General features: G+C 73.0%; 51 protein-coding genes and 1 tRNA gene (1 of these 52 cut by a window edge). 15 read left to right on the top strand and 37 right to left on the bottom strand.

The genetic code is table 11. The annotated features are described in order from the left end of the window. Positions 1-95: 95 nt before the first annotated feature. The 4 genes from E8M80_RS26115 to purD all read right to left on the bottom strand — a co-directional run bounded on the left by E8M80_RS26115 (position 96) and on the right by purD (position 2,744). Positions 96-245: a hypothetical protein gene (locus tag E8M80_RS26115; protein ID WP_170979551.1), complete on the bottom strand. Its 150-nt coding sequence runs from the start codon at positions 243-245 to the stop codon at positions 96-98. Between the two features lie 132 nt (positions 246-377). Then, positions 378-581 (bottom strand): hypothetical protein, encoded by a 204-nt coding sequence (locus E8M80_RS21315; RefSeq protein WP_137127751.1) that lies wholly within the window; start codon positions 579-581, stop codon positions 378-380. A gap of 87 nt (positions 582-668) precedes the next feature. Next, complete coding sequence (locus E8M80_RS26355; protein ID WP_206035714.1) at positions 669-1,370, bottom strand: cupin domain-containing protein; 702 nt, start codon at positions 1,368-1,370, stop codon at positions 669-671. Positions 1,371-1,475: 105 nt separating this feature from the next. Continuing rightward, a complete protein-coding gene (purD, locus tag E8M80_RS21305) occupies positions 1,476-2,744 on the bottom strand; it encodes a phosphoribosylamine--glycine ligase (RefSeq protein WP_137127750.1) in 1,269 nt (422 codons plus the stop codon). 48 nt (positions 2,745-2,792) lie between these two features. Between purD and xseA the strand changes: the two genes are divergently transcribed. From xseA to E8M80_RS21290, 3 genes are all read left to right on the top strand, one after another. Continuing rightward, a complete protein-coding gene (gene xseA / locus E8M80_RS21300) occupies positions 2,793-4,238 on the top strand; it encodes an exodeoxyribonuclease VII large subunit (RefSeq protein WP_137127749.1) in 1,446 nt (481 codons plus the stop codon). Between the two features lie 227 nt (positions 4,239-4,465). Next, on the top strand, positions 4,466-5,236 hold the full coding sequence (locus E8M80_RS21295; protein ID WP_240790154.1) for a M23 family metallopeptidase: 771 nt from the start codon (positions 4,466-4,468) through the stop codon (positions 5,234-5,236). Further along, the gene (locus tag E8M80_RS21290; RefSeq protein ID WP_137127748.1) at positions 5,233-5,841 is read left to right on the top strand and encodes a methyltransferase domain-containing protein; all 609 of its coding nucleotides are present in this window, start codon (positions 5,233-5,235) and stop codon (positions 5,839-5,841) included. Before E8M80_RS21295 ends, E8M80_RS21290 begins: the two co-directional genes overlap by 4 nt. 43 nt (positions 5,842-5,884) lie before the next feature. Here E8M80_RS21290 and E8M80_RS21285 read toward each other — a convergent pair whose 3' ends face one another. The 10 genes from E8M80_RS21285 to E8M80_RS21240 are packed head-to-tail and all read right to left on the bottom strand — an operon-like array spanning position 5,885 to position 19,287. Then, on the bottom strand, positions 5,885-7,051 hold the full coding sequence (locus tag E8M80_RS21285) for an NnrS family protein (RefSeq protein ID WP_170979550.1): 1,167 nt from the start codon (positions 7,049-7,051) through the stop codon (positions 5,885-5,887). Beyond that, positions 7,051-7,578 (bottom strand): molybdopterin adenylyltransferase, encoded by a 528-nt coding sequence (gene mog, locus E8M80_RS21280; RefSeq protein ID WP_137127746.1) that lies wholly within the window; start codon positions 7,576-7,578, stop codon positions 7,051-7,053. Before mog ends, E8M80_RS21285 begins: the two co-directional genes overlap by 1 nt. Further along, positions 7,575-8,318 (bottom strand): carbonic anhydrase, encoded by a 744-nt coding sequence (locus tag E8M80_RS21275; protein WP_137127745.1) that lies wholly within the window; start codon positions 8,316-8,318, stop codon positions 7,575-7,577. Before E8M80_RS21275 ends, mog begins: the two co-directional genes overlap by 4 nt. 33 nt (positions 8,319-8,351) lie before the next feature. Next, the gene (locus tag E8M80_RS21270) at positions 8,352-8,858 is read right to left on the bottom strand and encodes a hemerythrin domain-containing protein (protein ID WP_137127744.1); all 507 of its coding nucleotides are present in this window, start codon (positions 8,856-8,858) and stop codon (positions 8,352-8,354) included. A 14-nt stretch (positions 8,859-8,872) separates the two neighbouring features. Further along, the gene (locus tag E8M80_RS21265) at positions 8,873-9,724 is read right to left on the bottom strand and encodes a peptidylprolyl isomerase (protein WP_137127743.1); all 852 of its coding nucleotides are present in this window, start codon (positions 9,722-9,724) and stop codon (positions 8,873-8,875) included. 5 nt (positions 9,725-9,729) lie between these two features. Beyond that, positions 9,730-10,518, bottom strand: coding sequence for a respiratory nitrate reductase subunit gamma (gene narI / locus E8M80_RS21260; protein ID WP_137127742.1), 789 nt, complete (start codon positions 10,516-10,518; stop codon positions 9,730-9,732). 13 nt (positions 10,519-10,531) lie between these two features. Continuing rightward, positions 10,532-11,242, bottom strand: a complete 711-nt coding sequence (narJ, locus tag E8M80_RS21255) for a nitrate reductase molybdenum cofactor assembly chaperone (protein WP_137127741.1) — start codon at positions 11,240-11,242, stop codon at positions 10,532-10,534. Further along, positions 11,239-12,798, bottom strand: coding sequence for a nitrate reductase subunit beta (gene narH / locus E8M80_RS21250; protein ID WP_137127740.1), 1,560 nt, complete (start codon positions 12,796-12,798; stop codon positions 11,239-11,241). Before narH ends, narJ begins: the two co-directional genes overlap by 4 nt. Before the next feature lie 5 nt (positions 12,799-12,803). After that, positions 12,804-16,532, bottom strand: coding sequence for a nitrate reductase subunit alpha (locus E8M80_RS21245; protein WP_137127739.1), 3,729 nt, complete (start codon positions 16,530-16,532; stop codon positions 12,804-12,806). Between the two features lie 19 nt (positions 16,533-16,551). Continuing rightward, positions 16,552-19,287, bottom strand: a complete 2,736-nt coding sequence (locus E8M80_RS21240; RefSeq protein WP_137127738.1) for an MFS transporter — start codon at positions 19,285-19,287, stop codon at positions 16,552-16,554. 220 nt (positions 19,288-19,507) lie between these two features. Here E8M80_RS21240 and E8M80_RS21235 point away from each other — a divergent pair, with 220 nt between their 5' ends. Then, positions 19,508-20,179: a cyclic nucleotide-binding domain-containing protein gene (locus tag E8M80_RS21235; RefSeq protein ID WP_137127737.1), complete on the top strand. Its 672-nt coding sequence runs from the start codon at positions 19,508-19,510 to the stop codon at positions 20,177-20,179. 128 nt (positions 20,180-20,307) lie between these two features. On the opposite strand, the gene E8M80_RS21230 is transcribed toward E8M80_RS21235, so the two are convergent. Beyond that, positions 20,308-21,237 (bottom strand): DUF808 family protein, encoded by a 930-nt coding sequence (locus E8M80_RS21230; protein ID WP_137127736.1) that lies wholly within the window; start codon positions 21,235-21,237, stop codon positions 20,308-20,310. Positions 21,238-21,328: 91 nt separating this feature from the next. Further along, positions 21,329-21,673: a phage holin family protein gene (locus tag E8M80_RS21225; protein ID WP_137127735.1), complete on the bottom strand. Its 345-nt coding sequence runs from the start codon at positions 21,671-21,673 to the stop codon at positions 21,329-21,331. 76 nt (positions 21,674-21,749) lie between these two features. On the opposite strand from E8M80_RS21225, the gene E8M80_RS21220 reads away from it, so the two are divergent. Continuing rightward, positions 21,750-22,628 carry a DMT family transporter gene (locus E8M80_RS21220; protein WP_137127734.1) on the top strand — a complete coding sequence of 293 codons (879 nt, stop codon included), beginning with the start codon at positions 21,750-21,752 and terminating at the stop codon, positions 22,626-22,628. Positions 22,629-22,924: 296 nt separating this feature from the next. Further along, complete coding sequence (locus tag E8M80_RS21215) at positions 22,925-23,311, top strand: hypothetical protein (RefSeq protein ID WP_137127733.1); 387 nt, start codon at positions 22,925-22,927, stop codon at positions 23,309-23,311. Between the two features lie 89 nt (positions 23,312-23,400). Here the strand turns inward: E8M80_RS21215 and E8M80_RS21210 are convergent, their stop codons facing one another. The 3 genes from E8M80_RS21210 to E8M80_RS21200 all read right to left on the bottom strand — a co-directional run bounded on the left by E8M80_RS21210 (position 23,401) and on the right by E8M80_RS21200 (position 26,481). Continuing rightward, positions 23,401-24,099 (bottom strand): ABC transporter ATP-binding protein, encoded by a 699-nt coding sequence (locus E8M80_RS21210; RefSeq protein ID WP_137127732.1) that lies wholly within the window; start codon positions 24,097-24,099, stop codon positions 23,401-23,403. Between the two features lie 148 nt (positions 24,100-24,247). Next, positions 24,248-25,492 carry an ABC transporter permease gene (locus E8M80_RS21205; protein ID WP_137127731.1) on the bottom strand — a complete coding sequence of 415 codons (1,245 nt, stop codon included), beginning with the start codon at positions 25,490-25,492 and terminating at the stop codon, positions 24,248-24,250. Next, on the bottom strand, positions 25,489-26,481 hold the full coding sequence (locus E8M80_RS21200) for an efflux RND transporter periplasmic adaptor subunit (protein ID WP_170979549.1): 993 nt from the start codon (positions 26,479-26,481) through the stop codon (positions 25,489-25,491). The genes E8M80_RS21205 and E8M80_RS21200 overlap by 4 nt, the downstream gene beginning before the upstream one ends. A gap of 148 nt (positions 26,482-26,629) precedes the next feature. Between E8M80_RS21200 and E8M80_RS21195 the strand changes: the two genes are divergently transcribed. Next, positions 26,630-26,704: transfer RNA gene (locus E8M80_RS21195), tRNA-Thr, on the top strand. A gap of 394 nt (positions 26,705-27,098) precedes the next feature. Here the strand turns inward: E8M80_RS21195 and E8M80_RS21190 are convergent. The 8 genes from E8M80_RS21190 to E8M80_RS21155 all read right to left on the bottom strand — a co-directional run bounded on the left by E8M80_RS21190 (position 27,099) and on the right by E8M80_RS21155 (position 34,005). Then, positions 27,099-27,428, bottom strand: a complete 330-nt coding sequence (locus tag E8M80_RS21190; protein WP_206035713.1) for a tautomerase family protein — start codon at positions 27,426-27,428, stop codon at positions 27,099-27,101. Positions 27,429-27,502: 74 nt separating this feature from the next. Further along, a complete protein-coding gene (locus tag E8M80_RS21185) occupies positions 27,503-28,687 on the bottom strand; it encodes an acyl-CoA dehydrogenase family protein (RefSeq protein WP_137127728.1) in 1,185 nt (394 codons plus the stop codon). 392 nt (positions 28,688-29,079) lie between these two features. Then, positions 29,080-29,388: a hypothetical protein gene (locus E8M80_RS21180; protein WP_137127727.1), complete on the bottom strand. Its 309-nt coding sequence runs from the start codon at positions 29,386-29,388 to the stop codon at positions 29,080-29,082. A 171-nt stretch (positions 29,389-29,559) separates the two neighbouring features. Then, entirely contained in the window at positions 29,560-30,108 is a 549-nt protein-coding gene (locus E8M80_RS21175; protein WP_137127726.1) for a carboxymuconolactone decarboxylase family protein, read from the bottom strand. Between the two features lie 92 nt (positions 30,109-30,200). Beyond that, positions 30,201-30,902: a Crp/Fnr family transcriptional regulator gene (locus E8M80_RS21170; RefSeq protein ID WP_137127725.1), complete on the bottom strand. Its 702-nt coding sequence runs from the start codon at positions 30,900-30,902 to the stop codon at positions 30,201-30,203. A gap of 120 nt (positions 30,903-31,022) precedes the next feature. Beyond that, entirely contained in the window at positions 31,023-31,238 is a 216-nt protein-coding gene (locus E8M80_RS21165) for a heavy-metal-associated domain-containing protein (RefSeq protein WP_137127724.1), read from the bottom strand. A 5-nt stretch (positions 31,239-31,243) separates the two neighbouring features. Continuing rightward, positions 31,244-31,633: a Cu(I)-responsive transcriptional regulator gene (locus E8M80_RS21160; protein WP_137127723.1), complete on the bottom strand. Its 390-nt coding sequence runs from the start codon at positions 31,631-31,633 to the stop codon at positions 31,244-31,246. Beyond that, complete coding sequence (locus E8M80_RS21155) at positions 31,630-34,005, bottom strand: heavy metal translocating P-type ATPase (RefSeq protein WP_137127722.1); 2,376 nt, start codon at positions 34,003-34,005, stop codon at positions 31,630-31,632. The genes E8M80_RS21160 and E8M80_RS21155 overlap by 4 nt, the downstream gene beginning before the upstream one ends. 123 nt (positions 34,006-34,128) lie before the next feature. Between E8M80_RS21155 and E8M80_RS21150 the strand changes: the two genes are divergently transcribed. Then, a complete protein-coding gene (locus E8M80_RS21150) occupies positions 34,129-34,500 on the top strand; it encodes a hypothetical protein (protein WP_137127721.1) in 372 nt (123 codons plus the stop codon). 63 nt (positions 34,501-34,563) lie between these two features. Then, positions 34,564-35,586: a S1C family serine protease gene (locus tag E8M80_RS21145; protein WP_137127720.1), complete on the top strand. Its 1,023-nt coding sequence runs from the start codon at positions 34,564-34,566 to the stop codon at positions 35,584-35,586. Between the two features lie 301 nt (positions 35,587-35,887). On the opposite strand, the gene E8M80_RS21140 is transcribed toward E8M80_RS21145, so the two are convergent. The 4 genes from E8M80_RS21140 to E8M80_RS21125 all read right to left on the bottom strand — a co-directional run bounded on the left by E8M80_RS21140 (position 35,888) and on the right by E8M80_RS21125 (position 39,077). Next, the gene (locus E8M80_RS21140) at positions 35,888-36,862 is read right to left on the bottom strand and encodes a tripartite tricarboxylate transporter substrate binding protein (RefSeq protein WP_137127719.1); all 975 of its coding nucleotides are present in this window, start codon (positions 36,860-36,862) and stop codon (positions 35,888-35,890) included. A 186-nt stretch (positions 36,863-37,048) separates the two neighbouring features. Continuing rightward, positions 37,049-37,555: a hypothetical protein gene (locus E8M80_RS21135; protein WP_137127718.1), complete on the bottom strand. Its 507-nt coding sequence runs from the start codon at positions 37,553-37,555 to the stop codon at positions 37,049-37,051. Between the two features lie 244 nt (positions 37,556-37,799). After that, positions 37,800-38,402: a CoA pyrophosphatase gene (locus E8M80_RS21130; protein ID WP_137127717.1), complete on the bottom strand. Its 603-nt coding sequence runs from the start codon at positions 38,400-38,402 to the stop codon at positions 37,800-37,802. Positions 38,403-38,504: 102 nt separating this feature from the next. Further along, on the bottom strand, positions 38,505-39,077 hold the full coding sequence (locus tag E8M80_RS21125; RefSeq protein ID WP_240790153.1) for a DUF1285 domain-containing protein: 573 nt from the start codon (positions 39,075-39,077) through the stop codon (positions 38,505-38,507). Between the two features lie 123 nt (positions 39,078-39,200). Between E8M80_RS21125 and E8M80_RS21120 the strand changes: the two genes are divergently transcribed. The 5 genes from E8M80_RS21120 to E8M80_RS21100 all read left to right on the top strand — a co-directional run bounded on the left by E8M80_RS21120 (position 39,201) and on the right by E8M80_RS21100 (position 46,918). Continuing rightward, positions 39,201-40,205: a MoxR family ATPase gene (locus tag E8M80_RS21120; protein WP_137127715.1), complete on the top strand. Its 1,005-nt coding sequence runs from the start codon at positions 39,201-39,203 to the stop codon at positions 40,203-40,205. 1 nt (position 40,206) lies between these two features. Next, positions 40,207-41,073, top strand: a complete 867-nt coding sequence (locus E8M80_RS21115) for a DUF58 domain-containing protein (protein ID WP_240790152.1) — start codon at positions 40,207-40,209, stop codon at positions 41,071-41,073. Then, positions 41,073-43,805 carry a DUF4159 domain-containing protein gene (locus E8M80_RS21110; RefSeq protein WP_170979553.1) on the top strand — a complete coding sequence of 911 codons (2,733 nt, stop codon included), beginning with the start codon at positions 41,073-41,075 and terminating at the stop codon, positions 43,803-43,805. Before E8M80_RS21115 ends, E8M80_RS21110 begins: the two co-directional genes overlap by 1 nt. Before the next feature lie 352 nt (positions 43,806-44,157). Continuing rightward, complete coding sequence (locus tag E8M80_RS21105; RefSeq protein WP_137127713.1) at positions 44,158-46,242, top strand: hypothetical protein; 2,085 nt, start codon at positions 44,158-44,160, stop codon at positions 46,240-46,242. A 52-nt stretch (positions 46,243-46,294) separates the two neighbouring features. Next, entirely contained in the window at positions 46,295-46,918 is a 624-nt protein-coding gene (locus E8M80_RS21100; RefSeq protein WP_137127712.1) for a hypothetical protein, read from the top strand. A 246-nt stretch (positions 46,919-47,164) separates the two neighbouring features. Here the strand turns inward: E8M80_RS21100 and E8M80_RS21095 are convergent, their stop codons facing one another. The 3 genes from E8M80_RS21095 to E8M80_RS21085 all read right to left on the bottom strand — a co-directional run bounded on the left by E8M80_RS21095 (position 47,165) and on the right by E8M80_RS21085 (position 50,879). Then, the gene (locus tag E8M80_RS21095) at positions 47,165-47,869 is read right to left on the bottom strand and encodes a class I SAM-dependent methyltransferase (protein WP_137127711.1); all 705 of its coding nucleotides are present in this window, start codon (positions 47,867-47,869) and stop codon (positions 47,165-47,167) included. 192 nt (positions 47,870-48,061) lie between these two features. After that, positions 48,062-48,928 carry a DMT family transporter gene (locus E8M80_RS21090; RefSeq protein ID WP_137127710.1) on the bottom strand — a complete coding sequence of 289 codons (867 nt, stop codon included), beginning with the start codon at positions 48,926-48,928 and terminating at the stop codon, positions 48,062-48,064. A gap of 226 nt (positions 48,929-49,154) precedes the next feature. Then, on the bottom strand, positions 49,155-50,879 hold the full coding sequence (locus E8M80_RS21085; RefSeq protein WP_240790151.1) for a PBP1A family penicillin-binding protein: 1,725 nt from the start codon (positions 50,877-50,879) through the stop codon (positions 49,155-49,157). Positions 50,880-51,124: 245 nt separating this feature from the next. On the opposite strand from E8M80_RS21085, the gene E8M80_RS21080 reads away from it, so the two are divergent. Next, positions 51,125-52,102: a tripartite tricarboxylate transporter substrate binding protein gene (locus E8M80_RS21080; protein WP_137127708.1), complete on the top strand. Its 978-nt coding sequence runs from the start codon at positions 51,125-51,127 to the stop codon at positions 52,100-52,102. Positions 52,103-52,450: 348 nt separating this feature from the next. Here E8M80_RS21080 and E8M80_RS21075 read toward each other — a convergent pair whose 3' ends face one another. The 3 genes in view from E8M80_RS21075 to E8M80_RS21065 are tightly spaced (at most 7 nt apart) and all read right to left on the bottom strand, a layout consistent with a single transcriptional unit that may run on beyond the window. Further along, positions 52,451-52,957, bottom strand: coding sequence for a universal stress protein (locus tag E8M80_RS21075; RefSeq protein ID WP_137127707.1), 507 nt, complete (start codon positions 52,955-52,957; stop codon positions 52,451-52,453). A 7-nt stretch (positions 52,958-52,964) separates the two neighbouring features. Next, on the bottom strand, positions 52,965-53,717 hold the full coding sequence (locus E8M80_RS21070; protein ID WP_137127706.1) for a TIGR02186 family protein: 753 nt from the start codon (positions 53,715-53,717) through the stop codon (positions 52,965-52,967). Continuing rightward, positions 53,714-54,009: the final stretch of a sulfite exporter TauE/SafE family protein gene (locus E8M80_RS21065; RefSeq protein WP_137127705.1), read on the bottom strand. 619 nt of this gene lie beyond the right edge of the window; only the last 296 of its 915 coding nucleotides appear in the window; its start codon lies beyond the right edge, outside the window — the gene reads right to left on this strand; its stop codon occupies positions 53,714-53,716. The genes E8M80_RS21070 and E8M80_RS21065 overlap by 4 nt, the downstream gene beginning before the upstream one ends.

Raw genomic sequence — 54,009 nt, 5'->3', positions numbered from 1 at the left:
TCTGGCTCTGCGCGGTCTGCTTTGCCCCCGCCTTGCGGCGTGCTCTGCCGGGTCTGTCGTTACGCCGCTTGGAGGTTGACGCTTCGCTTGAGGTTCTAGGCGGTTGCGGTGAAATGGACCTGGGCCATGGCGCGCGAGGCCGCGCCATGGCCCTTGCTGGCCGAGATGATGATCGTCGCGTCCACCGTACCGGTCCTGACCGTGATCGCACGCGCCCTGAGCTGCGTCGTGACGGCGTCGAACAACTGCCGGTCCAGGCCCTGCGCGACGAGGGCGCGGCGGAAGCGCAGAAGGGCGGTGCGCTAGGGCGTGACCTCCTGCGCGGCGAAGCCGCAGAAACGGCGGAAGGTCGCACGGTCCTTCAGCGCCTCGGCCAGCTACTCGTCGAACAGGTCGTTCCAGATCGCCTGCAGCAATGGCTTGAACATCGAGAGCGGCGGCGCACGGGCTCGCCCCTGGCAGAGGGATGAGGGGGCAAGCTGCCCGGCGACAGGCTGCCAGTCGATCAGGGACGACAGGCGCTCCAGCGTCGCTGCGCTGCGGCAGACCGGGTCGACCCTAAGCCGCTCCTGGCCTATCATGGGGGGTGGGAACGCGCTGCTGCATGACTCTGCCCGCCAGAGAATCAGCGATCAGCGCGCACCGCAAGCCAATCGCGCACAGGTCCCCTAGGGGCGGGTCAATCCGTGGCGCAAGGCAACAGCGGCTAAGGCGGCAGGATCGGTCGTGGCGAGATCCTTTGCCCGGTCGATATCCCCGAACATCGCCGACGCGCCGAACCGGTCGGTGATGGAGAGCATCACGCCTCCTCCGGCCCGGAACCGGAACCAGTGGGTGGTGCCGGCCGGAAGGTGCACGAGCGTTCCGGGCGTCGCCATGAAAGTCTCCTCACCGAATCCAAAGTCGAGTTCGCCGCTGATGACGTAGAACGACTCGTCCCACGGATGCGCGTGCGGCGGCGGGCCGCTTCCCTCCGGCCCACGCTGCGCAAAGATCTCATATCCACCTGTTGCCTTGCCTGATGCGAGTAAGGTGATTTCCTCCCCTCGAACGCTCATCGGCTCCGGGTAGTCCTTCGGGAAGATCACAAACGGCTGCGGCTTCAAGAGGATTCTCCCGAGCATTGGGTTTCGAGCTACGTCTGCTTCGAAGTTCGGTAGCGCGTCGGCATCGTGCGCGGCAATCGAATTCAGCGTGCTGGAAGGCCCCAGGGTCAGCGAGCGGGCATTGCATCTGATCCGGCCGCCTCGGACCTCCAGAATTGTGCGCGATGAAGAACTGACTTGCGGGAATCCGCACGCAGGCTGAGCAATGCCCTCGGCCAGATTTTCCCCGCCCCATACCTCAAGCCCGATGCGGGCGCGAGCCACTTCGCCGTTGGTCGGTATGACCCACAGTGACAGGAAGACGCGCCAGGCCCTTGGCAGATTGGGGGGCTCGGGGAGGGCAGGGCCCTCCCCCGTCGCGCCCAGGCCCTACAGCGCCCGCCACCCGATATCCCTGCGGCAGAACCCGCCCTGCCAGTCGATCGCGTCCACCGCCGCATAGGCGGCGTCCCGTGCCTCGGCCAGCGTCGCGCCCGTAGCGGTCACGCCGAGCACCCTTCCGCCCACAGCCACCAGCGCCCCATCCTCCCGCCGCGCCGTCCCCGCGTGGAAGACCTGCACGCCGGGCACCTGGGCCGCGCGTTCCAGGCCGCGGATCTCGCTGCCCTTGGCATAGGCGCCGGGGTAGCCCTGGGCCGCCATCACCACGACCAGCGCATGCACCGGCTCCCAGCGCAGGTCGAAATTCGCCAACTCCCCGTCGCAGGCCGCCAGCAGCGCCGGCAGCAGGTCCGATCGCAGCCGCACCATCAGCGCCTGGCATTCCGGGTCCCCGAAGCGAACGTTGAACTCGATCAGGCGCGGGCCGTCGGCGGTGATCATCAGCCCGGCGAAGAGCACGCCGCGGAAGGGCGTGCCGCGGCGCGCCATCTCGGCCAGCACGGGCGTCACGATGCGGGCCATCGCCGCATCGCGCAGCGCATCGGTGAAGACCGGCGGCGGGGAATAGGCGCCCATGCCGCCGGTGTTCGGCCCCGTGTCGCCATCCCCAACCCGCTTGTGGTCCTGCGCGGCGCCGAGCGGGATCGCGGTCGTGCCGTCGCAGAGCGCGAAGAAGGAGACCTCCTGGCCGACCAGGCATTCCTCGATCAGCACCGTGGCGCCGGCCGCGCCGTGGATGCGGCTTTCCATGATGTCGGCGATGGCGGCCTCGGCCTCCGCGACGGTCGCGGCCACCACCACGCCCTTGCCGGCCGCGAGCCCGTCCGCCTTGACCACGATCGGCGCGCCCTGTGCGCGGATATGGGCCTTCGCGGCCGCGGCGTCCTCGAAGCGGGCCCAGCGCGCGCCGGGTGCGCCGGCGGCGTCGGCGACCTCCCGCGTGAAGGCCTTGCTGGCTTCGAGCCGCGCCGCGGCGGCGGACGGCCCGAAACACTTGATTCCGGCCGCCGCGCAGGCATCCGCGAGCCCGAGCGTCAGCGGCGCCTCCGGCCCGGCCACCACGAGGTCGACCGACTTCTCCCGCGCGAAGGCGACCAGCGCCGCGATGTCCTCGGCGCCGATCGCGACGCACTCCGCGACCTCGGCGATTCCCGCATTGCCCGGCGCGCACCACAACTGCGTCAGCAGCGGCGAGGCCGCGATCGCCCAGCACAGCGCGTGTTCCCGCCCGCCGCCGCCGACCACCAGAACCTTCATGCCCCGCCCCCGTTCCGAAACGGGGGCCGCTTAGCATAGGGTGGGCCGATGGACACGCCCGCGACCAATATCCCCGACTACAGCGTCTCGGACCTGGCCGGCGCCATCCGCCGCACGCTGGAAGGCGCCTTCGGCCGCGTGCGCGTGCGCGGCGAGATCACGGAGATGAAGCGCTACCCCTCCGGCCATACCTACCTGTCGCTGAAGGACGAGGACGCGAAGATCGAGGCGGTGATCTGGAAGACCGCGCTGCGCAACATCGGCACCATGCCCGAGAACGGCGTCGAGATGATCGCGACCGGCCGCATCTCGACCTACGCCGACCGCTCCAAGTACCAGCTGGTGATCGAGCGCCTGGAATATGCCGGGGAAGGCGCGCTGCTCGCGCGGATCGAGGCGCTGCGCAAGCGCCTGCTGGCCGAGGGCCTGTTCGAGGATGCGCGCAAGAAGCCCATCCCGCGCCTGCCCGCCGTGATCGGCGTCGTGACCAGCGAGAAGGGCGCCGTCATCCAGGACATCCGCACCACCATCGCCAGGCGCTTCCCGCGCCGCATCCTGCTCTGGCCCGTGCCGGTGCAGGGGCAGGGGGCGGCGGAGCAGATCGCCGCCGCCATCCGCGGCTTCGACGCGATTCCCGTGGGCAGTCGCGTGCCGCGGCCCGACGTGATCATCGTGGCGCGCGGCGGCGGCAGCCTCGAGGACCTGATGGCCTTCAACGAGGAAGTCGTCCTGCGCGCCGTGGCCGCCTGCTCGATCCCGCTGATCAGCGCGGTCGGGCACGAGACCGACACGACGCTGATCGACTATGCGTCGGACCGCCGCGCGCCAACGCCCACCGCCGCGGCGGAACTGGCGGTGCCGGCGCGGGCCGACATGGCGGCCGCCCTCGCGCAGACCGGCGCCAGGCTGGTGCAGGCGGTCGCCGGCGGGCTGAACCAGGCGCGCCTGCGCCTGCTGCGCGCCGAGCGCGGCCTGCCCGACGTGCCGGCGCGGCTGGCCGCGTCGCGCCAGCGGCTCGACGACGTGGGTGGGCGGTTGCCGCGCGCGCTCACCGGCCTGCTGGGCGCGCGGCGCCAGGCGCTGGCGGGGCTGCGCGTGCCGCACCCGCGGGAGGGCATCCTGGCCCGCCGCGCCGCGGTGCAGGGGCTGGCGCTGCGCCTTGGCGCCGCCTGGGCGCGGCAGCGGGACCGGCGCGGCGCCGCGCCGGCGCTGGCGCGCCTCTCGCCCGCGCCGGTGCTGGCGCTGGTGCGGCAGCGCCGCGCGGTGCTGGACGGGCTCTCGGCACGGCTCGAGAGTGCATCCTACCAATCCGTGCTGGCACGCGGCTTCGCGCTGGTGCGCGACGCGGACGGCCACGCGGTGACGGCGGCGGCCCGAGTGACACCCGGACAGGCATTGCGGCTGGCCTTCGCGGACGGGGAGGTGCGCGTGCAGGCGGACGGCGCGGCACCACGGCGCAAGGCCGGGGCGCAGGGGCAGGGGGAGTTGCTTTGAACGAGACGCTCGACCAGGGAGGGGCGTCGCCCCTCCCCGGACCCCACCCCACCAAAGGCCGAAAGGCCTTTGGAAACCATGAGACTCCATCGGGGGAAGGCGATGCCCTGCCATCGCGTGCCGACCCGGGTTCCGGTGCCCAGAGGCCCTTCGGCCTCTGGCGGGGAGGTCCGGAGGGGCAGCGCCCCTCCGGTATCGCCCGCCGCGCCCTGCTCGCCGCCCCGGCAGTGCTGCTCGTCCGTCCCGCCCGGGCGCTCGACCTGCCCGCCGCTGGGCTGGCGCAGGGCGGCTTCGTGCAGGGCCGCGCGGCACCGGGCACGCGGCTCGCGCTCGATGGCCGCGTCGTGCGCGTGGCGGCGGATGGCGCCTTCGCCTTCGGCTTCGGGCGCGACCACGCGGCGGCCTCCACGCTCGCCGTGACGCATCCCGGCGAACGGCGGGAAGAACGGCGGCTCGCGGTGGCGCGGCGGCAATGGTCGGAACAGCGCATCAGCGGCCTGCCGCCGGCGCAGGTCACGCCCGATGCCGAGACGCTCGCGCGCATCCTGCGGGAACGCGAAAGGCTGGCCACCGCGCGCGCGACCGACAGCGCGCTGGCCGGCTTCGCCGGGGGCTTCGTCGCGCCGGCCTCGGGGCGCATCTCGGGCGTGTTCGGCAGCCGGCGCATCCTGAACGGGCAGCCGCGGCAGCCGCATTACGGGCTCGACTTCGCGGTGCCGACGGGCACGCCGCTCAAGGCCGCGGCGGCAGGGCGGGTGACGCTGGCGGCGTCCTTCCACTTCTTCGGGGACCTCGTCGTGATCGACCACGGCCATGGCGTGAACACGCTCTACGCCCATCTCTCGCGCATCGAGGTGGCGGAGGGACAGATGGTGGGCAGGGGGGACCGTATCGCGCTGTCGGGCGCGACGGGACGCGTCACGGGGCCGCATCTGCATTTCTCGCTGTCCTGGTACCAAGTCTGGCTCGACCCGCAGCCGGTGGTGCTGCCGGCATGAGTTCCTCGATCGCCTGGGACGAACGCTACGCCGGCGGCGACTTCGCCTTCGGGGAGGTGGCGAACGACTTCCTGCGCGGGCAGGGCTTCAGGCTTCGGCCGGGGATGCGCGCGCTGGCGGTCGGCGACGGGGAGGGACGCAACGGCGTCTGGCTTGCGGAACAGGGGCTGGTCGCGACCTCGGTGGACTGGTCGGCGGTCGGGCTGGCCAAGGCGGCGGCGCTGGCGGCGCGGCGCGACGTCGCGCTGGCCACCGTGACGGCGGACGTGGCGCGCTGGGACTGGCCGGTGGCGGGCTTCGACGTCATCGCCTGGATCTTCGTGCATTTGCCGCCGGAGGACCGTGCGCTCGCCTGCGCGGGCGCCATGCGCGCCCTCGCGCCGGGCGGGCTCCTGCTGCTGGAATGCTTCACCCCCGCGCAGGAAGGCCGGCGGAGCGGCGGGCCCAAGGACCCGTCCCTCCTGTGGTCGCGCGCGCTGGTCGAGCGCCACTTCGCGGGGCTCGAGGTGCTGGAACTGCTGGACGGCACGGTGGCGCTGGACGAGGGCCCGCGCCACCAGGGCCTGGCCGAGGTGGTGCGCGCGGTGCTGCGTCGGCCGTCATAGGGCCGGCACCGGGCGCGCGCGGCAGCGAGGCCCGCACCCCGTTTCAGTCCGGGGTCCCGTCCGCGCGGGGGCCGATCAGCATCGGCGCGTACGCCACGAGGAACAGCGCGAAGCCCGCGACCCAGCAGAGCGCCGCGGCGAGCAGCGCCGGCAGCGGGTCGGCCGAGGTCGTCGCGACGAAGCCACGCAGCAGCGCCGCCGCCAGGACCAGCAGGTAGGCCGCCGTCGTCGTCGGCCCGGCGACCAGCGCGCGCCCCGTATGCCCGAGCGTCGCGCGTGTCATCACCGCCAGCACCATCAGCCCGGTCGCGCCCGCGAGTTGCAGGTGCAGCCACGCCGCGGCCCAGGGCAGGCCGGCCAGCAGCGCGACCGCCTTCACGCCGAGCGCCAGCGCGACCAGCCCATAGGCCAGATGGAGCACCCAGAGGATCGGCCAGCGCAGCGTGCGGGCCCCGTGCCAGCGCGACAGGCGGAGCGCCACCAGCAGCGCCGCCGCCGCCGATGCCGTCCCCGCTGCCGCCCCGCCCGGCCATGCGAGATCCAGTGCCGCCACCGCCGCGACCGCGAGGATCGCGCCGCGATCGACGCCCGGCAGCGGGCGCGGCTCGGCCGGCCGGCCCGCGCGGCGCAGCGCGCTCAGCGTAAACGAGGGCACGATGCGCCCGCCGATCAGCACCACCAGCAGCAGCGCCATGTCGGCCATCAGCAACTGCCCGGCCGCCCAGCCGGGCCAGGCGGACCAGCCCGCGGCATCGGTCAGCATCATCGCCTGGCCGGCCCAGAAGCCGAGCACGAGCGCGGGCGGGCCGAACAGGCGGGCGGTCCGCGCCCTGACGAGCGCGGGCAGCATCATCAGCAGCACGCCTGGCAGCGGCGCCAGCGCGAGCGCCGCCGCCCAGGGCAAGGGCACCGGCGAGCCCGGCAGCAGCGCGAGCCGCGCCGCAAGGAAGACGACCGCCAGCACGGCCAACGGCCAGCCCCCATATCCGCGCCGCCCGGTCCAGTTCGGCACCGCCGTCATCAGGAAGCCGATCATCGCGGCGGCGACGAAGCCGCCCAGCAGTTCATGCGCGTGCCAGCGCAGCGGCGGCAGCGGACCTTCGGGCAGCGGCAGACCGGCGAGGGCGAGCGCCCAGAGCCCGACGCCGGCCGGCGCCACGATCCCCGCCATCAGGAAGAACGGCCGGAACCCGTGCGTGAGCAGCGCCATCAGGCGCCCCTCGGGCGGAAGGCGACGCACGCGGAGGGGTCGGTCTCCAGCCGCGGCCCGCCGATCAGGTCGATGCAATACGGGATGGCGGGGAAGACGGCGTCGAGGCATTCGGCGATGGCCGAGGGCTTGCCGGGCAGGTTCACGATCAGGCTGCGGCCGCGCGTGCCGGCCAGTTGCCGCGACAGGATCGCGGTCGGCACGGCGCGGAGCGAGACCGCGCGCATGAGTTCCCCGAAGCCGGGCAGCAGGCGGTCGCAGACGGCCTCCGTCGCCTCCGGCGTCACGTCGCGCGGGGCGGGGCCGGTGCCGCCGGTGGTGACGATCAGCGGGCAGGCCTCGCGGTCGGCGAGGTCCATCAGCGCGGCCTCGATCTGCGGCCGCTCGTCCGGCACCAGGCGCCGCACGGGGCGCCAGCGGGTGGCCAGGATGCGCGCCAGCGCCGCCTCGATCCCGGGGCCGCCCTGATCCGCGTAGATGCCGCGGAAGGCGCGGTCCGAGACGGTGAGGACGCCGACCGGGATCATCGCGCCGCGCGCTCCACGCGGATGCGGGCCAGCGCCTCGGCGGCGTTCGCCTGGCCGAGCGCGGGCGCGGGCGTGACGCCGCCGTCGAGTTGCCGGAACGGGCCCTCGGGGGTCTCGGCCGCCTGCAGCAGCCCCCAGCCGAAATGGAAGTACCAGCCATGCAGGTCGAGCCGCCCGTCGGCCACGCGCTCGGCCACGAAGGGATAGGTCGCGAGGTGGCGGAGGCTTGCCAGCACGGTCGCCTGCTCGGCGCGGCGGGCGACCACGGGGCGCTCGGCATCGGTGACGAGGCCGTCCATCTCGTCGCGCACCTCGCGCGCGACATCGACCCAGTCCGAGACGAATTCGAAGGGCTCCCGGCGGTGGTCGTGCTCGAGCAGGCAGCGCACGCCCGCGCAGAAGGAATGGCCGAGCACGATGACGTGCCGCACGCCGAGCGCCTTGATGCCGAACTCGATGGCCGAGGCGGTGCCGTGCGGGCGATGGTCGGGCCGGTATTCCGGCACCAGCGCCGCGACGTTGCGCACGACGAACAGGTCCCCCGGCCGCGCGCCGCAGATGATGGCGGGATCGGTGCGGCTGTCCGAGCAGGCGATGACCATCACCTCCGGCCGCTGGCCGTCGAGCAGCGTGTCGTACAGGTCGTGGTCCTGCTCGAAATGCTGCCCGCGGAAGCGGTCGAAGCCTTCGACCAGGCGCCGCAGCGCGCCGCCCTCGGCACGGGGGGCGAGGCGAGCCATCTCAGTGTCCGTCCCGGGGCATGGGGTCGTTGCTCATCGGCGCCGCGCGGCCATCTCGCGCGCGATGGCGAGGCAGGCGCTGCCGCTCAGGCTGCGTTGCGCGGCCGGCATCAGCTCCGCCTCCTCGATCGCGAGGCGGCGGCGGTAGTCGGCGGCGAAGCCGAGCGCCGTCTCGGCGAAGTCTGCGCCGGGCCGATGCCCGGTCGCGATGCGCGCGAGCCCGGCGCGCAGCAGCGCCCGCGCCGGCTCGCTTGTCGCATGCGTCCCGGTGAGGCTGCGCGTGATGGCCGCGGCTTCGGGCGGCAGGCGCGGGTAGAGGCTCTCCTCCTCGTCGCGCAGGTGCATCGGCAGTTCGCAGGCGAGCCAGGCCGCGAGCGCGCGCGCCATGGCGACATGCGCGGGCCCCGTGGGGTTGCGCGCCAAGCGCCCGAGATGGCCGAGCAGCGCGCGCTGGCGCGCGTGCTCGGCGGCGAGGAAGCCGAGCGGATCCGACAGCAGGCCCGGATCCACGGCCCCGAACAGCGCCTCCCGCCCTTCCATGGCACACTCCGCGGTCAGTTCACGAGCGGGCCGTCAGCGCGCGCCTCGCCATCGGCGCCAAGGGCGAAGCCCTCGATCGTCGCGCGCGCCGCGAGCACGGCGATGAGCTGGCGCACCGCCGCCTGCCAGGCGGCGCCCGCGAGGTCGCGCATGATCTCGGCACGCGCTTCCTCGAAGGATGGCGCGCGGGGCGGCGTGCGGCGGTGGAGGTGGACCACGTGCATGCCGTAGCGCGTCGGCACCACCACGGGGCAGACCTGGCCGGGCTCGAGGCCGGCCAGCATGGTCTCGAATTCCGGCACGGTGCTGCCGCGCTCGACGCGGCCGAGATGCCCGCCCTGTTCGCGCGAGGGGCAGGCGGAATGGCGGCGCGCGAGGTCGGGCAGCGCGCCGGGGGTGACGAGGATCTCGGCGAGCAGGGCCTCGGCACGTGCGCGCGCGGCCTCGCGCTCGGCGGCGTCCTCGGGGTCGGCGGCGATCAGGACGTGGCTGGCGTCCCAGGCCTCCGGCGTGCCGAAGCGTTCGGGGTGGGCCGCGAGCCAGCGGCGCGCCGCGGCCTCGTCGGTCGCGGGGATGGTGACCTCGCGCGCGAGCAGCGCGTCGATCGCCTCGTCCTCGTTCGCCGTCGCGATGCCGGCCTCGGCGGCGGCGTCGAGCAGCAGGCGCTGGATCACCAGCGCACGAGCGGCGGCGGCCCAGGCCTCGGTTGCGGTCGGCGCAGGGTGGTGCTGCATCTCGGCGGCGACCTCGCGCGCCGTGATGGCGGTGCCGTTCACGAGGATGTCGTGCTCGGGCAGGGCTGGGCCGGCGGCGGACGGGGCGGCCGCGGGCGTTGCGGCCGGTGGCGGGTGGATGTGGACGGCCATGGCGGTCACTCCGCCGCCGGCTGCGCGCCGGGGCGCATGGATTGATCCCCGCGCGCGCCGGGGCGCGCGACCGGTCCCGGCCGCGTGGTGGCGCCGCCGCGCACGCGCACGATCTGCCAGGCGCGGAAGAGGTACCAGACGGGCGCGGAGAAGATGTGCACCAGCCGCGTGAAGGGGGTGACGAGGAACAGCGTCATGCCGAGCACCAGATGTGCGTAGTAGGGAAAGTCGAGCCCGCGGATGAGGTCGGCGGCCCCCGGCTGGAAGGTCACGATCGCCTGGCTCCAGGCCGACAGCGCCAGCATGACGGACCCGTCGCGGTGGCCGAGCGAGAAGGGCAGCGTGATAAGCCCGAGGCAGAGCTGAACCCAGAGCAGCAGCAGGATGAAGGTGTCGGCATAGGTCGAGGTGCGGCGGATGCGTTCGTCCATCAGGCGCCGATGCACCAGCAGCGAGAGGCCGACGAAGCAGACCGCGCCGGCGATGCCGCCCGCGATGATGGCGACGCGCTGCTTGGTGGCCGGGTCGATCAGCCACGCATAGGCCCAGTGCGGCGTCAGCAGCCCGACGAAGTGGCCCATGAACAGGAACAGGATGCCGAAGTGGAAGAGGTTGCTGCCCCAGCGCAGCTGCTTCGCCCGCAGCATCTGCGAGGAGCCCGACCGCCACGTGTACTGGTCGCGGTCGAAGCGGATGAGCGAGCCGATCACGAACACGCCCATGCAGATGTACGGGTAGATCCCGAACAGGAAGCCGTGCAGATAGTCGGTGAAGGCGTTCCAGATGGCGAACATGTCCGCTCTCCTGTCAGCGGGCGGTGGCGGAAGGGCCGCGGAAATGCCGCAGCCGCTGGATCATGGCGGCGACCTTGGCGCGGGCGCCGTCCTTGTCCGGGTCGGATTCCGGGCCGAAGACGACGGGCTCCGCCTCGTAGGCCGCGTCCAGCTCCGCGAATTCCTCGGCGTCGGTGCGCTCCTGCTCGGCGGTCGGCTTCTGCGCGGGGCGTTCGCCGATCTCGGCCAGCGTCGCGGCGAGGATGACCGCGTAGAGCCGCGCCTCCGCGCTGCCGCGGCCGAGGATGCGCGCATGCAGCGCATCGAGGATGGGCGCGCACTGCGCGAGCAGGTTGCGCGCGACCTCCTCCGGCGCCACGGCGCAGAATTCGAGGAACAGCGGCAGGAAGTCCGGCAGTTCGCGCGCGTCGAGCGCGTAGCCGGCCTGCTCGTAGACCTGCGCCAGCTCGATCATGGCGGGGCCGCGGTTGCGGGTGTCGCCATGGACGTGTTCGAACAGGTGCAGCGAGGTGCCGCGGCCGCGGTCGAAGAGGCGCACATACTCCTCCTCCCGGTCGAGGCCGTCGCCCTGCGCCAGGCGGCGCGGCAGGCGGAGCAGGCGCGCCACCAGGCCAGGCTGGAAGCCCGCGCCTGGGATGGCGGCGGCGATGTCGGGCAGGTCCGCGCGCAGCGCCTGATCCGGGTAGCGCAGCAGGCGGGAGAGGATGGCGAGGCGCTTGTTCATTCCGCGGACTCCTTGCGCGCCTCGGCGGCTTCGCGGATATGCGTCGGCGCCATGCGCCCGGCCGAGGGGCCGGAGGCGCTGAACAGGTTGCCGACCGTGCGCCCGTCGTAGCAGCCCTGGCCGAAGGAGAAGCCGCAGGACGACTTCAGGTCGAAGGCGTTCTCCGCGTATTCGCGGTGCGTGGTCGGGATGACGTAGCGGTCTTCGTAGTTCGCGATGGCGAGCGTCTGGTACATGTCGTCCACCTGCGCCTTCGTCAGGCCGACCTTGGCGAGGATCTCCGCGTCGTCGCGGTTCTCGACCGTGCGGGCGCGCATGTGCATGCGCATCGCCATCAGGCGCTGCAGCGCCAGCACCACCGGCGCCTCGGCCCCCGCGGTCAGCAGGTTGGCCAGGTACTTCACCGGGATGCGCAGGCTCTCGATGTCCGGCAGGCCGTTCTTCCAGCCGACATGGCCGGCCTCCACCGCGGACTGCACGGGGGAGAGCGGAGGGACGTACCAGACCATCGGCAGCGTGCGGTATTCGGGGTGCAGCGGGAAGGCGATCTGCCAGTCGATGCACATCTTGTAGGTCGGGCTGGCGCGCGCGGCGTCGAGCCAGGCTTCCGGCACGCCGTTGGCGCGCGCCTGCGCGATCACGGCAGGGTCATTGGGGTCGAGGAAGATCTCGAGCTGCTTGCGGTAGAGCTGCTGCTCGTTCTCGGTGGAGGCGGCTTCCTCGATGCGGTCGGCGTCATACAGCAGCACGCCGAGGTAGCGGATGCGCCCGACGCAGGTCTCGGAACACACCGTCGGCTCGCCCGCCTCGATGCGCGGGTAGCAGAAGATGCACTTCTCGGCCTTACCGGACTGCCAGTTGTAGTAGATTTTCTTGTACGGGCAGGCGGAGACGCACATGCGCCAGCCGCGGCACTTCTCCTGGTCGATCAGGACGATGCCGTCCTCCTCCCGCTTGTAGATGCTGCCCGACGGGCAGGAGGCGACGCAGGCCGGGTTGAGGCAGTGCTCGCACAACCGCGGCAGGTAGAACATGAAAGTCTTCTCGAACTGCCCGTACATCTCCTTCTGGATGCCGTCGAAGTTGCGGTCCTTGGAGCGCTTGCGGAATTCCGTGCCCAGGATCTCCTCCCAGTTCGGGCCCCACTTGATCTCCATGCGCTCGCCGGTGATGAGCGAGACCGGCCGCGCGACCGGCATGGTCTGGGATTCCGGCGCGGTCTGGAGGTGCGTGTAGTCGAAGGTGAAGGGCTCGTAGTAGTCGTCGATCTCGGGCAGGTTCGGGTTGGCGAAGATGTTCGCCAGGATGCGCCACTTGGCGCCGATGCGCGGCTGGATCTTCCCGCTGCGCTTGCGCGTCCAGCCGCCCTTCCACTTGTCCTGGTTCTCCCAGTCCTTTGGATAGCCGATGCCGGGCTTGGTCTCGACGTTGTTGAACCAGGCGTATTCGACGCCCTCCCGGCTGGTCCAGACCTGCTTGCAGGTAACCGAGCAGGTGTGGCAGCCGATGCACTTGTCGAGGTTGAGCACCATCGCGATCTGAGCGCGGATCTTCATGGCCGTTACTCCGCCGCCTTGAGGTCTGATGCCTGGGGTGTCACGCGCGGACCATCCATCCAGTCGACATTCGCCATCTTGCGAACGATGACGAACTCGTCGCGGTTGGTGCCGATCGTGCCGTAGTAGTTGAAGCCGTAGGCGAGCTGCGCGTAGCCGCCGATCATGTGCGTGGGCTTCACCGTGGCGCGCGTGACGGAGTTGTGGATGCCGCCGCGGGCATGCGTGATCTCGCTGCCCGGCACGTTCACGATCTTCTCCTGCGCGTGGTACATCATGATCATGCCCTTGGGTACGCGCTGGGAGACGACGGCGCGCGCGCACAGCGCGCCGTTCACGTTGAAGGCCTCGACCCAGTCATTGTCCTCGATGCCCATGGTCGTGGCGTCGGTCTCGCTCAGCCATACGATGGGGCCCCCGCGCGAGAGCGTGAGCATCAGCAGGTTGTCCGTGTAGACGCTGTGGATGCCCCATTTCTGGTGCGGCGTGATGAAGTTGAGCGCGACCTCGGTATTGCCGTTCGGCTTCACGCCGTGCATCGGGCCGTGCGCGCGCAGATCCACCGGCGGGCGGTAGAGGCACAGCGCCTCCCCGAAGGCGAGCATCCAGGGGTGGTCCTGGTAGAGCTGCTGTCGCCCCGTCAGCGTGCGCCAGGGGATGAGTTCGTGCACGTTGGTGTAGCCGGCGTTGTAGCAGACCTCCTCGCTCTCGAGCCCCGACCAGATCGGGGAGGAGATGATCTTGCGCGGCTGCGCCTGCACGTCGCGGAAGCGAATCGCCTCATGCTCCTTCGACTTGGCCAGGTGCGTGTGGTCGCGGCCGGTGAACTTGCCTAGCGACTCCCAGGCCTTGACCGCGACATGGCCGTTGGTCTCGGGGGCGAGGTGCATCAGCGTCTCGCAGGCGTCGATGTCGGTTTCCATCTTCGCGAGCTTGCCGTCCACGCCGGGCACCTCGACCGTGCCATTCAGGTGACGGAGGAACTCGACCTCGTGCTCGGTCTTCCAGGCCATGCCCTTGCCGTTGTTGCCGAGCTTCTCCATCAGCGGGCCGAGCGCCGTGAAGCGCGCATGGGTATTGGGGTAGTCGCGCTCGACCACCGTCACCGCCGGCATGGTCTTGCCGGGGATCGGCTCGACCTCGCCCTTCTTCCAGTCGCGCACCAAGTGCGTTTGGCCGAGCTCGGCCGGGCTGTCGTGCATGAGCGGCGTGAGGACGGTGTCCTTCTCGCGCCCCAGGTGCCCGTTCGCGAAGGTCGAGAACCGCTTCGCGATGCCGCGGAAGATCGCCCAGTCGGTGCGGCTCTCCCAGGCCGGGTCCACCGCCGCCGAGAGCGGATGGATGAAGGGATGCATGTCGGAGGTGTTGAGGTCGTGCTTCTCGTACCAGGTGGCCGTGGGCAGCACGATGTCGGAATACATGCAGGTGGTGCTCATGCGGAAGTCGAGCGTCACCAGCAGGTCGAGCTTTCCCTTCGGCGCCTCGTCGTGCCAGGCGGCTTCCTCGGGCTTCGTCATGCCCTGTTCGCCGAGGTCCTTGCCCTGCACGCCGTGCTGCGTACCCAGCAGGTGCTTCAGGAAATACTCGTGCCCCTTGCCCGAGGACCCCAGCAGGTTCGACCGCCACACGAACAGGTTGCGTGGCCAGTTCGCCGGATGATCCGGGTCCTCGCACGACATCTCGAGCGTGCCGGCCTTGAGCGACTGCGCGACATATTGCGGCACGGGCATCCCGGCCGCCTCAGCCTCCGCCGCGATGGACAGGGGATTGCGCGTGAGTTGCGGCGCCGAGGGCAGCCAGCCCATGCGCTCGGCGCGGATGTTGAAGTCGATCAGCGCGCCGGTCATCGGCTTCGGCGCGGTGGGAGAGAGGATGTCGGCCACCTGCACCGTCTCGTAGCGCCACTGGTCGGTGTGGGCGTACCAGAAGGACGTGGAATTCTGCTGCCGCGGCGGCCGCGCCCAGTCGGTCGCGAAGGCCACCGGGATCCAGCCCGATTGCGGGCGCAGCTTCTCCTGCCCCACGTAATGCGCCCAGCCGCCGCCCGACTGGCCGACGCAGCCGCACATCACCAGCAGGTTGATGATGCCGCGGTAGTTCATGTCCGAGTGGTACCAGTGGTTCAGCGCCGCCCCGAGGATGACCATGGACTTGCCGCGGGTCTTCTCGGCGTTGTCGGCGAACTCGCGCGCGACGGTGATGATCTGCTGGCGTGGCACGCCGCAGACGGCCTCGGCCCAGGCGGGAGTGTAGGGGGCCATGGCGTCGTAGTTCGCCTCCCCCCTCACACCGTAATTCGCGAGGAACAGGTCATAGACGGTCGCCACGCGCGCCGTGCCGCCGTCCTTCAGCGTCACCTCGGTCACGGGCACCTGGTGCGCGACGGTGTCGCCGAGGCTGGTCGGGTTGAAGAACGCCGGCGCGCCATCGCCGAAATAGGGGAAGGTGACTTCCGCCGTCGCACCGCCGGCGAGCGACAGGCGCGGCGTGATCTCCTCCCCAGTCGCGGCGTCGCGGCCCTCGAGGTTCCACTTGCCCTGCTCGCCCCAGCGGAAGCCGATCGACCCCGTCGGCACATAGGGTGCGCCGGTCGCGTCGTTGACCGCGACGGTCTTCCAGTCGGGATTGTTGGCCTGGCCGGCATCGTCCGCGAGGTCGCTGGCGCGCAGCTGGCGGTCGGGCACCAGGCGGCCATCGCGCTCGGTCAGCAGGACCAGCATCGGCATGTCGGAATAGCGGCGGCAATAGTCGAGGAAGTAGTCGCCGCGCCCCTTCGCGTGCCATTCGCTCAGGATCACATGGCCCATCGCCAGCGCCAGCGCGGCATCCGTTCCTTGCTTGGGATGCAGCCAGAGGTCTGCGAATTTCGACGCTTCCGAATAATCCGGCGTGACGGTCACCACCTTGGTGCCGCGGTAGCGGGCTTCCGCCATGAAGTGCGCGTCGGGCGTGCGTGTCTGCGGCACGTTCGAGCCCCACATCATGATGAAGCCCGAATTGTACCAGTCGGCCGATTCCGGCACGTCCGTCTGCTCGCCCCAGGTCTGCGGGCTGGACGGGGGCAGGTCGCAATACCAGTCGTAGAACGACATGCAGACGCCGCCGATCAGCGAGAGATACCGGCTGCCCGCGGCGTAGCTCACCATCGACATCGCCGGGATGGGCGAGAAGCCGATCACGCGGTCCGGCCCGTGCTGCTTCACGGTGTGGACATTGGCGGCGGCGATGATCTCCTCCGCCTCCTCCCACGTCGCGCGCACGAAGCCGCCCTGGCCGCGCAGCTGCTGGTATTCGCGCCGCTTCGCGGGGTCGTCCTGGATCGACTTCCAGGCCGTCACGGGATCGGCGTATTGCGCGCGCGCCTCGCGCCACAGACGCAGCAGGCGCTTCCTGATCATCGGGTACTTCACCCGGTTCGCGCTATACAGGTACCAGGAATAGGACGCACCGCGGGAACAGCCGCGCGGCTCGTGGTTCGGCAGGCCGGGGCGCGTGCGCGGGTAGTCGGTCTGCTGCGTCTCCCAGGTCACGATCCCGCCCTTGACGTAGATCTTCCAGGAGCACGACCCGGTGCAGTTGGCGCCGTGGGTGGAGCGCACGATCTTGTCGTGCGCCCAGCGGGACCGGTAGGCGTCCTCCCAGGCACGGCTTTCGGTCGTGGTCTCGCCGTGGCCGTTGCTGAAGGTGCCCGCGTACTTCTTGAAGTAGGTCAGGCGATCGAGGAAGTGGCTCATCGTCTTGTGTCCTTCCCGGTCAGGCGGTGGCGGAGGGCGCGCTCGCGCGGCCCCGCTCGATGTCGTGGAGCAGGCCGCCGCGGCGCGTGTAGACGGCCCAGGTGACGGCGATGCAGATCACGTAGAAGCCGAGGAACCCCCAGAGCGCCGCGACCGGGCTGCCGGTCATGGCGATCGAGGTCCCGTAGCTCTTCGGGATGAAGAAGGCGCCATAGGCGGCGATCGCGGAGGTGAAGCCGATGATCGCGGCGCTTTCCTTGTCGGCCTGCGCGCGGCGCGCCTGCGCGTCGGCGCCGGGCATCAGTCGGCCCATCTCCTTGCCCATGATCGCGGGGATCATCTGGAAGGTGGAGGCGTTGCCCACGCCGGTCGCGAAGAACAGCACCATGAAGCTCACGAAGAAGCCCATGAAGGCGCCCGGCTGGTCCTTGATGCCGATGAAGTGGATGACGCCGTAGACGCCGGCTGCCATCAGGATGAACACCCAGAAGGTGACCCGGCCGCCGCCCCACTTGTCCGACACCCAGCCCGTCAGGGACCGCGACACCGCGCCCACCAGCGGGCCGAGGAACACCAGCTGCAGCGCGTCCACGCTTGGGAACTGGGTCCGGGTCAGCAGCGGGAAGCCCGCCGAGTAGCCGATGAAGGACCCGAAGGTGCCGGTGTAGAGGAAGCACATGATCCAGTTGTGCTTGCGCTGGAAGATCACCGCCTGGTCGGCGAAGGACGCCTTCATGCTGGCGATGTCGTCCATCTTGAACCAGGCCGCGAAGGCCGCTGCCGCGATGAAGGGCACCCAGATGAAGCCGGCGTTCTGCAGCCAGAGCGCCGATCCGCCCTGCACCGCCTGCGGGTCGCCGCCGATGGCGCCGAAGACGCCCGCGGTGATGATCAGCGGCACCACGAACTGCACGACGCTGACGCCGAGGTTGCCGAGCCCCGCGTTGAGCGCGAGCGCGTTCCCCTTCTCCCGCTTCGGGAAGAAGAAGGAGATGTTGGCCATGGAGGAGGCGAAGTTGCCGCCGCCGAAGCCACACAGCAGCGCCAGCGCGAGGAACACCCAGTAGGGCGTCGCCGGGTTCTGCACCGCGAAGCCGATGCCGAGCGCCGGGACCATGAGCGACCAGGTGGACAGCGTGGTCCAGAGCCGCCCGCCGAAGATCGGCGGCATGAAGGAATAGAAGATGCGGAGCGTGGCGCCCGAGAGGCCCGGCAGCGCGGCCAGCCAGAACAGCTGCCCGGTGTCGAAGCGGAAGCCCACGGCCGGCAGCTTCGCCACCACGACCGACCACACCATCCAGACCGCGAAGGCGAGCAGCAGGCAGGGGATGGAGACCCAGAGGTTGCGCCTGGCGATGGCGCGGCCCTTCTCCTGCCAGAAGACTGGGTCCTCGGGCCGCCAGTCGGCGATACCGCGGCCGGCCAGCGCGCCCTTCTGGGCGGGCCCGTGGATCGGCTGCATCTCGGGCAGTTCGGGCAGGGCCTCGAGCGCGGCGCCGGCGGCCTCGCGCTCCATCCGCAGGATGGCGAGGTGCATCCAGACCAGCGCGACGGCGCTGATGGCGAACAGCAGCATGAAGCAGGATTGCCGGACGCCCGTGAGGTCGTTCAGCAGCCCGAAGAGGATCGGCAGGACGAAACCGCCGAGGCCGCCGATCAGGCCGACGATGCCGCCGACCGAACCGACGCGGTTCGGGTAGTAGACCGGGATGTGTTTGTAGACCGCCGCCTTGCCCAGGCTCATGAAGAAGCCGAGCACGAAGACCAGCAGGATGAAGGGCACGACGCCGATCGCGAAGTGGAAGGCGATCGGGCCGCGGATGCCCTGCACCACGTAGTCGGTCGGCGGATAGGAAAGCAGGAAGCTCACCACCACCGACACGCCGAGCGTCCAGTACATCACGCGCCGCGCGCCGTACTTGTCGGACAGCAGCCCGCCATAGGCGCGGAAGATGCTCGCCGGGACCGAGTAGGCGGCGCCGATCATGCCGGCCGTGGTGATCGAGAAGCCGTAGGTCTCGATGATGTAGCGCGGCAGCCAGAGCGCCAGCGCCACGAAGGCGCCGAACACGAAGAAGTAGTACAGGCTGAAGCGCCAGACCTGGACGTTCTTCAGCGGCTCCATCATCTGCATGAAGGTCTCGGGCTTCGTGCCGGTGCGGCGACGGGCCTCGAGGTCCGGGTCATCCTTCGTCATGGCGAAGAAGACCACCGCCATGATGAGCAGCGCCGCCGCCCAGATCAGCGCGACCGCCTTCCAGCCCAGCGCCACCATGATCACGGGCGCAAGGAACTTCGTGACCGCGGCGCCCACGTTGCCGGCGCCGAAGATGCCGAGCGCGGTGCCCTGCTTCTCCTTCGGGTACCATTTCGAGACATAGGCGATGCCGACCGCGAAGGACCCGCCGGCGATGCCGATGCCCAGCGCCGCGATCAGGAAGGTCGTGTAGTCGTAGGCGAAGACCAGCAGCGCGGTCGCGACGGCCGATGTGACCATGACGGCGGTGAAGACGATCCGCCCGCCGTACTGGTCGGTCCAGACGCCGAGGAACAGGCGCACCAGGCTGCCCGTCAGGATCGGCGTGCCGACCAGCAGTCCGAACTGGAACTCGGAGAGCCCGAGGTCGCGTTTGATCTGCACGCCGAGGATCGAGAAGATCGTCCAGGCCGCGAAGCAGACGGTGAAGGCGATGGTCGAGAGCCACAGCGCCCGCGACTGCGCGCCGGGATCCGGTGCCGTGATCGATTGAGACATGCCCATCTCCGTCCTGCGTCCGAGGCAGGGGAACCGTGGGCGGGCAGGGCAGCGGCGGGGTTGATCAGGATCAAGCGAGACCGGCGCGGCGGGCCTCAATTCGCCGCGACGCCAAGTACGACAAGGCGGGCGATGACGAAGGTCGGGTCGCGGCCTGATCCAGATCAAGGCATCGCGCCGCGCGACGGGTTTTCCTGCCGTCGATCGCCGGAGAGACTCGATGCCGCACATGTCCCGCGCCGCCCAGCTGGTCGAGCGCTCGCCCTTCTTCCAGGCCGCCGGGCCGGCCGCGATGGCCGACATCCTGCGGCCGAGCTTCACGCAGCTGCTGCCGCGCGGCGCCACGCTGTTCGAGCAGAACGACGAGCCCGACTTCCTGCACATGCTGCTCGAGGGCAGCGTCGGCCTGCAGGCGAGCGTCGAGGATGCCGGGCGGACGATGGTCGAGATATTCGGCGCGGGGGAGGTCTTCCTCGCGCCCGCGGTGGTGCTGCGGCTGCCCTACCTGGCCTCGGCGGTGGCGCTGACCGAGATCCGCGTGCTGATGATCCCGGCCGACGTGTTCCGCGACGGCGTCGCACGGTCCCACGACCTCTGCCGCGCCACGACGCAGCTGCTCTCCCGGCACTGGCGGCTCATGGTGGACCAGGTCGTGGACCTCAAGCTGCGCAGCGCCGAGGATCGCGTGGCACGCTTCGTCGCACGCCGCATCTCGGAGGAAAGCGGCGCCGGCGATGCCGCCCTGCCGGAGTCGCGCATCGCGATCGCGGCCAGGCTCGGCATGACGCCCGAGACCTTGTCGCGCGCGCTGACGGGGCTCGAGAAGAAGGGCCGGCTCAGGCGCGGCGGGGCGGGGGCCACGGTTGCGGACCGCAAGGCGCTGGCGCGGTAGGGCGTTCTCGGCCGCGGCGGGTCGGCCCGCGGCCCCGCCCGGCTACCCGACGGCGGAATCCTGGATGGGTGGCCGGGCGGGGGTGCGGACCGGTGCCGGCCATTCGAAGAATGCCCTGACGCCGCGCCTCAATGCTTGTGCAGCAGCGGCCCGAGCACCGGCTTGAGCGCCGCGCCCACGGTGAGCCCGAGCAGCCCCGCCAGTGCCGCGCCGACCGCCCATTCCACCGCGCCGCCGCCCGCCGCGCGCCCGGCCACGGCCGCGACGTCGTGCACCCAGTGCGGCAGCGCGCCGAGGCCGAAGCCCTCCATGCCGTGCAGGATGATGCCGCCGCCGACCCAGATCATGGCCGCGGTGCCGACCACCGAGAGCACCCTCAGCAGCACCGGCATGGCGCGCACGATCAGCCGGCCCAGCGCCTGGCGCACCGCGCCGCCGCGCGCGGCCATGTGCAGCCCGACATCGTCCATCTTCACGATCAGCGCGACGACGCCGTAGACGGCGGCCGTGATGGCGATGCCGACGACGGCCAGCACCGCCGCCTGCGTCCAGATGCCGACCTCGGGCACGGTCGAGAGCGCGATCGCCATGATCTCGGCCGACAGGATGAAGTCGGTCTTGATCGCCTTGGCGACCGTCTGGCGCTCGAGATGGAGCGCGTCGAGCGGCGGGACCTCGGCCGCCTCGGCGGCGGCGGGCGGGGGAAAGAGCCATTCGAGCACCTTCTCCGCGCCCTCGAAGCAGAGGTAGCAACCGCCCACCACCAGCAGAGGCAGGATCGCCCAGGGCGCGAAGGCCGACAGCAGCAGCGCCGCCGGCAGCAGCACCACCAGCTTGTTGCGCAGCGAGGCCAGCGCGATCTGCCCGATGATCGGCAATTCCCGCGCGGGCGCGAAGCCCACGACGTAGCGGGGCGTCACCGCCGCGTCGTCGATCACGACGCCCGCCGCCTTGGCGCCGGCGCGCCCGGCGGCCAGCGCCACGTCGTCCACGGATGCGGCGGCGACCTTCGCGATGGCCGCGACATCGTCCAGCAGCGCGATCAGCCCGGTCGCCATGGTAGCCTTTCCGGAGGTGTATGGAGGGCGAAGCGTCGCAGATGCCGCGCCCGCGTTCAATCCGCCGCCGTCACGGGCGGCCGTGCGCCGCTCACTCCGCCTTCATCGCCCCGTTGATGAAGCCCGAGACGATCGAGACCACGATCGCCCCGAAGAGCGCCGACCAGAAGCCCGAAACCGTGAAGGCCGGCACCAGCCAGGCGACCAGCGCCAGCATCGCCGCGTTCACCACCAGCAGGAACAGCCCGAAGGTCAGAAGCGTGAGCGGGATCGACAGGAAGACCATGGCCGGGCGCAGCGTCGCATTGACCAGGCCGAGCAGGATCGCGGCCAGGATCAGCGTGCCCATGTCCCGCGCCGCCAGGCCCGGTACGATCGCGACCGCGATCCAGAGCGCGATGGCCGTGACGACAGTGCGCAGGATGAATCCGGCCATTTCCTCGGGTCCCGTCGGGCGGTAAGGGTGGCGGCGCGGCACCCGCCGCGATGCTGCCCCATCCTGCCGGGACACCATGAACTCCGCTACCCTTGCCGGCGTCGGCGCGCTCGCGCTCTGGGCCTTCCTCGCGGTGCTGGCGCGGATGGCGGCCGGCGTGCCGCCGTTGCAACTGACCGCGCTCGGCTTCGCGGTCGGCGGCGCGCTGGCGCTGGCGGTGGTGGCCGCGCGCGGGCGGCTTGGCCTGCTGCGGCAGGGCCCGCGCGCCTGGGCGCATGGCGTGGGCGGGCTGTTCGGCTACCACGCGCTCTATTTCGCGGCGCTGGCGCTGGCGCCGGCCATCGAGGCGAACCTGCTGAACTACCTCTGGCCGCTGCTGATCGTGCTGCTGTCCGGGCCGGTGCTGGGGATGCGGCTCGGGTCACGGCGGCTGGCGGGGGTCGGGCTCGGCTTCGCGGGCTGCGCGGTGCTGGTGGGCGCGGGCGCATCCTTCCCGGCCGGGGCCGCCTGGGGCTTCGCGGCCGCGATCGGCTGCGCGGTGGTCTGGGCGGTCTATTCCGTCACCTCGAAGCGCATGGCGGGCGTGCCGACCGAGGCGGTGGCCGGGTTCTGCGTCGCGACCGCGCTGCTGGCGGGCGCGGCCTCCCTCGTTTTCGAGGCGCCGGTGATGCCCGATGCCGGGCAGTGGGTGGCGGTGGCGCTGCTCGGTGCGGGGCCGCTCGGCGCGGCCTTCTTCCTGTGGGATGCGGGGATGAAGCGGGGCGACCCGCGGCTGCTCGGCACGTTGGCCTATGCGGTGCCGGTGGCCTCGACCCTGTTGCTGGTCGCCGCGGGGGAGGGCGCGCTGGACGCGCGGGTCGGGCTGGCGGCGCTGATGGTCGCGGGCGGCGGGCTGCTGGCGGCGACGGCGCGGGACGGCGGTCGGGGCGATGCCCGGTCGGATGCCGTCGCCTGATCGGCGGCCCGCGCCCCTGAACCCGAGGGTTCCGAGGCAGCGTCCGATCGCGGCACCTGCCTGCCGCGACGGGCGCCCCGACGCCGGGGCGGTTCGCTGCTGCGCAGCCCCGGGTCGCGTCCTTGCTCCACCCGAACGATCACGCTAGCGTTACTAAGATTCCGCAGATGTTCTCCCAGCGGAGGGCGACGCAGCGCGCGACGCCACTTGGCACACTGGTGGCCGTCCCGCAGGACGGCTGGAACCGATCACGGCGATCGAAGAACAAGACCAGGGTTCGGCAGGGAGAAACGTGCATGAGCGACGACCAGGGCGAGACACGCCTGCGCCGCCGGTTGGTGGTGCTTCGGGTGGCGGTGGTCGGGACCGCGGCCACGGCCCTCGGCGGCTGTGTGCTGGTGCCGGCGGCGCCGGTACGACCGGCGCAGGTCCGCACCGGCATCAGCGACGCGGACCCGAGCGACGGCCCCGGCATGGGGCGCGGCGGCGGGCGCCGCACCGGGATCAGCGACGCCGACCCGAGCGACGGGCCGGGCATGGGGCGTGGCGGCGGGCGCCGCAGCGGCATCAACGACGCCGATCCGAGCGACGGGCCGGGCATGGGGCGCGGCTCCGGCGGGCGCCGGACCGGCATCAATGACGCCGACCCGAGCGACGGTCCGGGCCGCGGCCGCGGGCGATAGCTTGGTGCCGGGTTCCGCGCGCGGCGCTTCCGAGCGTCCCGTGCGTGGCTCCGGCGCGTGTTTTCCGCGGGACGGCGACCACGCGGCGGTCAGGGGCCTCGTGTCGGGCTCGAATCCCGTTCGTCGCTGACGATCCGGCCGTCGACCAGGTGGATGCGGCGCGTCGCGCGCTGCGCCAGGTCCGCGTCGTGCGTCACGACCAGCACGGCGCGGCCTTCCTCGGCCGCGAGCTGCGCGAAGATGTCGAAGACCGCGGCCGCGTTCTTCGTGTCGAGGTTGCCGGTCGGCTCGTCCGCCAGCAGCAGCAGGGGATCGTTCGCCAGCGCGCGGGCGATGGCCACGCGCTGGCGCATCCCGCCCGAGAGCTGCTCCGGCAGTTTCTGCGCCGCATCCGCGAGGCCGAGCGCGGCCAGCAGCGACATCGCGCGCGCCTGCGCCGCATCCGGCTTCAGCACGCCGCGGCGGCGGATCGGGATCAGTACGTTGTCGAGCGCGCTGAACTCCGGCAGCAGGAAATGGAACTGGAACACGAAGCCGAGCCGCGCGAGGCGGAGCGCCGCCAGCGCCGGCGGCGGCAGCCGCGCCGTATCCTCCCCCTGCAGCAGCACGCGCCCCGATGTCGGCCGGTCGAGCAGGCCGAGCAGATAGAGCAGCGAGGACTTGCCCGAGCCCGAGGGGCCGGTGATGGCGACGAATTCGCCGCCTTCGACCGACATCGAGATGTCGCTGACCAGCGTGACGCCCTCGGGCAGGCGCTTGGTGACGCCCTCGGCGGCGAGAAGGGTCATGACGGCAGGCGGGGGGGAGAAGGGAACTTCTCCCCCCCGGACCCCCCCTCAACCTTCCTTGGCACCTGGCGCCCCACCCGCCGGGTCCGGCGCCAGGTACCAGGGAAGGGAGGGGGTGTGGGGGAGGTTCTCCTCCCCCGCCCTTCCGTCACGCCGCCCCCCTGACGATCTGCACCGGGTCGAGCCGCGACGCCCGCCGTGCCGGGATGACCGCCGCGATCGCCGCCGAGGCCACCGCGAAGACCGAGGCAACGGCGAAGATCCGCCAGTCGCGCGCCAGCAGGAAGCGGTCGTTGCCGGCCGGCGTCTCGGTGTTGAAGCGGATCTGTGCCAGCCCCTCGATCATGACCTGGCCGATGATGCAGCCGAGGAGGGCGCCGAGCAGCCCCGCGATGATGCCCTGCACCAGGAACAGCCGCTGGATGTCGCCTTCCGTGAAGCCGAGCGACTTCAGGATGGCGATGTCGCGCGTCTTCTCGAACACCACGGTCGAGATGATGTTGTAGATGCCGAAGGCGGCCACCAGCAGGATCGCGCCCGTCACGCTGTACATGATCGCATTCTGGATCACGAACACGGTCAGGATGTTGCGGTTCTGCTCCTCCCAGCTTTCGGTGCGGTCGCCGAAGCGGGCCTCGATCTCGCGCGCCAATGGCTCGGCGCGCGTCACGTCGGCCAGCCGCAGCAGGATCTGGTTGACCACGTTCGGGCGGTCCTGCAGCACCTGGTTGACCTTGAGCAGCGCATAGCCCGCCGACTGGTCGAGGCTGACGAGCCCGGTGTGGAAGATGCCCACGATCTTCATCTGCAGCGAGACACCGCGGGGCGAGACGGCGATCACCGTGTCGCCCATCTCGACGCCCAGGCGCAGCGCGAGGCCCGAGCCGATGATGAGGCCGTTCGCGGCCTGGCGCAGCTCCTCGAGGCTGCCGTGGATCATGTCCTTCTCGAGGTTCGCGACGCGGCGGTAGCGGGCGGGCTCGATGCCGGTGACGGTGATGGTGACGTCGCGCGATCCGTACCGCAGCAGCGCCGGGCCGGTCAGGATGGGCGCGGCCGCCGCGCCCGGGATCGCCTCCAGGATCGCGAGCTTCTCGCCGGCCGAGCGGATGCCGCGGATGCGGTCGCGCGGCTTGACGCCGTTGACCGAGACGGCGCCGTCGGGCAGCGCCAGTTCCGCCGCCTGGGGCAGCGGGCGACGCGTCTCGTCCTTGATGACGATGTGCGGCTGCACGTCGATGACCTGCTGCACGAAGTAGGTCTGGAAGCCGCGCATCAGCGAGGCGATGGCGATGAAGAACGCGACGCCGAGCGCGACACCCAGCACGCTCACCAGCGTCTGGCGCCGGCGGCGGGAGAGCATGCCGCGCGCGATGTCGAGGATCAGCCTCATGGCCTGAGCCGCACCGCCTGGCCGGAGACGAGGCCGGCCGGCGGGTTCAGCACCACCGCCTCGCCGCTGGCCAGGCCACGCAGGATCTCGACGGCGCGGGCGCCCTCGATGCCGGGCTCGACGCGGCGCGCCTCGATCGTCTCGGCGCGGACGACGAAGACGCGGTTGTCGCGAAGTGCCGCGGGCGGGATCAGCACCGCCGCCTCGGCGCGGCGGAGCACGATGTTGGCCTCGACCGTCATGCCGATCAGCAGCGGCGTGTCGTCGGGCAGCGCGAGCCGCACGCGATACGCCTTGCGCGTCGCATCCCCCTTGGGCGTGATCTGCGCGACGGTCGCGGTCAGCACCTGGCCGGGAAAGGCGTCGGCGCGGAGCAGCACCTCCTGGCCCTCGCGGACCTGGGCGATGTCCTCCTCGTCCACCTCCGCGGTGATGCGGAGCGGGCGGGGCTCGCCCACCCAGAACAGGGCGGCGGGGGTGTCGACCACCTCCCCCACCTCGGCGTCGCGGCGGAGCACGACGCCATCGGCCGGTGCGCGCACCACGTAGTCGTCGAGCCGGCGCATCGCGGCATCCGCCACGGCGCGGACGGCGCGGGCCTCGGCCTCGGCGCGGTCGAGCGTGGCGCGGGAGGCGACGTCGCGGGTGACGAGGGTGCGGATGCGGGCCAGTTCCTCCTCGGCGAAGGTGGCGCGGGCGCGGGCTTCCTCGGCGCGGTGGGCGGCTTCGCGGTTGTCGAGGCGCGCCATGGGCTGGCCCTCGGTCACGCGCTGGCCTTCCTCGACAAGAACCTCGGTCAGGCGGGCGCGGATGGCGGGGCCGACCTTGGCCCAGTGCACGGGCTCGACGCTGCCGGTGGCGTAGACGGCGCGCATGGCGGGCCCGGTGGTGGCCATGGCGATGGCGACGGCGGGGGGCAGGGTCCACCAGACCCAGGCGCCGACGGCAGGCAGGGCCAGGAGGAGAAGCAGGAGGACGCGGCGGCGCATGGTCCGGGGTGGGATAGCATGACGGGGGTTTTCATGCGCGGGCACGAAACACTTGGTTGCGGAGCGGGCGCGGGGAAGGTTGCGCGCGGCGCGGCGGGGGGGTAGAGAGCGCCGCCCGGGGCGCGCAGGGGCTGCGCGCCGCGACGGGGCCGGCATAGCTCAGCGGTAGAGCAACTGATTCGTAATCAGTAGGTCCGCGGTTCAAGTCCGCGTGCCGGCACCAGGTCTCACCGAACTTATCCACAGCCTGAAAATTCGTTGCGGACCCACAGCGGACCCGCTGGGCGAAAATGCGCCGAGCACCGCGCGCGTATTTTCCGATTGCTGCGCACGCGGGCTCGTGCCGGCGGCACGCACAGTGACCAACATCATCTTCTCCCGGCGTGCCGACCTCCCACGCTGGACTAGGTCGGGCGTAGGATCACCTGAGGCCTCGACGCGGGATCGGGGCTTGCGCAGGCGGCGTCGCCCCTTTCGCCACGATCTGGGACAAGGCTGTCGGCTGTGCGGCTGAGGCTAGTTCACACGACCTTGGACAGCCGGGCCTCCCTCCGCGCTTCGCGGCACATGACAGCGGGCTCCAGCCAGATCGAACCATCTGGTCAGAGGCATCTGCTCTAAACGTCGATCCGGAAACCGAGGTCGGCCTCGGAAGCCGGTATTCCCCCCTTCACGCCCCAGCTCTCGGGCGGCGGCTCGATCAGATAGATCCTCGTCTCGTTCCGCGGCACGCCAAGCGCTTCGAGGTTGTCGGCGATGGCCTGAAAAAGCGCGCGCTTCGCGGCAGAGGAACGCGCCGCGATGCCGACGATCTCCACCCGGGTGTACCGCTCGGACTTGCCGGGAGAATAGATTCGACGGGTCTCGTCATGGAGATCGACGACAAGGTCGCGATCGCCGTCGGGGATCCTGAAGGCCGAGACCATGGCCGCCTGCACGGCCTCCATGAGCTTCGCCTCCTTGCCTTGAGCCCAGAGGCCGGTAGCGATCCGCACACAGGGCATCGTCCTCCTCCTTTCACTCAAAAATGTGCGTGCGCGAGATCCCGCTCAAGCAGCAGCTTCCCGCCGGTGATATAGGCGGCCGGGCTCATCGCGACGTGCTTGGCTGCCGCGCGCGCGTCACGTTCGTAGCGTTCGAGCGGGCACGACCGGAAGATCGCTACGGCACCGGCCATCTCGGTCAGCCGACCGATGGCCCAAAGCGCGCCCTCGCTGGCAAAGGTGCAAGCCAGGCGGAGCCGCACGCGCGTCGGCACCAGGTCAATGCCGGCCTCGACGGCGTCGAGCAGGTCCGTCATCGCCTGCCTGAGATAGGCGCGGCCAGCTGACAGTCGGGCCTCGATCCGCCCGATCTCCGACTGGACGAGTTCGCGCTCCACCAAGGGCACGCTGTCGCCCCGCCGCTTCCTGCTCACGGCAAGTCGCACGAACTCCGCGAGTGCGCCACGTGCCAGTCCGAGGGGAACCGTCGCCACCGTCCAGGGAAAGATCGAGCCCGTCGGCAATCGGTAGAGCGTGCCCGGCTGCACCGGTTCCGGCTGGAATGCATGGACGAAGTGGTCCGGCACGAAGACATCCCGCAGCTCGAAATCGACGCTTCCTGTCGCGCACAACCCGGCCACCTGCCAGTTGTCGTGCAGGACCACGTCCGCGCGCGGCGCATAGGGAAAGATCTTGCGACCAGTGCCGCGGCCGGAGTCCTCGACTTCGCAGACCGGCGTGAACCATGTCGCATGCGGCGCACCGCTGCCGAATGGCCAACGCCCGCTCACGCGGTAGCCGCCGGCGACAGGCACCGCCCGCCCGACGCCGCCTGTTCCAGAGACGACGAATGCCTCGGGGTCCGCGAAGATCTGCCATGCGCAGTCGACCGGAAGGTAGGCGCCGGCGCGCCCCATGCCGCCGCCATTGCCGACGAGCCAGCCGATCGTCCCATCGAGCGCCGCGGCCTCTTCGACCACATCCATGAAATCGAGTGCGGTAAGCTCCGGCCCGCCCAGGGCAGCCGGCAGCCACAGACGGAACAGGCCGATTGCGGCAAGCTTGCGATACAGCGCGTCGGGCAGACGGCCGGCAGCGTCGAAACCGGCCCGTTCAAACGCCACCGTCTCGGCAAGGTCGCGCAACTGCGCGCGAAAGCCCGCGGCCGACATCCCGCTCGCGGTACCTGCCGGCGCTGCCGCCAGCGGCTTTGCGATCGTCATGAGCCGGGTTTCCCCAGGTGGCCGGCCGATCCGGCCATCGAGGGCCGAGCCTATCGGCGATCCGCCGGTGCTTGCAACGGTGACAGCATCCGGATGGCGCGCGGGTCGGGTCTGACCGGTCAATGGTCGCCATTCGAGCGAAAGATAGGCGCTTTCGGGTGCGATCCGGACGCGGATTGAACCGCTCCGGGTTTATCGGGGATTCCGACTCCTGAGAGGCTGGAGCTCCCGACAAACCCGGGGCCGCTCACCTCCGCTAGTCACGAGGCAGCAAAACGACCTTCATGCAGTCGCCCCAAGCCCCGCAGCCACCGTGCGCGAGGTCGCCGCCCTGATGCGCGCCTTCAGCGCGGTATCCCGATGACCGCGAACCGTTCGCGGTTCCAAGGTGCCTAGAAGCGATTGCGCACAAGCACCCAGGATCCGAAGCCCACGCCTGCGAACCCGATGACGACGAAGGCGACTTTGACGAGCCATGGGTCGATCGGCAAACCGAAAATCATGGGACGTTCCCCGACGGTTGTGGTCCTCACCGGCTGCAAGGATCGCCGCCGCATCGACGCGCGGGAATTCGCGCCTGGGAAAACTTTTATGGGGATCTCCACGATCTGGACGCCTCGCACGCATCGGCCGCGCGCCGGCCATGTGTGCGAGGCAACGGCCTGTTCGATCTCCGCCGAACAGGAGCGGTGCGCGGCCATCGGACCCGTTTCGTGGCGTCTCTGCCGTCGTCGCACGAGACCGCGGCGCGGCCGGAGCGACGGTGATGCGCCCTGCCGGGTGCAACCGGCATGACGTCGAGCGCGCCGACCGGTGACCCGCCAGCCATCCCTGGACTGTGCCCTGAAGACCGTAGTCCAGCGCCGATCGCCTCACGCCGGCAGAGGAAACCGGTCCAGATACGGCTGGTAGTCCGGCTCCACCCGGATATCGAGCGACGCCAGCACCCGCACCACGGCGCAGTAGAACGAGATCGTGAGCACCAGGTCGACCAGGCGCTCGTTGTCGAAATGGGCGCGCAGCCGCTCGAAGGTCGCCGCGCTGACACCCGGCCCCGCGTGGCATTCGCGCGCCGCCAGCAGCACCAGCCGCGCCAGCGGCTCGAGGGCCGATTCGCCGCCCTCGCTCTCCGCGATCAGCGCGTGGATGTCGGCCTCGGTCACGCCGAAGTCGAAGCCGATCTTCACATGGTGCGACCATTCATAGGCCGATCGCGCCAGCCAGCCGACCTGAAGGATCGCGAGCTCGCGCAGCCGCGGGTCGAGCACCGAGGTGTGCCGGATGAACCGCCCGAGCCCCGAGAAGGCCCGCGCCGCGTTGGGGCTGTTCGTCAGCGCGCGGTGCAGCGCGATGTCGCGCGTCAGCAGGTCGCGGTCTTCCGGCTTCAGGTCGGCGGTCGTCATGTCGGGCACGCGGGCCATGCGGCATTTCCCCTGCTGGAGCGCGCATGGCACCACGCGCCGCACGGCCTGCAAAGCCCTCGGCGGCCGGATGCACGACGCTGCGCCCGGCGTCACGCGGGGCGCGACCGCGCCTCGCCGCGCGGCAGCGCCGCGCGCAGCAGCGCCGCACGGTCCGGCACGTCCACGCGGCGCCCATGCAGCCGCAGCAGCCCCGCATCCGCGAGCCCGTGCAGCGCGCGCGACAGGCTCTCTGGCGTCATGCCGAGCCGGGCGGCGATGGCGGCGCGGGGCTCGGGCAGTTCGACCGCGCCGCGCGCGGCGACCAGGCGGCACGCCAGGAAATGCGCCGCGCGCTGCGTCGCGTCGCGCGTCTTGAGGTCCACCACCTGGTCGATCATCAGCCGCCACTGGCGCGCCATCTGCGCCATCGCCGCGTGCATCAGGCCGGGATCGGCCGCCGCGGCGGCGCGCACCTCCTCGGCCGGCAGGGCGATCAGGCGGGTCGGCGCCAGCGCCATCGCCGCGACGGGGGAAGGGAGGCCCAGCATCACCGCGGCGATGACGACGGCGTCGCCGGCGCTCAGGATCTCGACCATGGTCGCGCCGCCGGCCTCGGCGGTGCTGAGGCCGATCGAGCCCTGCAGCAGCAGGTAGAGGAAGTCGGCCGGCGCGTCCTGCGGGAACAGCAGCGCGCCGCGCGGCAGTGCCACCGGCTTCGCGCGGTCGAGCAACCTCGCGCGCGTCTCGGCCCTGGCGGCCGAGAGCAGCGGGCCAAGCTCCCTCACGCCGGCGGGGGCACGTGTCGCCGGCATCGCGGTCCGTCCTGAATACGCGTTGCGTGCTGCATGGCGGCATGATCGCAGCGCCGCCGGCCGCGCAGGTTGATTCAGATCAACGCCTTGATCCGCCAAGGCTTCGGCGGTTCCGGGCGGTCAGCCCTTCACCGCGTAGCCTTCCTCCTCCACCGCCATCGAGACGACGTGGCGCGGCAGCACGGTCTCGGTCTTCACCGTGCCCCCGGCCACGTCCACCACGACCTTCGCGGCCGGGTCCTTGGCCTGGATCGCGGCGGTCACGGCCTGCGCGCAATGGCCGCAGGACATGCCCTCCACCTTCAGCGTGATCAGGGGCTGGTCGGTCTTTTCCATCTCTCTCATTCCTTGCGTGCGAGGTCGTCGAGGATCGGGCAGTCGGGGCGCGCGTCGCCGTGGCAGTGGAGCGCGAGGTGGCCGAGGCTGGCCGCCATGCTGCGGAGCGACTCTGCCTTGCTTTCCAGCGCGGCGACATGCGCGAGCGCAAGCCGCTTCACTTCGGCGCTCGCGCGGGCGCGATCCTGCCACAGCGCCAGCAGCCGCCGCACGTCCTCGAGCGGGAAGCCGAGGTCGCGCGCATGGCGGATGAAGCGCAGCACCGCGACGTCGCGCGCACCGTAGACGCGGTAGCCGTTCGCCCCGCGCCCCGCGCGCAGCAGGCCGATCGCCTCGTAGTGGCGGATCATCTTGGCCGATATGCCCGACGCCGCCGCCGCCTCCCCGATGTTCATCGCGCTGCCCCCTTCGGCCGCCAGCGCGCCAGCAGCAACGCGCTGCCCAGCACGCTGACCGAGGATGCCGCCATCGCCGCCCCCGCCACGACCGGGGAGAGCAGGCCCATGGCCGCGAGCGGCAGGCCGACCACGTTGTAGCCGAAGGCCCAGACGAGGTTCTGGCGGATCTTGGCGTGCGTCCGGCGCGCGACCTCGATCGCGGCCGGCACCAGCGCCGGGTCGCCGCGCAGCAGCGTGATGCCGGCGGCCTCGATCGCGACATCCGTGCCGGTGCCCATGGCGATGCCGAGGTCGGCCTGCGCCAGCGCCGGCGCGTCGTTCACGCCGTCGCCCACCATCGCGACGCGCGCGCCCTCCGCCTGCCAGGCGGCGACGGCCGCGGCCTTGTCCGCCGGCAGCACCTCGGCGGCGACGGTCTCGATGCCGAGCCGCGTGGCCACGCCCTCGGCCGCGGCGCGGAGGTCGCCGCTCAGCATCGCCGTGCGCAGCCCCATCGCGCGCAGCCCCGCGACGGCGGCGGCGGCGCCGGGCTTGCCCGCATCCTCGAAGGCCAGCAGCGCGAGCGCGCGGCCGTCCTCGACCAGCCAGGCGAGGCTGCGGCCGCGCGCGGCCTCGGCCGCGGCCTCGGGCGCGAGCGCCCCTTCCGCCGCGCCGCGCTCGGCCAGCAGGCGCGGGCTGCCGAGCGCGATCGCGCGCCCCTCGATGCGCCCTTCGACGCCGCGGCCGGGCAGCGCCCGGAACGCCTCGGCGGGCGGCAGCGGGCCGGGGGGGCGGGCCGCGGCCACCGCGCGCGCCAGCGGATGCTCGCTGCCCGCCTGCAGCGCGGCGGCCAGGCGCAGCGCTTCCTCCGCCGTCACGCCCTCGGCCGGGTGCAGCGCGGCGAGCTTCGGCTTGCCCTCGGTCAGCGTGCCGGTCTTGTCGAAGGCGACCAGGGTGATGCCCTGCGCGCGCTCGATCGCATCGACGTCGCGCACCAGGATCCCGGCCCGCGCCGCGGCGCCCGTGCCGGCCATGATGGCGGCCGGCGTCGCGAGGCCGAGCGCGCAGGGACACGCGATGACGAGCACCGAGACGGCGGTGATGATCGCGGCCTCCGTCGTCGCGCCGGCCAGCAGCCAGCCCGCCAGCGTGACGGCCGCGAGCGCCAGCACGACCGGCACGAACACGGCGCTGACGCGGTCCACCAGCTTCTGCACCGGCGCGCGGGAGGCCTGCGCGGCGGCGACCATCGCCGCGACGCGCGCCAGCACCGTCTCGGCGCCTACGGCGCGCACCTCGACGACCAGGCGCCCGTCCAGCGCGATGGTGCCGGTCGAGACAGCCGCGCCGGCCTCCTTCTCGACCGCGCGGCTCTCGCCGGTCAGCGCGCTCTCGTCCACGCCGGCGCGGCCGTCCCGCACGATGCCGTCGGCCGGGATGCGTTCCCCCGGGCGGACCGCCACGAGGTCGCCGACCGCGAGCGCGGCGGCGGGCACCTCGCGTTCCTCGCCCGCCTCGATCCGGCGGGCGGTGCGCGGCGCCAGGTTCAGCAGCGCGCGGATCGCGGCGCCGGTCGCGCGCCTGGCCCGCGCCTCCAGCCATTTGCCGAGCAGGACGAAGGCCACGACCATGGACGCGGCTTCGAAATAGAGGTCGTGCCCGTGCCCGCCGTGGCGGACCAGCAGGTAGGCCGAAAGCCCCCAGGCCGCGCCGGTGCCGAGCGCCACCAGCTGGTCCATGTTGCCCGTGCCCGCGCGCAGCGCCGCCAGCCCCGCGCGCCAGAAGCGGCCGCCGAGCCAGAACACCACCGGCGTCGCGAGCGCCGCCTGCACCCAGCCGCCCGGCATCCAGTCCCGCCCGAGTGCCATGCCGAGCATGCCGAGCGCGAAGGGCGCGGTGAGCAGGGCCGCCAGGACGACGTCGCGCGCTTCCCGCGCCGCGCCGGGATCGGCGCCATCCTGTTCCGTCGCGCGGGTCAGGCTGTAGCCGGCGCGGGCCAGCGCGGCGCCGAGCGCCGCTTCCTCGGTGCCGGCGACGGCGCGCAGATGCGCGGTCCCGGTCGCGAGGCTGACGCGCGCCTCCAGCACGCCCGGCACCGCGGCCAGCGCGCGTTCCACCCGCCCGACGCAGGTCGCGCAGGTCATGCCGCCCACGCCGAGGTCGAAGGTCGCCTCGGGCACGCGATAGCCGGCGCGGCCGATTGCGGCGGCGAGGTCGGCGACCGGCGCGGTGCCGGTCACCGCCGCCTGGCCGGAGGCGGGGTTCACCTCGGCCGCGGCGACGCCGGGCACGGCGGCCAGCGCGCGCTTCACGCGTGTCGCGCAGGCAGCGCAGGTCATGCCCTCGACGGGCAGCAGCAGGCGGGGGGGTGCGATCGGGGCCTCGGGCATCGGTGGTCTCCTTGTCGCACGCAACCTCGGCCTTCCCAATATGGGAAGGTCAACACCCCTTGCCATGCTCCGTCATTGACAGGCCGGGGCAGCCGTCAAACCGGATGACGTATGCAAATTCGCGTGGCGATCCTGGCAGTCCTGGCAGTCCTGGCAGTCCTGGCAGTCCTGGCAGTCCTGGCACTTCCGGCCGGTCCGGCCGGCACCCGTGCCCAGAGCGAGCCCTTCCGCGTCGTGAACGCGACCGGGGTCCGCGCGACGGGGCTGAACGTGGTGCGCAGCGGCGCGGGCGCGCCCTGGGGCGCCGACCCGCTGGGCGGCAGGAGCCTGGCGCCCGGCTCGGCCTTCGCGATGCGTGCCGCGGAGGGCATCGGCTGCCCGTTCGACATCCGCCTGACGCTGCGCGACGGGCGAGAGGCGGAGCGCCTCGCGGTCGATGTCTGCCGCCAGCGTACGATCGCGGTGGCGATGCAGGACCCGGCGCCGCGGCGCTGACCGCGCGTTGCCCGCGTCGCACCGATTGACTTGCCCCGGCGCGGCCCCGACATGATGCCTGCCATGCGCCGCCTCCTCGCCGCTGCCCTGTCGGTCCCGATCCTCCTGGCCGCGCCCGCCGCGCGCGCGCAGACCGAACCCTTCCGCGTGCTGAACGGCACCGCGGAACCGGCCACGGCGTTGCACGCCGTGCGCCACGGCCGCACGGACTGGGGCGTCAACATCCTGAACCGCGGGCCGCTCGCGCCCGGGGCGGGCTTCGCGCTGCGCCCGTCCTCCGGCGCGGGTTGCGCCTTCGACCTGCGGCTCGTGCTGCAGACAGGCCAGGAAGTGGTGCGGCGCAACGTCGACATCTGCGCCAACCGCACCGTGCCCATGGCGCTCGACGCCGCGGCGGCGCGCGGCCCGGCACCGGCCGCCGCCGTGCCGCCCGCGCCGCCCCGGCCCGGCGGCGCGGTCCGCACCTCGACCGGCACGGGCTTCGTGGTGGGCGCCTCGGCGGTGCTGACGAACCAGCATGTGGTGGACGGCTGCCAGCGCGTGCAGGTTCGCACGGCCGAGGGCCGCATGCTCGACGCGCGCGTGCCGGCGGCGGACGCGCGGCGCGACCTCGCGCTGCTGCGCGTGGAGGGCGACCCTGGCCCGGTGCTCGCCTTCCGGTCCAATCCCGTGCGCCGCGGGGAAGGCGTCGTGACCTACGGGTTTCCGCTGGCGGGGCTGCTGTCCTCGGGCCCCACGCTGACGACGGGGGAGGTGAGCGCGCTGTCGGGCCTCGGCGACAACCCGACGCAGTTCCAGATCAGCGCGCCGGTGCAGCAGGGCAATTCCGGCGGGCCGCTGCTCGACCGCCAGGGCAATGTCGTGGGCGTCGTGGTCTCGAAGCTGAACGCGGCCCGCATCGCGCAGCGCACCGGCGACATCCCGCAGAACGTGAATTTCGCGGTGCGCGGCAGCGAGGCGGTGGACTTCCTCCGCCGCAACGGCGTGACGCCCGTGATGCGCGACAGCCCCGGCGATGAGCGCGGCGCCGCCGAGGTGGGCGAGCGCGCGCATCCGAGCACCGTGTTCGTTCGCTGCGAGAAGTAGGAGGGGCGGGGGGACGTTCCCGCCCCCGCCCTTGGTCATGCCAGGCGCACCACGTTCTGGCGTGCGGCCCGCCCGGCGTCCGGGTGCTTTCGGCCCGAAGGATCGAGGCCGCGAATGCGCCCCGCCGGACGTAAGGCGTCACGCCGGAGGCGTGCTCCTTGCACCGTGTTCCTTGCACGAAGCCAAGGAAACCGGAGGTTTCCGCCCGGCGTCTGAGGGCAGGAAAGAACGAATGCCGGCGGTCGAAGACTTCGACCGCCGGCATGAGGGCCACGAAGGTGAAACCTTCGTGCGCCAGGTCTCAGTCGAGCCTGGCGCCCGAGATGCGCACCGCATCCTGCCACAGCGCCCGCTCGCGCTCGGCGCGCGCCTTGAAGTCCTCGGCGGAGGTCCAGACGGCGAGCGAGCCCGCGCGCAGGAAGCGTTCCTTGAAGGCGTCCTCCGCCACGATGGCGCGCAGCGCCTCGCTGACGCGGGAGATGACCGTGGCCGGCGTCCCGGCCGGGAAGACGAAGCCCTGCCAGGAGGAGATGACGAAGTTCGGCACCCCCGCCTCGGCCATGGTGGGGATGTCGGGCAGCGTCGGCCAGCGGGTGGCGGAGGTGACGGCCAGCGCGCGCATGCGGCCCTCCCCGATGACCGGCACGTAGGAGGCGAGGTTGTCGAGCGCGAAGTCGAGGTCGCCCGAGAGCATCGCCGGGATGGTCTGCGCCGCGCCGCGGAAGGGGACGTGCGTGCCCTCGATGCCCGTGCGCGCGCAGAACAGCGCGCCCGAGAGGTGTGGCGTGGTGCCGACGCCCGGCGATCCGTAGGAGATGCCCTGCGGCTTCGCCTTCCCCCAGGTGATGAAGTCCTGCAGCGCCCGCGCCGGATTGTGCTGCGCGGCGACCACCGCGACATTCGGCAGGTCCCAGGCGATGCCGACGGGCATCAGGTCGCGGTCCGGGTCGTAGGGCAGGCGCGAATAGAGGTAGCGGTTGATGACCATGTGGCCGACGGACGCGATGCCCATGGTGTAGCCGTCGGGCGCCGCCTTGGCGGTGGCGTCGATGCCGATGTTGCCGCCGGCGCCGGGCCGGTTCTCGACCACGATGTTGGCGCCGAGGGCGGCCTGCAGGCGTTCGGCGTAGATGCGCACCAGCACGTCGGTCGAGCCGCCGGGCGGCCACGGGACGATGATGCGGATGGGCCGCGCGGGCCAGGACCCCTGGGCGTTCACCGCGGGCGCGGCGAGCAGGCCGGCGCCGGCGGCGAGGAGGGTGCGGCGGGTGGTCATGGCGTTGTAACTCCCGGTTATGGACACCGCGCGGACATATCCTGCCGCTCCCGTTAAGGCCAGATGACCCCTGTCCAGGGTCCGAGGGCCGCTCGGCCCTCGGCGGCGGCGGGGGGCGGCGCGCCCCGTCGCGGCGGTGCCGGGCCTTTCAGTCCCTTTTCCCGCAGGGGCGCCGCCCCCGCGCCGTCACCGGTCGCGCTTCGCCTGCGCGTTCCTGACGAACTGGGACACGCGCCCGATCTCCCGCGGGTCCGTCCGCACGGTGCGCTTGCGGCTGGGCTTGGCGTGCATGCCGGCATCGGCGGACTGGCCGCTGCCGGGGTGGTGGGCGCGGGCGGCGCGCTTGCGGGCCAGCGCGTCCTTCAGCGCCTGGGCGTGCCAGGCGCGGCGCGCTTCGCCGTGCAGGATGTCGAGGCGGTGGTTCACCCGCTTCAGCGCCGCCGCGAAGGCCTGCTTCTGCCGGGTCATCGCCGGGTCGTGGCCTGCGGCGGCGCGCATCTCCCCCTTGCCACGGCGGGCGCGGCGGTTGGCGTGGACCATGTCCCGCAGCCGGTTGCGGCGGTCGCGCAGCGTGCGGGCGAGCGCCAGCGCTTCCTCGGCCGACAGGGCCGCGAGGGCGGGGTAGTGACTGGGCGCCACGAGGTCGAAATCGTCCCCGAGCAGGCGGCGTTCGGCGGCGGTGCTGGTGGCCATGCGGCGTTCCCTTTCTCCGTGGGGCCGCGGGCGCGCGGCCGTTCTTGCCGGGGTCATATGGCGACCGTCGGCCGGTGCGGAAACCGTTGCGCGTTCCAGGTGTGGCCCCCGCGTCCCGGCGGCGCGGACGGATCGGGGGGCGGCCGCTCGCGGTCGCGGCTTCGCCCCGGGGCGGCGTCCGGCCGGATGCCGCGCCCTGGAAGGCTACGGCTCCACGGCATCGCGTGCCTGGCTGGGCGCTGCCCTAATCCTTGGCGCGCAGGATGGCGGCCAGCGTCACGAGCATCGATGCCGTCGCGCCCCAGATGTAATGGCGCTCATGCGGCCAGACCCAGAATTCCCGCACGCGGCCGCGGAATTCCTGCCGCCGCCGCTCCGGCGCCGCGGGGTCCACGAGCCGCGCCAGCGGGTATTCGAAGGGTTCCTCGACCTCGTTCGGGTCGTGGCGGAGCACGAACGGCGGCGCGAGCCAGGCGACGACCGGCGTGATGCTGTAGCCGGTGCCGGTCAGCACCGTCGGCAGGCGGCCCAGGATGCGCGGCAGGGTAGGGTCGAGGCCCACTTCCTCCTCGGCCTCCCGCAGCGCGGCCTGCTCGGGGGTCTCGCCCTCCTCCATCCGGCCGCCGGGAAAGGAGACCTGGCCGGCATGGGAGGTGAGCCGCGCCGAGCGCAGCGTCAGCAGCACCGTGGGCTCGGGGTGCGCCACGAGCGGCACGAGCACCGCCGCCGGCACGATGCGCCCGCCCGCGCGCGCGGCGCGCTCCAGGTCGTCCTCGGGGGAGGGGCGGTCGCGCGGGAGCGCCGCGGGATCGGCGAGGCGGGCGGCGATGGCGGTGGCGGAGAGCATCGGCGGGCAATCTCGGGCCGCCAGGGCGCGGCGTCCAGCGGGGCGGGCGGCGGAAGCCTGGGCCGTTCGGACGCTACCGGCGTCGCCCCGGCCGTGGCGGCGTCAATCCGCCGCGAGGTCCATCGCCGGCGCCTCGTCGATCGGGAAGAACACGCCCTCGCTCCAGACGCCCAGCACCTCCCGCCCGTCGATGGTCTCGCTCTGCGCCAGGGCGACCAGTTCGTAGAACACGGCGCGGCTGATCCGTGCCTCCAGGCCCGGGCGGACCATCACGTAGGGGCGGGGTTCGCGCGTGCGGGGGTCTAGGTGGACGCGAATCGGGTGGTCGCGCCCGGCGGTCACCATCTCGTCGAGGTTGGTGCGGAAGGTCAGGCATTGCTGCGGTACGGCGCAGCCGCAGTCGCAGTCCCGCCAGAACAGCTCGACCGCCATGAAGGGCGCGTCCTCGACCTCGATCCGGCCGCGCTCGGCTGGGGTTTCCAGCCAGTAGCTGCCGTCCTCGGCGCGCCGCAGCACCGAGGCGAACAGACAGACCAGCGGCTTCCGCTGGATCGGGCTGTCGCGGTAGTACCAGGTGCCGTCGCGACCGATGCGGATCGCGTAGTCGCCGCACTCCATCTTCGCGCGCGCCAGCACCGCCCCCGCCGGGGGGCTGCCGGTCGCCGTCTTTTGCATGCCGTGCAGCATCATTGCCAATCGCAGCCCTTGCACTGAGCGTGGCCGATGCGAGCTAATCCGAATCGAGGGTGGCACCGGCCGGCGCGCTTCCGCCCCCGTCATATAGGGAGTCCTGCCCGCATGATTGAAGTGGCCGAGACCGAGGATCCTGCGAGGCTCGTCTCGGAGGTCGAGGCGCTGGGCGCCCGGCTGGCCCGGGTGCGCGAGGCCGTGGGCCGCGTGATCTTCGGGCAGGAGAGGGTGGTCGACCAGGTGCTGGTCACCCTGCTGTCCGGCGGCCACGTGCTGCTGGTGGGCGTGCCGGGGCTCGGCAAGACCAAGCTCGTGGACACGCTCGGCACCGTGGTCGGCCTCGATGCCAGGCGCGTGCAGTTCACGCCGGACCTGATGCCCGCCGACATCCTGGGGAGCGAGGTGTTGGAGGAGGACGCGCACGGCAAGCGCGCCTTCCGCTTCATCAAGGGTCCGATCTTCTGCCAGCTGCTGATGGCGGACGAGATCAACCGCGCATCGCCCCGCACGCAGTCGGCGCTGCTGCAGGCGATGCAGGAACAGCGCGTCGCGATCGGTGGCGAGATCCACGCGCTGCCCGCGCCCTTCCACGTGCTGGCGACGCAGAACCCGATCGAGCAGGAAGGCACCTACCCGCTGCCCGAGGCGCAACTCGACCGCTTCCTGCTCGAGGTCGAGGTCGGCTACCCGGAGGAAGCGGCCGAGCGCGCCATGCTGCTGGCCACCACCGGCGCGCGGGAAGCGAAGCCCGCCCAGGCCATGACCGGCGCGGAGCTGATGGCGGCGCAGGCGCTGATCCGCCGCATCCCCGTGGGCGAGCAGGTGCTGGACGCGATCCTGCGCCTCGTGCGCGGCGCGCGGCCGGAGACGACGCCGCTCGATGCCGTGCGGCAGAACCTCGCCTGGGGGCCGGGGCCGCGCGCGGCGCAGGCGCTGATGCTGGCGACGCGTGCGCGGGCGCTGCTCGACGGCAGGCTCTCCCCCAGCGTGGACGACGTGGTCGCGCTGGCCGAGCCCGTGCTGCGCCACCGCATGGCGCTCACCTTCGCGGCGCGGGCGGACGGCGTCCGGCTGTCCGAGGTGATCGACCGCCTGCGGGAGAGCGTGGCCTAGCGTGGCCGATACCAGGCCCGCCGTCTCGGTCGCGGTCCCCTGGGCCGAGGCGCTCGGCGCCACGCTGCCGCCGCTGGTGGTGCAGGCCGAGCGCGTGGCCGCGACCGTCATGCAGGGCGTCCATGGCCGCCGCCGCCCGGGCCAGGGCGACGCCTTCTGGCAGTTCCGCCCCTATGTCGCGGGCGACGCTGCGGCGCGGGTCGACTGGCGGCAATCGGCCAAGTCCGACCGGCTGTTCGTGCGCGAGACCGAATGGGAGGCGGCGCAGACCGTCGCCCTCTGGTGCCAGGGTGGGCCGGGGATGGCGTGGCGCAGCAGCCGCGACCTGCCGGAGAAGCGCTTCCGCGCCGAATTGTTGGTCCTCGCGCTGGCCGCGCTGATGTTCCGCGGCGGGGAACGCGTCCGGCTGTTCGGCCTGCCGCGCGCCTTCACCGGCCGGGGCGCGCTGGCCGCGCTGGCCGAGGCGCTGCCGCGCCAGGCGCTGGCGCCCGAGGACGACCGCGTGCCTCGCCACGCGCGCGCCGTGCTGGTGGGCGATTTCCTGGCGCCCCTGCAGGAGACGCGCAACGCGGTCGCGGCGCTGGCATCGCGCTCGGTCCGGGGCCATCTGGTGCAGGTGCTCGATCCCGCGGAGGAGACGCTGCCCTTTTCCGGACGCATCCGCTTCGAGGCCGTGGCCGGCGCGGAGCACGCGCTGGTGCCGCGCGTCGAGGGCGTGCGCGCGCTCTATGAGGAACGGCTCGCGCGGCATCGCGAAGGGCTGGCCGCGATCGCGGCCGGGGCGGGGTGGTCCTTCGCCACGCACCGCACGGACCAGCCGCCCGAGGCCGCGCTGCTCGCGCTGCATCGCCGGCTGGCGCCCGCATGATGTGGCAGGTTGGGCCGCTCGCCTTCGCGGCGCCCTGGCTGCTGCTGGCCCTGCCCGCGCTGCCGGTGCTCTGGTGGCTCCTGCGCGTGAGCCCGCCGGCGCCGCGCAGCCAGGCCTTCCCCGCGCTGCGGCTGCTGCAGGACCTGCCGCCGGTCGAGGAGACGCCGCACCGCACGCCCTGGTGGCTGCTGCTGCTGCGCCTGGCGGCGGCGGCGCTGCTGGTCCTGGGCCTCGCGCGGCCGGTCTGGCAGCCGGTCGGCGGCGGTGGCGGCGCCGGGCCGCTGCTGCTGGTCCTGGACGATGGCTGGGCTGCCGCGCCCGACTGGCCGGCCCGCGTGGCCGCCGCCGCCGGCGCGCTGGAGGCCGCGGGGCGGGAAGGCCGGCGCGTTGCGCTGCTGCCCACCGCGCCGCCCGAGACCGGCGAGGCCATCGCCGCCAGCGCCCTTATGCCGGCGGAGGAAGCGCGGGCGCGCCTCGCCGCGCTCCGCCCGCGCGCCTGGGCGCCCGACCGCGCGGCGGCGCTCGCGGCCTTCGAGGCGTTCCGCGTGGCGACCCCGGGCCCGATCGCGACCGTCTACGTGGCCGATGGCGTCGAGCACGGCACGGATGGCTTCGCCGCGCTGTCGGGCGCGCTGGCCGCGGCCGGGCCGCTGACGGTCGCGCGCGCCGAGGCGCGCCCGGTGCGCGTGCTGCCGCCGCCGCGCGCGGAAGCGGACCGGCTGGTGCTCCGCGTGCTCCAGACCCCCGTCGCGGCGCCGACCGAGGCGACCGTGCTCGCCCGCACCGCGGATGGAAGGGCGATCGCCTCGGCCACGCTGCCCTTCGCGGCCGGCGCGACCGAGGCCGAGGCGGCGATGGACCTGCCGATCGAGATCCGCAACCAGGTGGTGCGCCTCGACCTGGAGCCCGAGGCGGGCGCGGCGGGCACGGTGCTGCTGGACGAACGCTTCCGCCGCCGCCCGGTTGGGCTGTCCGCCGCGCTCGAGACCACCGCCGATGCGCCGCTGACGGGCGACCTGTTCTACCTCGACCGCGCGCTCGCCCCCTATGCCGAGATCCGGCGCGGCACGCCCGAGGCGCTGCTGGCACGGCAACTCGCCGTGCTGGTGCTGGCCGACCGCGAGGTGCCCGAGGGCCGCGAGCGCGAGGCGCTGGCCCGCTGGGTCGAGCAGGGCGGCATGCTGATCCGCTTCGCCGGCCCGCGGCTCGCCGAACGCCCCGACCCGCTCCTGCCGGTGGCGCTGCGCGCCGGGGAACGGCAATTGGGCGGCGCACTCTCCTGGGACCGGCCGCAGGCGCTGGCACCCTTCCCGGAGGGTTCCCCCTTCGCCGGCCTCACGCCGCCGGCCGAGGTGACGATCGAGCGCCAGGTGCTGGCCGAGCCCTCGCCCCGCCTGACCGAACGGTCCTGGGCGAGGCTCGCGGACGGCACGCCGCTGGTCACGCATGTCGCGCGCGGCCAGGGACGGATCGTGCTGTTCCACGTCACCGCCAATGCCGAATGGTCGAACCTGCCGCTGTCCGGGCTGTTCGTGGACATGCTGCGGCGGCTGGTGGCGCTGTCGGCCGGCGTGCAGGGCGCCGAGGGTGAAACGCCGCTGGCGCCGCTCGAGATCCTGGACGGCTTCGGGCGGCTCGGCCCGGCGCCGCCGGCCGCGGCCCCCGTGGCGGCGAACCGGGTGGAGGCGACCGCGGCCTCCCCGCGCCATCCGCCCGGCTGGTACGGCACGCCGGGCCGCGCGGAGGATGCGGCTTGGCGCCGCGCGCTCAACCTCTCGGCGCAGCTGCCGCCGCCGCGGGAGGCCGGGGCGCTGCCCCCCGGCACGCGCGTCGAGCCGATCGGCGGCGTGCCGGCCGAGCGCGACATCGGGCCCTGGCTGCTGGCGCTGGCGCTGCTGCTGCTGGCGGTGGACCTGCTGGTCTCGCTCGCGCAGCGCGGGCTGGTCGGCACGCAATGGTCGCGCGCGGCGCGGACGGCGGCGGTGCTGGGCGCGCTGGCCGGCGCGCCGGCATTGGCGCAGGAGCCCGACGGCGCGGCGGCGCTGACCGCGCGGCTCGGCTATGTCGTGACCGGGGACGCGCAGGTGGACGAGATCTCCCGCATGGGGCTGCTCGGCCTGTCGGACTTCATGAACCGGCGCACGGCGGCGACGCTGGCCGAACCCCATGCCGTGGTGCCCGGGCGCGACGACCTGTCCTTCTACCCGCTGCTCTATTGGCCCGTGCTGCCCGACGCCGGCGTGCCGGACGGGCCGGCGGCGGCGGCGCTCAACGCCTTCATGCGCAATGGCGGGATCATCCTGCTGGACACGCGCGACGAAGGCTCGGGCGAGGGCTTCAACCCCGGCGCGCGGGCCGCGCTGCGGCGCGTGACACGCGACCTCGCGGTGCCACCGCTGGCGCCCGTGCCCGACGACCATGTGCTGAAGCGCGCCTTCTACCTGCTGCAGGACCTGCCCGGCCGGTTCAGCGGCGGCCAGGTGTGGGTGGCGCGCGACCAGGACCGGGCGAATGACAGCGTGAGCCCGGTGATCATCGGCGGGCACGACTGGGCGGCAGCCTGGGCGCAGGATGCGCGCGGGCAGAACCCCTACGCGACAATCCCCGGGGGCGCGCGGCAGCGCGTGCTGGCGTATCGCTTCGGGACGAACCTCGTGATGTACGCGCTGACGGGGAACTACAAGGGCGACCAGGTGCATGTGCCGGCGATCCTGGAAAGGCTCGGGAATTGAGCGGGGCGGTTCTCGCGGAGAGGGGCTTTGCCCCTCTCCGGACCTCACCCCACCAAAGGCCGGAGGGCCTTTGGGAACCGATACGTGGCCTTGGGCGGCGGGGGTGCTCCGGCGCCGGGCGCTCGTTGCCTTGCCCGTTGCCCAAGCGGGTATCCCGCCGCGTGTCGCAGCGGGTGCCACGGTGGTGGCCGGTGCCCGGTATCGGTTCCCAAAGGCCTTTCGGCCTTTGGCCGGAGGGGTTCGGGGAGGGCAGAGCCCTCCCTGAGGACGGCGTGGGGTTCGGGGAGGGCAGAGCCCTCCCTGAGGACGGCGTGGGGTTCGGGGAGGGCGGAGCCCCGCCTAGGCCCACGCCATGACCCAGACCATCGCCGGCCTCGACTTCGCCCCGGTCCCGCCGCTCTGGCTGCTCGCCGCCGCCGCGGTCCTCGCCGTGCTTGCCCTGGTCCCCGCCGCCTGGCGCCGCGCGCGCGGCGTCTGGTGGCGCGCGGCGAGTTTCGCGCTGGTGCTGCTGGCGCTCGCCAACCCGCGCCTCGTCGAGGAATCGCGCGAGACGCGCCCAGACATCGCGCTGCTGCTCGTGGACCGTAGCGAGAGTGCCGAACTCGGCGACCGCGCCCAGCAGATCGAGGCCGCGCGGCGCGAGCTCGAGGCGCGGGCCGGCCGCCTGCCCGACCTCGAGCTCCGCACCGTGGAGGTGCCGGAGGGCGGCAACCAGGGCACGCGGCTGTTCACGGCGGCCGAGCGCGCGCTGGCCGAGATCCCGCGCGCGCGGCTCGCCGGCGTCATCGCGCTGACCGACGGCCAGGCGCACGACATCCCCGCCGCCGCCCCCTTCGACGCGCCCTTCCACGCCCTGCTGCCCGGCCGCGCCGGCGAGACCGACCGGCGCCTTCGCATCATTGAGGCGCCGGGCTTCGGCATCGTGGGGCGCGAGGTCGAAATCCGGGTCGCGGTCGATGAACTCGGCGTGCCGCGCGCGACGGGTGCGGCGCGCCTGACCATCCGCCGCGACGGCGAGGCGGCGCGGAGCGAGAGCGTGCCCGTCGGCCGCGACCATCGCATCGCCGTGCCGATCCGCCGCGGCGGCCCGACGGTCGTCGAGATCGAGGCCGAGGCCCGCCCCGGCGAGGTGAGCCCGCGCAACAACCGCCAGGTCGTCACGATCAACGGCGTGCGCGACCGGCTGCGCGTGCTGCTCGTGAGCGGCGAGCCGCATGCGGGGGAGCGGACCTGGCGGCGGCTGCTCAAGGCCGACCCGAACGTCGACCTCGTGCACTTCACCATTCTCCGCCCGCCGGAGAAGGACGACCTGACGCCGCTGAGCGAGCTCGCGCTCATTGCCTTCCCGGTGCGCGAGTTGTTCCAGGTGAAGCTGCGCGAATTCGACCTGATCGTCTTCGACCGGTTCAGCAACCGCGGCATCCTGCCGGTGACCTATCTGCGCAACATCGCCGACTACGTGCGCGGCGGCGGCGCGCTGCTGATGTCGACCGGGCCCGAATACTCGGGGCCGGTGTCGCTGGCGCTGACGCCGCTCGGCCAGGTGCTGCCGGCGCGCCCGGCGGGGCGGGCGAACATCGTGGCGGAGGGGGCGTTCCGGCCGCGCGTCTCGGCGCTCGGCTTCCGCCACCCGGTGACCGAGGGGCTGATCGGCGCCAATACCGCCGAGGCCGAGCCGCAATGGGGGCGCTGGTACCGCCAGCTCCGCGCCGAGCCGCGCAGCGGCAACGTCGTGATGGAAGGGGCCGAGGGCGCGCCGCTGCTGGTGCTGGACCGGGTGGGGGAAGGGCGCGTCGCGCTGCTGCTGTCCGACCACATCTGGCTCTGGTCGCGCGGGCATGACGGCGGCGGGCCGCAGCAGGAACTGCTCCGCCGCATCGCGCACTGGCTGATGCGCGAGACGGAACTCGAGGAGGAGGACCTGACCGCGCGGATCGAGGCCGGGCGCCTGACCGTGACGCGGCGCAGCCTGGAGGACGGCGCGCCGCCCGAATTCGCGGTCACGGCGCCGGACGGCACGGTCACGCGCGCGCGGCCGGAGGAAGCCGGCGGCGGGCGGGCGACGCTGACCCTGCCCGCGACGCAGCCCGGCGTCTGGCAGGCAAGCGACGGGCGGCGGGTGGCCTTCGCGGCCTCGGCGGCGGCCAATCCGCTCGAGATCGCGGACCTGCGGGCCGATCCCGGGCCGCTGCGGCCGCTGCTCGAGGGCACGGGCGGCGTCGCGCGGTTCATGGGCCCGGGCAGCGCGCCGGCGCTGCCCGAATTGCGCCGCGTGGCGCCGGGGCGGGACGTGGCGGGGCCGGGCTGGATCGGGCTCCGGCGCAACGGGGACCACACGGTGACCGGCATCTCGGCGCTGCCGCTGCTGCCGCCCTGGCTGGCGCTGGTGCTGGTGCTGGGCGCGGCGGTCGCGGCCTGGCGGCGCGAAGGCCGGTAGCGCGGCGACGAAGCGTTTGGCCGGGGGCGCGAAGCGGCGTAGAACCGGCGTCATGAGACGGCTGATCCCCCTGCTGGCCACGGCCGGCGTGCTTGCCCTTCCTGCCGTGGCGCTGGCGCAGTTCGCCGGGCCGCCGCCCGCGGCGCCGGGTGGCGCGCCGCCGCCGCCCGCGGCGCTGCCGGGGCTCACGGCGCGCCAGGCGCCGGAGCCGATCCCGGCCAACCCGAACGCCAACCTCGCACCCACCGAGGCGCTGTTCGACGCGATCAACCGCGGCGACCTCGCCGCCGCGCGGGACGCGATGAACCGGGGCGCCAGCCTCGAGGAACGCAACGTGCTCGGCCTGACGCCGATCGAGGCGTCGGTCGACCAGGGGCGGAACGAGATCCTGTTCTTCCTGCTGTCGGCCCGGCGTACGGTACGCGGGCCGGCGCCGCCGGCCGAGGGCTCCCTGACGCCCGCGCAGCGCGCGGCGCGCGACCGCGCGGCACGTGAGGAAGCGACCCGGGCCGCGCGGGCGGCAGCGCAGGCCGGCCGCGGGCCGGTGGTGCGCGGGCCGCCGCCGGTGCTGCGGCCGCGGCTGTTCGCCAATGACGGCGGCGCGCCACGGCCGGAGGTCGGGTTCCTCGGCTTCGACGCGGGGCGCGGGGCGACGACGGGGCGGCGCGGCGGCTGAGGACGGGCGGCGGGACCTGAAACAGGGCGGGGGAGACGGGAACTTCTCCCCGCGCATCCGCCTCGACCTTCCTTGCCCCCCGGGCATCGATGCCGGGTGCCGGGATGAGCGCCGCCGGCTGCCTTGCGCCTGACGGCCGGTGCGGGAACATGCCGGGTATCGAAGGATGCGGCCGTTGGCACGGCCGGGAAAGCGAGGACAGCAGGGACAGGGTCGGAGGAGGCTCGGCTTCCCCGTCCCTGCCGGCTACTCCGCCGCGAGCGCCTGCGGCGTCGCTTCCGGCGTGCGCATCGTCAGCAGCGTGAAGATCCCTGCCGGCGGGCAGGGCTCGAAACTGTCCACGGGCGTGATCGCGGGGTCGAGCAGGTCGCGTAGCGCGAAATCCGGATGCCAGCCGAGCCGGCGCGACAGCGGCGCCATGGCGCGCTCCACCCACCAGCGCGGACCGCCCTCGGCCGCGAAATGATTGACGAACAGCATGTGGCCGCCAGGGCGCACCACCCGCGACATCTCGGCGAAGAGGCGCTTGGCGTCGGGCACCACGCTCGCGGTGAACATCGCGACCGCGATGTCGAACGCGCCGTCGGCGAAGGCCATGCGCTCGGCGTCCATCTCGAGCAAGCCGCGGACATGCGTCAGGCGTTCCGCCGCGACGCGTTCCTTGGCCTTCTCCAGCATCTCCCGCGACAGGTCGATGCCGACCACCTGCAGATCGCGGCGATAGAGCGGCAAAGCGAGGCCGGTGCCGACGCCCACTTCGAGGACGCGCGGCCCGGCCATGCGGTTGACCGCCGCGACGGCGCGCCGCCGCCCGAAGCCCGAGACGCCGCCGAAGACGGTGTCATAGACCCCGGCCCAGCGCCGATACGCCTCGCGCACGCTGTGGGCGTCGAGCGCCGCCCGCGCGTGCCCGCGCTCCTCGGCGCCCTTCGCCAGTCCGATGTCAGCCATCGCGTCCCTCATGCGCGGCCTGATGCAACGGGGCCGCGAGTCGCCGGGCGCCGGAGGGCCGCCACGCGCGAGCGTGTTCGGTAAAGCAGCGGCGGGAGCGGCGCAAGCGGTTCGCACGCCATCCCGCCATGCGCCGCCCGCCCGCGCCCGATCGGCCCGCGCTTCCCGGCACCGGCGGTGCCCAGCCCGCGCTCACCGTCGCGCCCGGTCCGGCAGCGCGACCAGCACGCCGCCCGCCGCGATCACCGCCATGCCGGCGAGGGTGAGCCCGTCCGGCACGTCGCCGAACACCATGAGCCCCGCGAGCACGGCCCAGATCATCTGCGTGTAGGACATCGGCGCCAGCAGGCTGGCCGGGGCGCGGGCGAAGGCCATCACGAGCAGCCCGTGCCCCGCGCCGCCCAGCACGCCGAGCAGCAGGAGCGCGGCCCAGCCGCCCGCGCTCGGCCAGACCCAGTCGAACGGCAGCGCGGCGGAGGTGACGAGCCCCGCCGCGAAGCTCGTGTGAAGGATGGTGGTGCGCGGGTCGTCCACCGCCGCCAGCTTGCGCGTCAGGATCTGGTAGACGGCGAACAGCGCCGCGGTGCCGAGAGGCAGCAGCATCGCCCAATGCACCGGCTCCCCGGCGAACAGGAAGGGCGGGCGCAGCAGCACCACCACGCCGCCGAGCCCGATCGCGACCCCCGCCCAGCGCCGCCACCCGACCTTCTCCTTGAGCCAGACCGCCGCCAGCGCGACCGTCAGCAGCGGGGAGGCGAAACCGACGGCCGTCGCATCCGCCAGCGGGATATGCACGAGCGCGATGGTGAACAGCAGGTTGCAGACCGCGAGGATCAGGCTGCGCAGCGTCTGCAGCCCCGGCGCATGCGACCGCCAGGGCACGCGCCCGGCCAGTACGCGCAGCGCCAGCGCCACCGCCAGGAAGCCGAAGACGAAGCGCGCCCACATGATCTGCGAGACGGGAAAGCCCGCCGTCAGCAGCTTGATGACGGTGTCCATGGCGACGAAGGTCGCGAGCGCCGCCAGTTGCAGCGCGACACCGAGAAGGGCGGGAGGCATCGGCCGCAGCATCGCCCCGGGATGCGGCGGGCGGAAGGCGGAACCGCGCCGCCATCGGCGCGGCGGCGCGAGGACAGGGATGCGGGGGGTGCGGGGCTGGCACGGGCGGCCGCCCGGAAGGTGGGGGGAGGAGGACCTCCCCCGAGGCCCCCTCCCTTTTCTGGCACCTGGCGCCCGTTCCGGAAGGGCCGGCGCGCGTGGGCGGGGATGAAACCGACCGCCGGAACTACCCCCGCGCGGCCTCCAGGATCTCGCGGAACAGCCGCGCGGGCAGGCCGCCGCCCGCGACGCCCTCCATCGGCCGCGCATCGTCGTTGCCGAGCCAGACGCCGATCACGAGGCCCCCCGCGATGCCGATGAACCAGGCGTCGCGGTTGTCCTGCGTCGTGCCGGTCTTGCCGGCCACCGCAAGACCCGGCACCGACGCCGCGCGCCCCGTGCCGCGCGCGACCACGGCGCCCAGCATCCGGAGCATCGCCGCGGCGTGTTCCGGCGCGATGGCCGGGGCAGGGGCCGCCGGCAGCCAGGCGACGGCGCGGCCTTCCGCGCGTGCCTCGGCGATGCCGAAGGGCGCCACGCGGTTGCCGCCATTCGCGAAGGGCGCATAGCCGGCGACGAGGTCGAGCAGCGTCACCTCCGCCGTGCCGAGCGCGATCGAGGCTTCCCGCGGCAGCGGCCCCGGCAGCCCGGCGCGCCCGGCGCTGGCCGCCACCGCGCGCGGCCCGCCGGCGCGCTGCATGATGCGCACCGCCGCGGTGTTGACCGAATGGGCCAGCGCGTCCTCCAGCGTGATCGCGCCGCGTGCGCGCCAGGCGCCATTGCCCGGCGCCCAGCCGCCCAGCGAGACGGGCGCGTCCGAGACCTCATCGTCCGGCGTCGCGCCCGCCTCGAGTGCCGCCAGGAACACGAAGGGCTTGAAGGCCGAGCCCGGCTGGCGCCGCGCCTGGGTCGCGCGGTTGAAGGGGCTGCTGCGGTAGTCCCGCCCGCCCGCCATGGCGCGCACCGCGCCCGTCGCGGCCTCCATCGCGACGACCGCGCCCTGCGCGACGCCGGCGGCACGGCCGGGGCCGGCCAGCAGCGCCTCGATCCGTGCCTCCACCGCCGCCTGCAGCCGCGTGTCGAGCGTGGTGCGCAGCAGCAGGTCGGTGCCGGGCGGCGCGCGCTCCGCCAGGCCATCCCGCACCCAGTCGGCGAACCAGCCGGCATCGCGCGACGGCGGGCGCGCGAAGCGGATGCGCTCGGCCTCGGTGAGCGCCTGGGCGGCGGTGATGGCGCCGGTCTCGGCCATGGCGTCCAGCACCTCGACCGCGCGGCCGACGGCGGCCGAGGGGTTCACGCGCGGATTGAGCCGCGAGGGTGCCCGCGGCAGCCCCGCCAGCACCGCCGATTGCGCGATGGACAGCCCGCGCGCCGGCACGCCGAAATAGAGCCGCGCGGCGGCATCGACGCCGAAGGTCCCGGCGCCGAGATAGACGCGGTTGAGGTAGATCGTCAGCAATTCATCCTTGCTGAAGCGGTGTTCCAGCCAGAGCGCCAGCAGCGCCTCCTGCACCTTGCGGCGCAGGCTGCGTTCCGGCGTCAGGAACAGGTTCTTGGCGAGCTGCTGCGTGATGGTGGAGCCGCCCTGCACCACCCGCCCGGCGGTCAGGTTCGCGACCAGCGCGCGCGCGACGCCGATGACATCGAGCCCGGCATGGTCGCGGAAGCGTCGGTCCTCGATCGCGACGAAGGCGGCCGGCAGATGCGCTGGCAGGTCGCGCAGCCGCACCGTCTCCCCATAGAGGTCGCCGCTCGTGGCGAGCAGCGCGCCGTCGGCCGCCAGCATCGTGACCGAGGGGCGGCGCGTGGCGCCCAGCGCATCCTCGGGCCGCGGCAGGTCCCAGGCGAACCAGAGCAGGGCGAGGAAGCCCGCGACCATCCCCCAGACCGAGAGGATGACCGCCCAGCGCAACAGGCGCGTCCCCAGGCGGGGCCGTCGGCGGGCGGGGGGTGCAGGTCGGGCGGGGGCGGCGCGGGGGGCGGGCCGCACCCGCGGCGCGACGGCACGGGGCATTGCGGTCTGCATAGCATGGCCGGTGCGCGGCGGACATGGGCGCGGCCCTTGTTCCGAGGGCAACGCGGGCCAACCTCTCGCGCGCCGGCCCGCCGGCCAAGAACGCCGACACGCTTCACGCCCAGCCTGGGAAGCCTTGATCCATGATCCGACCGACCCGCCGCGCCGCACTCGCCGCCGCCGCCCTGCTGCCCTTGGCGCCGCGCGCCGCCCGCGCGCAGGACTGGTCCCCGCGCGAGACCATCCGCCTGATCAACCCCTTCGCGCCCGGCGGGTCGCCCGACATCCTGGCGCGCGTCATGGCGCCGCACATGCAGGGCTTCCTCGGCCAGCAGATGATCGTCGAGAACCGGCCGGGCGCCGGCGCCGCCGTCGGCACGCGGTCGGTCGCGCGCGCGGCGCCGGACGGGCACACGGTGCTGCTGGCGCCCATTTCCTCGGTCATCGCGCCGTTCATGATGCGCGAGCCCGGCTATGCGCTGGCCGACTTCAAGCCGGTCTCGCTGCTGGCGACGACGCCCTTCGTGCTGGTGGCGCGACCGGGCCTGTTCGCCGACGTGCGCGACTGGGACCGCCAGGTGAAGGCGCGCCCGGGCCACTTCAAGGCGGCGACGGGCGGGCCCGGCACGCCGCACCAGCTGGCCGCCGTGCTGTACCAGAGCCTGTCCGGCGCCGACTTCACCCTGGTGAACTACCGCGGCACGGCGGCGGGGCTGACGGACCTGCGCGCCGGGGTGGTGGACTTCATGTTCGCCGACATGCCGGCGGCACTCGGCCAGGTGCGGGGCGGCGCGCTCCAGGCGCTGGCGGCGAACACCGCCCAGCGCGTGCCCGTGCTGCCCGACATGCCGACCATGGCCGAGAGCGTGGCGCCGGGGTTCGAGGCGAATTCCTGGGTGATGTGGTGGGTGCCCGCGGCGACGCCCGAGCCCGCCATCCGCCGGCTCAACGCCGCGGCGCGGCACGCGCTGGCGCAGCCGGACGTGGTGGCGCGCGTGGCCGAGGTGGGCTTCGTGGGCGCGTCGGGCTCCGACATCCCGGCCGCCGAGGCGCATCTGCGCGGCGAGGCGGAGAAGTGGTCGGCGCTGATCCGGGCGCGCGGGCTGCGCTTCGACGATTGATACCAGGCGCACGAAGTTCCGACGTTCGGCCCGAAGGGCCGAGGCCGCGACTGCGGTCCGCCGGTTGTCCGGCGAAGCCAAGGGCCGCGGATGCGGCCCGCCCGGCGTCTGAGGCGCACGAAGGTGAAACCCTCGTGCGCCAGGCATGAGGACGGAAGGACGGGGGGAGAAGGGAACTTCTCCCCCCGGACTCCCCTCAACCTTCCTTGCCACCCGGCGACGGTCGCGGAAGGTCGGGCGCCGAGTGGCAAAGACGGGAGGGCTCGGGGTCCTCGCGACGTTGCGCAGCCACGTCGCAGGGTCCCGGATCGGGGGAGGTTCCCCTCCCGCGACCTTCCCCGCCCGCCCTCACGTGATCCGGTCGAGTTCCTTCTCGTCCAGCGTCCCCGGCACCAGCGTCATCGGCACCGTCAGGCGGCTGGCGTAGCGCCCTGTCAGCGCCGTGATCAGCGGCCCCGGCCCGCCGCCGCCCGGCGCCATGGCCAGCACCAGGATCGAGATGCGCGGGTCTTCCTCGAGCAGTTGCAGCAATTCGTCGCGCGGCGTGCCCTCGCGGATGATGAGGATGGGCAGTCCGCCCGTGATCTCGTTCACCTCGGCGGCGAGGCCGGAGAGCATCGTCTCCGCTTCCTCGCGCCGTTCCTCCTGCAGCATGGCGCCGACGCCGGCCCATTCCACGACGCCGGCGGGCTCTATCACGCGCAGCAGCGCCACGCGCCCGCCGCCCTTGCGCGCGCGCAGGCTTGCGTAGCGCAATGCCACCGCGCGTTCCGGGCTGTCGTCGACCACGACCAGGAAAATGCGGTCGCGCTTGTCGGCGGACTTCGCGGCGGCGGCTTCCTCGCTTCCCGGCATCGCACCCTCACCCCCTGCGGAAGATCACGCTGCCCAGCCAGCCCGCGAGCGCGGCCAGGATGATGCAGCCGATACCATAGACGGCCGGCATGGCCCGCGCGACATGGGCGATGGAGGCGGCGGTGCCGACGCGGTCCACGCGCAGGAACAGTTCCTGCCGCGCGACGATGCGGCGCTCGCGCACCAGGAGCACCTCGATGCGGTAGTCGCCGGTCTGCACCGTATCGGGGAAGGAGATGCGCGCGCTGAACAGGCGCCCGCCCGCGACGCTGACCGGCGCCGCGTATTCCTGCCAGCGCCCGTCCTGCTGCTTGAGGTCGAGCAGCGCCGCGCGGAAGGCCGGCGCCTGGCTGCCCTCGGCGCGCAGCGGCAGCGCATCGAGGCCGAGCCGCGCGCTGCGGCGCACCTGTTCGGGCAGCGCCTGCCAGACCGGGCGCGTGGCCGCGATGGCGTAGAAGCCCGGCACCTCGGGGAAGGTCGCGGCCGGGCCGTTCACCCAGAAGCCGAGGACATTGACCTTGCGGCGCACCACCGTCGGCTGCGCCGGCCCGGTGGCGAGGACCACGACATCCTCCCCGCTCTCGGCGCCGATCAGGCGCTCGGTCGCGCCGAAGACGATGACGGAGGCGCCGGTGAAGCCGGTGCTGATCTCGACCCGGTCGGTCGAGAGGTCGGCGGTCAGCAGCGGCGTGCTGGCGGGCTGCGCGGCCGCGGGGATGGCCAGCGCCAGCAGCGCGAGCAGCAGCGCCGCGGCCCTCATTGCACCGGGCCGATCGCGAAGAGGTTCTCGGGCGGGCTGACCAGGCCCCAGGCGAGGCCGATCGCGACCGCCAGCACCAGCAGGCCGAGCAGCGCGCGCGTCTCCTCCCCGCGCAGCTTCGTGCCCATGGCGGCGCCGAACTGCGCGCCGGCCACGCCGCCCGCCAGCAGCAGCAGCGTCAGCACGATGTCGACGCTGCCCACCTGGATCGCCTGCAGCAGGGTCACGTTGGCCGAGACGAACACCACCTGGAACAGCGAGGTGCCGATCACGACGCTGGTCGGCATGCCCA

It is taken from the genome of Roseomonas sp. HF4, assembly GCF_005222755.1.
Classification (GTDB): domain Bacteria; phylum Pseudomonadota; class Alphaproteobacteria; order Acetobacterales; family Acetobacteraceae; genus Neoroseomonas.
This window is presented reverse-complemented; position numbering and strand designations above follow the sequence as displayed.

What these genes read in the sequence shown, in the direction of transcription:
- E8M80_RS21125 (WP_240790153.1), bottom strand. Translation starts at nt 39,077, where the DNA reads ATGCAAAAGACGGCGACCGGCAGCCCCCCGGCGGGGGCGGTGCTGGCG.
- E8M80_RS21135 (WP_137127718.1), bottom strand. Translation starts at nt 37,555, where the DNA reads ATGGCCACCAGCACCGCCGCCGAACGCCGCCTGCTCGGGGACGATTTC.
- E8M80_RS21130 (WP_137127717.1), bottom strand. Translation starts at nt 38,402, where the DNA reads ATGCTCTCCGCCACCGCCATCGCCGCCCGCCTCGCCGATCCCGCGGCG.
- E8M80_RS21165 (WP_137127724.1), bottom strand. Translation starts at nt 31,238, where the DNA reads ATGGAAAAGACCGACCAGCCCCTGATCACGCTGAAGGTGGAGGGCATG.
- E8M80_RS21275 (WP_137127745.1), bottom strand. Translation starts at nt 8,318, where the DNA reads ATGGCTCGCCTCGCCCCCCGTGCCGAGGGCGGCGCGCTGCGGCGCCTG.
- E8M80_RS21270 (WP_137127744.1), bottom strand. Translation starts at nt 8,858, where the DNA reads ATGGAAGGGCGGGAGGCGCTGTTCGGGGCCGTGGATCCGGGCCTGCTG.
- E8M80_RS21200 (WP_170979549.1), bottom strand. Translation starts at nt 26,481, where the DNA reads ATGCGCCGCCGCGTCCTCCTGCTTCTCCTCCTGGCCCTGCCTGCCGTC.
- E8M80_RS21235 (WP_137127737.1), top strand. Translation starts at nt 19,508, where the DNA reads ATGCCGCACATGTCCCGCGCCGCCCAGCTGGTCGAGCGCTCGCCCTTC.
- E8M80_RS21215 (WP_137127733.1), top strand. Translation starts at nt 22,925, where the DNA reads ATGAGCGACGACCAGGGCGAGACACGCCTGCGCCGCCGGTTGGTGGTG.
- E8M80_RS21095 (WP_137127711.1), bottom strand. Translation starts at nt 47,869, where the DNA reads ATGGCTGACATCGGACTGGCGAAGGGCGCCGAGGAGCGCGGGCACGCG.
- E8M80_RS21210 (WP_137127732.1), bottom strand. Translation starts at nt 24,099, where the DNA reads ATGACCCTTCTCGCCGCCGAGGGCGTCACCAAGCGCCTGCCCGAGGGC.
- mog (WP_137127746.1), bottom strand. Translation starts at nt 7,578, where the DNA reads ATGATCCCGGTCGGCGTCCTCACCGTCTCGGACCGCGCCTTCCGCGGC.
- E8M80_RS21190 (WP_206035713.1), bottom strand. Translation starts at nt 27,428, where the DNA reads ATGGAGGCCGTGCAGGCGGCCATGGTCTCGGCCTTCAGGATCCCCGAC.
- purD (WP_137127750.1), bottom strand. Translation starts at nt 2,744, where the DNA reads ATGAAGGTTCTGGTGGTCGGCGGCGGCGGGCGGGAACACGCGCTGTGC.
- E8M80_RS21175 (WP_137127726.1), bottom strand. Translation starts at nt 30,108, where the DNA reads ATGGCCCGCGTGCCCGACATGACGACCGCCGACCTGAAGCCGGAAGAC.
- E8M80_RS21100 (WP_137127712.1), top strand. Translation starts at nt 46,295, where the DNA reads ATGAGACGGCTGATCCCCCTGCTGGCCACGGCCGGCGTGCTTGCCCTT.
- E8M80_RS21230 (WP_137127736.1), bottom strand. Translation starts at nt 21,237, where the DNA reads ATGGCGACCGGGCTGATCGCGCTGCTGGACGATGTCGCGGCCATCGCG.
- E8M80_RS21145 (WP_137127720.1), top strand. Translation starts at nt 34,564, where the DNA reads ATGCGCCGCCTCCTCGCCGCTGCCCTGTCGGTCCCGATCCTCCTGGCC.
- E8M80_RS21090 (WP_137127710.1), bottom strand. Translation starts at nt 48,928, where the DNA reads ATGCCTCCCGCCCTTCTCGGTGTCGCGCTGCAACTGGCGGCGCTCGCG.
- E8M80_RS21155 (WP_137127722.1), bottom strand. Translation starts at nt 34,005, where the DNA reads ATGCCCGAGGCCCCGATCGCACCCCCCCGCCTGCTGCTGCCCGTCGAG.
- E8M80_RS21070 (WP_137127706.1), bottom strand. Translation starts at nt 53,717, where the DNA reads ATGAGGGCCGCGGCGCTGCTGCTCGCGCTGCTGGCGCTGGCCATCCCC.
- E8M80_RS21285 (WP_170979550.1), bottom strand. Translation starts at nt 7,051, where the DNA reads ATGGCGCTGCTCACGCACGGGTTCCGGCCGTTCTTCCTGATGGCGGGG.
- E8M80_RS21170 (WP_137127725.1), bottom strand. Translation starts at nt 30,902, where the DNA reads ATGCCGGCGACACGTGCCCCCGCCGGCGTGAGGGAGCTTGGCCCGCTG.
- E8M80_RS21105 (WP_137127713.1), top strand. Translation starts at nt 44,158, where the DNA reads ATGACCCAGACCATCGCCGGCCTCGACTTCGCCCCGGTCCCGCCGCTC.
- E8M80_RS21245 (WP_137127739.1), bottom strand. Translation starts at nt 16,532, where the DNA reads ATGAGCCACTTCCTCGATCGCCTGACCTACTTCAAGAAGTACGCGGGC.
- E8M80_RS21240 (WP_137127738.1), bottom strand. Translation starts at nt 19,287, where the DNA reads ATGTCTCAATCGATCACGGCACCGGATCCCGGCGCGCAGTCGCGGGCG.
- E8M80_RS21180 (WP_137127727.1), bottom strand. Translation starts at nt 29,388, where the DNA reads ATGGCCGCGCACCGCTCCTGTTCGGCGGAGATCGAACAGGCCGTTGCC.
- E8M80_RS21265 (WP_137127743.1), bottom strand. Translation starts at nt 9,724, where the DNA reads ATGGCCGTCCACATCCACCCGCCACCGGCCGCAACGCCCGCGGCCGCC.
- E8M80_RS21120 (WP_137127715.1), top strand. Translation starts at nt 39,201, where the DNA reads ATGATTGAAGTGGCCGAGACCGAGGATCCTGCGAGGCTCGTCTCGGAG.
- E8M80_RS21160 (WP_137127723.1), bottom strand. Translation starts at nt 31,633, where the DNA reads ATGAACATCGGGGAGGCGGCGGCGGCGTCGGGCATATCGGCCAAGATG.
- narI (WP_137127742.1), bottom strand. Translation starts at nt 10,518, where the DNA reads ATGTTCGCCATCTGGAACGCCTTCACCGACTATCTGCACGGCTTCCTG.
- narH (WP_137127740.1), bottom strand. Translation starts at nt 12,798, where the DNA reads ATGAAGATCCGCGCTCAGATCGCGATGGTGCTCAACCTCGACAAGTGC.
- E8M80_RS21225 (WP_137127735.1), bottom strand. Translation starts at nt 21,673, where the DNA reads ATGGCCGGATTCATCCTGCGCACTGTCGTCACGGCCATCGCGCTCTGG.
- E8M80_RS21185 (WP_137127728.1), bottom strand. Translation starts at nt 28,687, where the DNA reads ATGACGATCGCAAAGCCGCTGGCGGCAGCGCCGGCAGGTACCGCGAGC.
- narJ (WP_137127741.1), bottom strand. Translation starts at nt 11,242, where the DNA reads ATGAACAAGCGCCTCGCCATCCTCTCCCGCCTGCTGCGCTACCCGGAT.
- E8M80_RS21080 (WP_137127708.1), top strand. Translation starts at nt 51,125, where the DNA reads ATGATCCGACCGACCCGCCGCGCCGCACTCGCCGCCGCCGCCCTGCTG.
- E8M80_RS21290 (WP_137127748.1), top strand. Translation starts at nt 5,233, where the DNA reads ATGAGTTCCTCGATCGCCTGGGACGAACGCTACGCCGGCGGCGACTTC.
- xseA (WP_137127749.1), top strand. Translation starts at nt 2,793, where the DNA reads ATGGACACGCCCGCGACCAATATCCCCGACTACAGCGTCTCGGACCTG.
- E8M80_RS21220 (WP_137127734.1), top strand. Translation starts at nt 21,750, where the DNA reads ATGAACTCCGCTACCCTTGCCGGCGTCGGCGCGCTCGCGCTCTGGGCC.
- E8M80_RS21315 (WP_137127751.1), bottom strand. Translation starts at nt 581, where the DNA reads ATGATAGGCCAGGAGCGGCTTAGGGTCGACCCGGTCTGCCGCAGCGCA.
- E8M80_RS21205 (WP_137127731.1), bottom strand. Translation starts at nt 25,492, where the DNA reads ATGAGGCTGATCCTCGACATCGCGCGCGGCATGCTCTCCCGCCGCCGG.
- E8M80_RS21110 (WP_170979553.1), top strand. Translation starts at nt 41,073, where the DNA reads ATGTGGCAGGTTGGGCCGCTCGCCTTCGCGGCGCCCTGGCTGCTGCTG.
- E8M80_RS21075 (WP_137127707.1), bottom strand. Translation starts at nt 52,957, where the DNA reads ATGCCGGGAAGCGAGGAAGCCGCCGCCGCGAAGTCCGCCGACAAGCGC.
- E8M80_RS21140 (WP_137127719.1), bottom strand. Translation starts at nt 36,862, where the DNA reads ATGACCACCCGCCGCACCCTCCTCGCCGCCGGCGCCGGCCTGCTCGCC.